Origin of the sequence: Campylobacter sp. CNRCH_2016_0050h (assembly GCF_025772605.1) — a bacterium.
Classification (GTDB): Bacteria; Campylobacterota; Campylobacteria; order Campylobacterales; family Campylobacteraceae; genus Campylobacter_D; species Campylobacter_D lari_D.
In genome coordinates, this window is record NZ_JAKMSK010000004.1 from 1 (window position 1) to 57,671 (window position 57,671).

56 protein-coding genes (1 of these 56 running past the window's edge) are annotated in these 57,671 nt (G+C 29.9%); 15 read left to right on the plus strand and 41 right to left on the minus strand.

The window, feature by feature from the left end; genetic code table 11:
- Window positions 1-585 (minus strand): cache domain-containing protein (locus L8X28_RS02765; RefSeq protein WP_263665462.1); only part of this gene is annotated, 585 nt, incomplete at its 3' end.
- A gap of 244 nt (window positions 586-829) precedes the next feature.
- The gene (locus tag L8X28_RS02770) at window positions 830-1,426 is read right to left on the minus strand and encodes a peroxiredoxin (protein ID WP_133319569.1); all 597 of its coding nucleotides are present in this window, start codon (window positions 1,424-1,426) and stop codon (window positions 830-832) included.
- 186 nt (window positions 1,427-1,612) lie between these two features.
- Here L8X28_RS02770 and L8X28_RS02775 point away from each other — a divergent pair, with 186 nt between their 5' ends.
- The 6 genes from L8X28_RS02775 (at window position 1,613) to L8X28_RS02800 (ending at window position 4,946) form a co-directional block, all read left to right on the plus strand.
- The gene (locus L8X28_RS02775) at window positions 1,613-1,897 is read left to right on the plus strand and encodes a ferredoxin, 4Fe-4S (RefSeq protein ID WP_039619165.1); all 285 of its coding nucleotides are present in this window, start codon (window positions 1,613-1,615) and stop codon (window positions 1,895-1,897) included.
- Window positions 1,898-2,053: 156 nt separating this feature from the next.
- Window positions 2,054-2,467, plus strand: coding sequence for a nucleoside-diphosphate kinase (gene ndk / locus L8X28_RS02780; protein ID WP_039642239.1), 414 nt, complete (start codon window positions 2,054-2,056; stop codon window positions 2,465-2,467).
- Window positions 2,467-2,820 (plus strand): hypothetical protein, encoded by a 354-nt coding sequence (locus L8X28_RS02785; protein WP_087699608.1) that lies wholly within the window; start codon window positions 2,467-2,469, stop codon window positions 2,818-2,820. The genes ndk and L8X28_RS02785 overlap by 1 nt, the downstream gene beginning before the upstream one ends.
- A 14-nt stretch (window positions 2,821-2,834) precedes the next feature.
- Window positions 2,835-2,981, plus strand: coding sequence for a 50S ribosomal protein L32 (gene rpmF / locus L8X28_RS02790; RefSeq protein WP_012662034.1), 147 nt, complete (start codon window positions 2,835-2,837; stop codon window positions 2,979-2,981).
- 5 nt (window positions 2,982-2,986) lie between these two features.
- Window positions 2,987-3,976 carry a phosphate acyltransferase PlsX gene (gene plsX, locus L8X28_RS02795; protein WP_220566604.1) on the plus strand — a complete coding sequence of 330 codons (990 nt, stop codon included), beginning with the start codon at window positions 2,987-2,989 and terminating at the stop codon, window positions 3,974-3,976.
- Window positions 3,963-4,946 (plus strand): beta-ketoacyl-ACP synthase III, encoded by a 984-nt coding sequence (locus L8X28_RS02800; protein ID WP_220566603.1) that lies wholly within the window; start codon window positions 3,963-3,965, stop codon window positions 4,944-4,946. Before plsX ends, L8X28_RS02800 begins: the two co-directional genes overlap by 14 nt.
- Window positions 4,947-4,964: 18 nt before the next feature.
- Here the strand turns inward: L8X28_RS02800 and motB are convergent, their stop codons facing one another.
- From motB to polA, 3 genes are read right to left on the minus strand one after another with little or no spacing between them, the layout of a single operon-like run.
- Window positions 4,965-5,699 carry a flagellar motor protein MotB gene (gene motB, locus L8X28_RS02805; protein ID WP_220566602.1) on the minus strand — a complete coding sequence of 245 codons (735 nt, stop codon included), beginning with the start codon at window positions 5,697-5,699 and terminating at the stop codon, window positions 4,965-4,967.
- Between the two features lie 9 nt (window positions 5,700-5,708).
- Window positions 5,709-6,482: a flagellar motor stator protein MotA gene (gene motA, locus L8X28_RS02810; RefSeq protein ID WP_133319563.1), complete on the minus strand. Its 774-nt coding sequence runs from the start codon at window positions 6,480-6,482 to the stop codon at window positions 5,709-5,711.
- 12 nt (window positions 6,483-6,494) lie between these two features.
- Window positions 6,495-9,134, minus strand: a complete 2,640-nt coding sequence (gene polA / locus L8X28_RS02815; protein ID WP_263665463.1) for a DNA polymerase I — start codon at window positions 9,132-9,134, stop codon at window positions 6,495-6,497.
- A gap of 127 nt (window positions 9,135-9,261) precedes the next feature.
- On the opposite strand from polA, the gene L8X28_RS02820 reads away from it, so the two are divergent.
- Together L8X28_RS02820 and L8X28_RS02825 are read left to right on the plus strand one after the other, a co-directional pair.
- Complete coding sequence (locus L8X28_RS02820; RefSeq protein ID WP_263665528.1) at window positions 9,262-10,617, plus strand: MFS transporter; 1,356 nt, start codon at window positions 9,262-9,264, stop codon at window positions 10,615-10,617.
- Window positions 10,617-11,621: a nucleoside hydrolase gene (locus tag L8X28_RS02825; protein ID WP_263659789.1), complete on the plus strand. Its 1,005-nt coding sequence runs from the start codon at window positions 10,617-10,619 to the stop codon at window positions 11,619-11,621. Before L8X28_RS02820 ends, L8X28_RS02825 begins: the two co-directional genes overlap by 1 nt.
- On the opposite strand, the gene L8X28_RS02830 is transcribed toward L8X28_RS02825, so the two are convergent.
- Window positions 11,577-12,020, minus strand: a complete 444-nt coding sequence (locus L8X28_RS02830) for a YqaA family protein (RefSeq protein ID WP_263662794.1) — start codon at window positions 12,018-12,020, stop codon at window positions 11,577-11,579. The two genes, L8X28_RS02825 and L8X28_RS02830, sit on opposite strands and share 45 nt — an antisense overlap.
- Window positions 12,021-12,295: 275 nt before the next feature.
- Here L8X28_RS02830 and trpB point away from each other — a divergent pair, with 275 nt between their 5' ends.
- Entirely contained in the window at window positions 12,296-13,471 is a 1,176-nt protein-coding gene (gene trpB, locus L8X28_RS02835; RefSeq protein WP_263665464.1) for a tryptophan synthase subunit beta, read from the plus strand.
- A gap of 18 nt (window positions 13,472-13,489) precedes the next feature.
- Here the strand turns inward: trpB and uvrA are convergent, their stop codons facing one another.
- On the minus strand, window positions 13,490-16,312 hold the full coding sequence (gene uvrA / locus L8X28_RS02840; RefSeq protein WP_133319558.1) for an excinuclease ABC subunit UvrA: 2,823 nt from the start codon (window positions 16,310-16,312) through the stop codon (window positions 13,490-13,492).
- Between the two features lie 158 nt (window positions 16,313-16,470).
- Here uvrA and L8X28_RS02845 point away from each other — a divergent pair, with 158 nt between their 5' ends.
- The 4 genes from L8X28_RS02845 to kcuS all read left to right on the plus strand — a co-directional run bounded on the left by L8X28_RS02845 (window position 16,471) and on the right by kcuS (window position 19,623).
- Entirely contained in the window at window positions 16,471-16,626 is a 156-nt protein-coding gene (locus L8X28_RS02845; RefSeq protein ID WP_263665465.1) for a hypothetical protein, read from the plus strand.
- 65 nt (window positions 16,627-16,691) lie between these two features.
- Window positions 16,692-17,183: a DUF4198 domain-containing protein gene (locus L8X28_RS02850; RefSeq protein WP_263665529.1), complete on the plus strand. Its 492-nt coding sequence runs from the start codon at window positions 16,692-16,694 to the stop codon at window positions 17,181-17,183.
- A gap of 146 nt (window positions 17,184-17,329) precedes the next feature.
- Complete coding sequence (locus L8X28_RS02855) at window positions 17,330-19,435, plus strand: carbon starvation CstA family protein (protein WP_263665466.1); 2,106 nt, start codon at window positions 17,330-17,332, stop codon at window positions 19,433-19,435.
- The gene (gene kcuS, locus L8X28_RS02860) at window positions 19,432-19,623 is read left to right on the plus strand and encodes a KCU-star family selenoprotein (protein ID WP_133319555.1); all 192 of its coding nucleotides are present in this window, start codon (window positions 19,432-19,434) and stop codon (window positions 19,621-19,623) included. Before L8X28_RS02855 ends, kcuS begins: the two co-directional genes overlap by 4 nt.
- Before the next feature lie 60 nt (window positions 19,624-19,683).
- Here the strand turns inward: kcuS and serC are convergent, their stop codons facing one another.
- The 32 genes from serC to L8X28_RS03020 form a co-directional block, all read right to left on the minus strand.
- Window positions 19,684-20,760 (minus strand): phosphoserine transaminase, encoded by a 1,077-nt coding sequence (gene serC, locus L8X28_RS02865; protein WP_263664597.1) that lies wholly within the window; start codon window positions 20,758-20,760, stop codon window positions 19,684-19,686.
- A gap of 12 nt (window positions 20,761-20,772) precedes the next feature.
- Complete coding sequence (gene xseA, locus L8X28_RS02870; RefSeq protein WP_263665467.1) at window positions 20,773-21,936, minus strand: exodeoxyribonuclease VII large subunit; 1,164 nt, start codon at window positions 21,934-21,936, stop codon at window positions 20,773-20,775.
- The gene (ubiE, locus tag L8X28_RS02875) at window positions 21,933-22,634 is read right to left on the minus strand and encodes a bifunctional demethylmenaquinone methyltransferase/2-methoxy-6-polyprenyl-1,4-benzoquinol methylase UbiE (protein ID WP_263665468.1); all 702 of its coding nucleotides are present in this window, start codon (window positions 22,632-22,634) and stop codon (window positions 21,933-21,935) included. The genes xseA and ubiE overlap by 4 nt, the downstream gene beginning before the upstream one ends.
- A 7-nt stretch (window positions 22,635-22,641) precedes the next feature.
- The gene (locus L8X28_RS02880; RefSeq protein ID WP_263665469.1) at window positions 22,642-23,826 is read right to left on the minus strand and encodes a hypothetical protein; all 1,185 of its coding nucleotides are present in this window, start codon (window positions 23,824-23,826) and stop codon (window positions 22,642-22,644) included.
- A 1-nt stretch (window position 23,827) separates the two neighbouring features.
- On the minus strand, window positions 23,828-24,241 hold the full coding sequence (gene perR, locus L8X28_RS02885; protein ID WP_133319550.1) for a peroxide-responsive transcriptional repressor PerR: 414 nt from the start codon (window positions 24,239-24,241) through the stop codon (window positions 23,828-23,830).
- 81 nt (window positions 24,242-24,322) lie between these two features.
- Complete coding sequence (dxs, locus tag L8X28_RS02890; RefSeq protein ID WP_133319549.1) at window positions 24,323-26,152, minus strand: 1-deoxy-D-xylulose-5-phosphate synthase; 1,830 nt, start codon at window positions 26,150-26,152, stop codon at window positions 24,323-24,325.
- Window positions 26,149-26,961 carry a flagellar assembly protein FliH gene (gene fliH, locus L8X28_RS02895; RefSeq protein WP_220566592.1) on the minus strand — a complete coding sequence of 271 codons (813 nt, stop codon included), beginning with the start codon at window positions 26,959-26,961 and terminating at the stop codon, window positions 26,149-26,151. The genes dxs and fliH overlap by 4 nt, the downstream gene beginning before the upstream one ends.
- A 4-nt stretch (window positions 26,962-26,965) precedes the next feature.
- Window positions 26,966-27,994 carry a flagellar motor switch protein FliG gene (gene fliG / locus L8X28_RS02900; RefSeq protein ID WP_039619192.1) on the minus strand — a complete coding sequence of 343 codons (1,029 nt, stop codon included), beginning with the start codon at window positions 27,992-27,994 and terminating at the stop codon, window positions 26,966-26,968.
- Window positions 27,994-29,679, minus strand: coding sequence for a flagellar basal-body MS-ring/collar protein FliF (fliF, locus tag L8X28_RS02905; RefSeq protein ID WP_133319547.1), 1,686 nt, complete (start codon window positions 29,677-29,679; stop codon window positions 27,994-27,996). Before fliF ends, fliG begins: the two co-directional genes overlap by 1 nt.
- 14 nt (window positions 29,680-29,693) lie before the next feature.
- On the minus strand, window positions 29,694-30,785 hold the full coding sequence (gene hisC, locus L8X28_RS02910) for a histidinol-phosphate transaminase (protein WP_263665470.1): 1,092 nt from the start codon (window positions 30,783-30,785) through the stop codon (window positions 29,694-29,696).
- A complete protein-coding gene (gene pheA, locus L8X28_RS02915; protein ID WP_263659771.1) occupies window positions 30,775-31,848 on the minus strand; it encodes a prephenate dehydratase in 1,074 nt (357 codons plus the stop codon). Before pheA ends, hisC begins: the two co-directional genes overlap by 11 nt.
- Window positions 31,845-32,606, minus strand: coding sequence for an HAD-IIA family hydrolase (locus L8X28_RS02920; RefSeq protein ID WP_263665471.1), 762 nt, complete (start codon window positions 32,604-32,606; stop codon window positions 31,845-31,847). The genes pheA and L8X28_RS02920 overlap by 4 nt, the downstream gene beginning before the upstream one ends.
- Before the next feature lies 1 nt (window position 32,607).
- A complete protein-coding gene (gene lysA, locus L8X28_RS02925) occupies window positions 32,608-33,813 on the minus strand; it encodes a diaminopimelate decarboxylase (RefSeq protein ID WP_263665472.1) in 1,206 nt (401 codons plus the stop codon).
- A 17-nt stretch (window positions 33,814-33,830) separates the two neighbouring features.
- Window positions 33,831-34,892: an LptF/LptG family permease gene (locus L8X28_RS02930; RefSeq protein WP_263659768.1), complete on the minus strand. Its 1,062-nt coding sequence runs from the start codon at window positions 34,890-34,892 to the stop codon at window positions 33,831-33,833.
- Window positions 34,893-34,895: 3 nt separating this feature from the next.
- Complete coding sequence (gene pth / locus L8X28_RS02935) at window positions 34,896-35,435, minus strand: aminoacyl-tRNA hydrolase (protein ID WP_263665473.1); 540 nt, start codon at window positions 35,433-35,435, stop codon at window positions 34,896-34,898.
- A gap of 1 nt (window position 35,436) precedes the next feature.
- The gene (locus L8X28_RS02940; protein WP_133319540.1) at window positions 35,437-35,973 is read right to left on the minus strand and encodes a 50S ribosomal protein L25/general stress protein Ctc; all 537 of its coding nucleotides are present in this window, start codon (window positions 35,971-35,973) and stop codon (window positions 35,437-35,439) included.
- Window positions 35,974-36,020: 47 nt separating this feature from the next.
- Entirely contained in the window at window positions 36,021-36,992 is a 972-nt protein-coding gene (locus L8X28_RS02945; protein ID WP_133319539.1) for a transaldolase, read from the minus strand.
- Complete coding sequence (gene serB / locus L8X28_RS02950; protein ID WP_263660473.1) at window positions 36,989-37,615, minus strand: phosphoserine phosphatase SerB; 627 nt, start codon at window positions 37,613-37,615, stop codon at window positions 36,989-36,991. The genes L8X28_RS02945 and serB overlap by 4 nt, the downstream gene beginning before the upstream one ends.
- Entirely contained in the window at window positions 37,615-38,133 is a 519-nt protein-coding gene (locus L8X28_RS02955; RefSeq protein ID WP_133319537.1) for a chemotaxis protein CheW, read from the minus strand. Before L8X28_RS02955 ends, serB begins: the two co-directional genes overlap by 1 nt.
- A 4-nt stretch (window positions 38,134-38,137) precedes the next feature.
- Window positions 38,138-40,444 carry a chemotaxis protein CheW gene (locus tag L8X28_RS02960; RefSeq protein WP_263665474.1) on the minus strand — a complete coding sequence of 769 codons (2,307 nt, stop codon included), beginning with the start codon at window positions 40,442-40,444 and terminating at the stop codon, window positions 38,138-38,140.
- A 2-nt stretch (window positions 40,445-40,446) separates the two neighbouring features.
- Window positions 40,447-41,400: a chemotaxis protein gene (locus tag L8X28_RS02965; RefSeq protein ID WP_133319535.1), complete on the minus strand. Its 954-nt coding sequence runs from the start codon at window positions 41,398-41,400 to the stop codon at window positions 40,447-40,449.
- Window positions 41,400-42,128, minus strand: coding sequence for a UDP-2,3-diacylglucosamine diphosphatase (locus tag L8X28_RS02970; RefSeq protein ID WP_412175522.1), 729 nt, complete (start codon window positions 42,126-42,128; stop codon window positions 41,400-41,402). Before L8X28_RS02970 ends, L8X28_RS02965 begins: the two co-directional genes overlap by 1 nt.
- A 3-nt stretch (window positions 42,129-42,131) precedes the next feature.
- Window positions 42,132-42,617 (minus strand): transcription elongation factor GreA, encoded by a 486-nt coding sequence (greA, locus tag L8X28_RS02975; protein ID WP_039619215.1) that lies wholly within the window; start codon window positions 42,615-42,617, stop codon window positions 42,132-42,134.
- Between the two features lie 9 nt (window positions 42,618-42,626).
- On the minus strand, window positions 42,627-43,724 hold the full coding sequence (gene lpxB / locus L8X28_RS02980; RefSeq protein WP_263665475.1) for a lipid-A-disaccharide synthase: 1,098 nt from the start codon (window positions 43,722-43,724) through the stop codon (window positions 42,627-42,629).
- Window positions 43,721-46,558, minus strand: a complete 2,838-nt coding sequence (locus L8X28_RS02985; protein ID WP_263665476.1) for a DEAD/DEAH box helicase family protein — start codon at window positions 46,556-46,558, stop codon at window positions 43,721-43,723. The genes lpxB and L8X28_RS02985 overlap by 4 nt, the downstream gene beginning before the upstream one ends.
- A gap of 123 nt (window positions 46,559-46,681) precedes the next feature.
- Window positions 46,682-48,352, minus strand: a complete 1,671-nt coding sequence (locus tag L8X28_RS02990; RefSeq protein WP_052797874.1) for a DUF2326 domain-containing protein — start codon at window positions 48,350-48,352, stop codon at window positions 46,682-46,684.
- On the minus strand, window positions 48,349-48,585 hold the full coding sequence (locus L8X28_RS02995; RefSeq protein WP_052797873.1) for an ABC-three component system middle component 6: 237 nt from the start codon (window positions 48,583-48,585) through the stop codon (window positions 48,349-48,351). Before L8X28_RS02995 ends, L8X28_RS02990 begins: the two co-directional genes overlap by 4 nt.
- Entirely contained in the window at window positions 48,566-49,492 is a 927-nt protein-coding gene (locus tag L8X28_RS03000; RefSeq protein ID WP_115646162.1) for a hypothetical protein, read from the minus strand. Before L8X28_RS03000 ends, L8X28_RS02995 begins: the two co-directional genes overlap by 20 nt.
- A gap of 4 nt (window positions 49,493-49,496) precedes the next feature.
- On the minus strand, window positions 49,497-51,812 hold the full coding sequence (locus L8X28_RS03005; protein ID WP_263665477.1) for a site-specific DNA-methyltransferase: 2,316 nt from the start codon (window positions 51,810-51,812) through the stop codon (window positions 49,497-49,499).
- 108 nt (window positions 51,813-51,920) lie between these two features.
- Window positions 51,921-52,493 (minus strand): cytolethal distending toxin subunit A, encoded by a 573-nt coding sequence (locus L8X28_RS03010; RefSeq protein ID WP_133319530.1) that lies wholly within the window; start codon window positions 52,491-52,493, stop codon window positions 51,921-51,923.
- Between the two features lie 9 nt (window positions 52,494-52,502).
- Window positions 52,503-53,306, minus strand: a complete 804-nt coding sequence (locus tag L8X28_RS03015) for a cytolethal distending toxin subunit B family protein (RefSeq protein ID WP_133319572.1) — start codon at window positions 53,304-53,306, stop codon at window positions 52,503-52,505.
- A gap of 2 nt (window positions 53,307-53,308) precedes the next feature.
- Complete coding sequence (locus tag L8X28_RS03020; protein WP_133319529.1) at window positions 53,309-54,115, minus strand: cytolethal distending toxin subunit A/C; 807 nt, start codon at window positions 54,113-54,115, stop codon at window positions 53,309-53,311.
- Between the two features lie 156 nt (window positions 54,116-54,271).
- On the opposite strand from L8X28_RS03020, the gene pepT reads away from it, so the two are divergent.
- On the plus strand, window positions 54,272-55,498 hold the full coding sequence (gene pepT / locus L8X28_RS03025) for a peptidase T (RefSeq protein ID WP_133319528.1): 1,227 nt from the start codon (window positions 54,272-54,274) through the stop codon (window positions 55,496-55,498).
- 24 nt (window positions 55,499-55,522) lie between these two features.
- On the opposite strand, the gene dcuC is transcribed toward pepT, so the two are convergent.
- Window positions 55,523-56,815, minus strand: coding sequence for a C4-dicarboxylate transporter DcuC (gene dcuC / locus L8X28_RS03030; RefSeq protein ID WP_263665478.1), 1,293 nt, complete (start codon window positions 56,813-56,815; stop codon window positions 55,523-55,525).
- A 9-nt stretch (window positions 56,816-56,824) separates the two neighbouring features.
- Window positions 56,825-57,529, minus strand: a complete 705-nt coding sequence (gene pepE / locus L8X28_RS03035) for a dipeptidase PepE (protein ID WP_263665479.1) — start codon at window positions 57,527-57,529, stop codon at window positions 56,825-56,827.
- Between the two features lie 120 nt (window positions 57,530-57,649).
- Between pepE and surE the strand changes: the two genes are divergently transcribed.
- Window positions 57,650-57,671: the 5' end (the start) of a 5'/3'-nucleotidase SurE gene (surE, locus tag L8X28_RS03040; RefSeq protein ID WP_263665480.1), read on the plus strand. The gene runs 752 nt beyond the window's last position; only the first 22 of its 774 coding nucleotides appear in the window; the start codon lies at window positions 57,650-57,652; its stop codon lies beyond the right edge, outside the window.

The following is a 57,671-nucleotide window of genomic DNA, read 5'->3' on the forward strand; positions in this document are numbered from 1 at the left end:
ATGCCCTATAGCTAAAACATCTTTAGAAAAAGTATGTAAATTATAGTCACCTCCAACTACCGCTAAGAGTTTTCCGTTAGCATAAACAGGAATGGCATAAGTAATTCCTATTTCTCCTGTTGTTACAGATTTATATGGATCAGTTGTTATAAATTTTCCAGCTGCTTTAGCTTCTTTATACCAACCTCTATTTTTAGTATCATAACCCTTTGATAAATCAAGTACTTGACCATCTGATTGATAATTTTTACCACTATCTTCAAAACCAACATAAACTAGCTCAAACCCAGAAGTTTTTGCAGCTAGTTTGAGAATTTGCATAATTTGTTCTGAAGGCATATTTAAATTACTAGAAAATTGCTCTGCTAAAGATTCTATAGCTAATCTTTTAGTTTTTCCATAAAAATCATACAGAGCATTTGTATCCACCATATTGTTTACTTGTATTTCTGTTAGTAAATCAAAAGTACTATTTTTTGAATTAAAATAACTGACTAAATTAATCAGTATTACAATAGAAACTACACCTACACACATTATCCATATAAGCTTTGAAGATAAGCTCTTAGAAAATGAAAAAACCATAACAGCTCCTTAAAATTTTGTAGTAAATTTTTATACAACGATTATCATGCTATTAATACAATAAAATGCCAACAAAATAATAAATATATAAAATAAAAAGTAAATTATTTATTACATGATGTCCTAGTTATAATATTTTAAAAGCATTTATCAAAAATGTATATTAATCAGTATATTTTGAGAGTATTGTAACTTTATAACACAATTTATACTAAGCTGAAAGAATAACTTTCAGCTTAAAAAATTATAATTTATTTTCGTTTTTACTTAGATAATCAGCAACACCTTTAGGGTCAGCCTTCATACCTTCATCACCTTTATTCCAACCAGCTGGGCAAACTTCACCATGTTCATTAGTAAATAGCATAGTATCAACCATTCTAATCATTTCATCAATGTTTCTTCCAAGTGGTAAGTCATTTATAACTGCATGGCGGATTGTTCCATCAGCATCAAGCAAGAAAGAACCTCTTAAAGCAACTGCTTCTTCAAATAAAACATCAAAATTTCTAGCAATTTGTTTTGTTAAGTCAGCTACTAAAGGAAATTTAACTTGACCTATACCACCTTGATTTACAGGCATATTTTTCCAAGCAAAGTGAGAGAATTCGTTATCGCAAGATACACCAATTACTTCAATACCTCTATCTTTAAAATCTTGATATCTTTTATCAAAAGCAATAATTTCAGAAGGGCAAACAAAAGTAAAATCTTTTGGATAGAAAAATACTACTGCACCTTTTGGTCCTATATTTTTATAAAGATTAAAATCTCCAACTATTTCATTATTACCTAATACAGCAGGTGCTGTAAAATCAATAGCTTTTTTAGTTACTATCATCGTTTATCTCCTAATTAATAAATTTTATTTGTAACAAAATAATATCATTTGTAAATTTAAAAATTTATTAATTGTGTAAATTTGTATGTAAATTAATTTTATTATCAAAATTAAAAGATTTTAAGAATAAAATTAAGACAATTTTGATAATCTTATATTAAACTTTTAATATTTAAGGAGTAAAAAATGGCAGTTAAAATTACTGATATTTGTATAGCATGTGGTTCTTGTATAGATGAATGCCCAGTAAGTGCAATCGTAGATGATGCAAATAACCCTGAGGGCGAAGATAGATATTATGTTTATGCTGATAAATGTGTTGAATGTGTAGGACATAATGATCAGCCAGCATGTGCAAGTGCATGTCCAACTGATGGCTGTATTGTATGGAGCGATGTAGTTAGTGGTCAACCAAGTCGTGATAATATCGGAAGCGATTTAAGAGATGGCTCAACTCCGGTATTTGCTTAATTAATACCCAATACAAGCATCTTTCTAGTATTTAAGATGCTTGTAGCTTCTTCATTTTATAACTCAAAATTACAATTTTTATATAAATTTAAAGCATTTTTTGATATAATTAACTCTTTTATAAACATAAAACTTATCTAAATTAAGGGGACGATTTTGGAAAAAACACTTTCTATTATTAAACCTGATGCAGTAAAAAAAGGCGTTATTGGTCAAATTTTAACACGCTTTGAAAGCAATGGTCTAAGAATAGCGGCTACAAAAAAAATACAGCTTTCAGAAAAAGAAGCACAAGAATTTTATGCTGTACACAAAGATAGACCATTTTTTAAAGACTTAGTTGAATTTATGATCAGTGGTCCAGTTGTGGTTTCTGTTTTAGAAGGCGAAAATGCTGTGTTAAAAAACAGAGAATTAATGGGTGCTACAAATCCAAAAGAAGCGGCTCCTGGTACTATCAGAGCAGATTTTGCAGATAGTATTGATGCAAACGCGGTTCATGGAAGCGATAGCTTGGAAAATGCAAAAATTGAAATAGAATTTTTCTTTTCAAAAACTGAAATTTTATAATGAAAATTGCCTTTGCAAAACTTAGCTCTGTAGCTTATCCTTTTAAACTAGATCTTGATAATATAGTTTTTGAAGGAACTATTACAAAAGTTAATCCAAAATTAGCTAAAATAACAGCTAATTTTAAAGGATTTACTTATAGAAATTGCGATCGATGTGGTGATGAAATGGAACTTGAAATCGATCAAAATATAGAGCTTTTTGCAAGCGATGGAATTTTTAAAGATGAAAATAATACTTTAAGTGATACTATGGAGTTTTTTGACTCTCATATTGACTTAATAGAGCTTGCTACAAGTGAATTACAATCTTACTTAAGTGATTATTTTTATTGTAATAAATGTTTAAATTAATAAAGGAGTAAAAAATGGCAGTACCTAAGAGAAGAGTGAGCAAAACTCGCGCAGCAAAACGCAGAACTCATTACAAAGTTACCCTACCTATGCCTATTAAGGATAAAGATGGTAGCTACAAAATGCCTCATCGTGTAAATCCTGTAACTAAGGAATATTAAGAACAATGACGAGCATTGCTATTGATGCAATGGGTGGTGATTTTGGGGAAAAACCTATTATAGAAGGTGTAATTCAAGCTCTAAAAGAGCGAAAATTTAAAGCCATCTTAGTAGGAGATCCTCAAAAGCTTAAAACCTTAATCCCTCAAGAATTAAACTCATATATAGAATATGAAGAGGCTTTTGATGTATTTGCTATGGAAGAAAATTCTACAGATGCATTAAAACGAAAAGATAGTACAATCTACAAAGCCATAGATTTAGTAAGAAATCAAAAAGCAAAAGCTGTTGTGTCAGCTGGACATAGTGGAGCTACTATGAGTTTGGCTACTTTAAGACTTGGAAGATTAGCCAATATCGCTAGACCTGCAATAGCCACTTTAATGCCAAATATCCATTCAAGAACATTAGTGTTAGATGTTGGTGCAAATGTTGATTGCAAAAGTGAGCATTTGTTTCAATTTGCCATTATGGGTGAAGCCTATGCTAAAGAAATTTTAAAAATTGCTAAGCCTAGAGTTGCTTTGCTTTCAAATGGCGAAGAAGAATGCAAAGGAAATGAGCTTACTAAAGAAACCCATCAACTTTTAAAGCAACTTCCAAATTTTGTCGGAAATGCTGAGGGAAGAGATATATTTAATGGCACGATAGATGTATTAGTATGCGATGGTTTTAATGGAAATATCTTACTTAAAACCGGTGAAGGTGTAGCAAGTGTTATTACAAAACTTTTAAAACAAGAAATTCAAAAATCTTTTTTATCAAAACTTGGCTATCTTTTAGCAAAACCTGCTTTTAATGAATTAAAAACCCACATTGATTATGAAGAATATGGCGGGGCTCCACTTCTAGGTGTGAAAGAATGTGTCATTATAAGTCATGGTAAAAGCGGTCCAAAAGCCATTAAAAATGCTATTTTTCAAGCATTAAATTTTACACAATCAAATATAAATCAAACTATAGAAAAAGAACTTGCCAATTATGAAATCAACTAAAGCTTCATTAAAAAGTATAGCTTCTTACATTCCCGAAAAAATACTTAGCAATAAAGAATTAGAATCTATGGTGCAAACTAGTGATGAGTGGATATTAAGAAGAACAGGAATAGAGCAAAGACGCATAGCAAATAATGATGAAAACACAAGTGATCTTGGCACTAAAGCAGCTATCAAAGCTATACAAAGAGCGAATTTAAAACCTCAAGACATAGATGCTATTATTGTTGCTACTTTAAGTCCTGATTGCTTTACTATGCCATCAACTGCATGTAAAATTGCTCATAATCTTGGATTAAAAAACATCACTGCTTTTGACATTTCTGCAGCATGTTCAGGGTTTATTTATCTTTTAGAACTTGCTAAATCTATGGTTGAAAGCAAAACAAAGAAAAATGTTTTAATTATTGGAGCTGAAAAAATTAGCTCTATTATAGACTATACAGATAGAAGTATTTGTGTTTTATTTGGCGATGGAGCTGGTGCTGGAATTGTATCTTTAGATGATAATTATCCGATTATAGATACTCATACAGCAAGTGATGGGGAGTTTGGAGATTTATTAATAACTCAAAGATCTCAAAAAAGTAGCATTTGCTCTCCTCTTTCTATGCAAATGAAAGGAAACGAAGTATTTAAAATTGCAGTAAATACTCTAAGTAATGATGTTATTGATATTCTTGCAAAAAATAATATAAAAAGTGAAGAAATTGATCTTTTTATACCTCATCAGGCTAATTTAAGAATTATTAAAGCCGTGCAAGAAAAATTAAATTTTACAGATGAACAATGCGTGGTTACAGTGCAAAAATACGGCAATACTTCAGCAGCCTCAATACCTATGGCAATGAATGATGCTTATGAACAAGGTCGTTTAAAACAAGGCTCACTAATATTGCTTGATGCTTTTGGTGGTGGATTTACTTGGGGTTCAGCATTGCTTCGTTTTGGCGGAGAAAATAACAAATAAGTTTATAAAGCTTATTTGTTATTTAAAAGTTTCTATTTGATCTAATACTGACTTTCTAACTTGATTGTCTGAAGAATCTACACGAATATAAAACTCTACCCTATTATTTATTTCATCTTCTTTATTTGCACTTAAAGGATAATTATCACCAAAACTTACAACTATAAGTTGAGTTGGATCGATTCCTTTAGCTATTAAATAATCGGCTACAACTTGAGATCTTTTACTAGCTAAATCAAAATTTCTCTTAGGATCCCGATCGCTTGCATCAGTATAACCTCTAAGTTCTATTTGAGCTTGTTTTGGCATTTTCTTGAGCACTTCACTAATACGCTTTAAAAAATCTTGTACATCAGCAGAATCAATCTGAATACTACCTCTAGCAAATTCAACCCTAGCTGGTAAATTTAAAACTATATTATTTTCTCTTTGATCTAATGCTGCTTTTAATTTTTCTATATTTTCTTGTTGAGTAATACTTAATTTCTTAAGTTTTTCAAGCTCTTCTACATTTGCATTTGAAGGTGCACTATATTTATTATGCACTTCACTTTCTTTTTCTAAAGGACTAGAAGCAGTGAATTCAAAAATTTTAACAAATTCAGTTTTCAAGGCTTCAGTTTTTGCAGGATTACTTTCAGAAATCGCCCAAAGAGCAATAAAAAGTGCCAAAAGCAAACTTAAAAAGTCTGCATAAGGCACTGCCCATTTTTCACCTGCTGGACATTCTGGACATTTATGTTTTTTTCCCATTTTTAACTCTTATTTATCAAATTGAGAAATTCTAGGCTCATCATGGCTTAAATAGTTAAATAACTTTGCCTCCAAATCTCTTGGATTAGCTCCTTCTGCAATGCTTACAATAGCGTGAGAAATAACTATTCTTTCCTTAATTAAATCATGTGAATTAGCTTTCATTTTATTACCCCAAGGCCCAAATAAAGCATAAGCACCAAAAATTCCCGTAACAGTTGCTGTAAAAGCTCCTGAAATACCCGCTGCCATAGCCTGTGGATCATCAAGTAGTTTAAGTGCCAAAATCAATCCAAAAACAGCACCAACAAGCCCCATAGTAGGACAAGTTTCACCAAAGCGTATCCAATATTCTGCACATTCTTTATAATATTCTTCCATTTCTTCTACTTGAATTTCCATACTTTCTTTAATTTCTTCTACGCTCTTACCATCTACCATCATCATCATAGCTTCTTTTAAGAACTCATTGTCAATTTCATTAGTTTTTGACTCTAAAGCCAAAAGTCCATCTCTTCTTGCTATAACAGAGTATTCTACAAGCTCAGCTATTCTTTGACTTAAATTTACTCCCGAACCTTTAAAAACTACCTTTAATTCCTTATATGCACCTTTAACAATTTTTTTATGTGTAGAAGTCATTGCGCAAAAAGCTGCTGTAGGCACCACGATAATAAAAGACGCTAAGTGTAAAACATGCAAAGGGTTACCACCCTCTAAAATATCCCCTACAGAAATACTAACAACAGCTAATACCATCCCAAGTATGGTTGAAAGATCCATTAAACATTCTCCTTATTTTAATATACCCCAATTTTTGGCAATACTTGATGAAGTTTTTAATTTAACTTTTAATTTTACAATATTTTCCATAATATCACTAGCTTTTTTTGCAAAATCCTCACAAAGTTCATCTTTTACTTCAAAAATAAGCTCATCATGAATTTGTAAAATTAAGCGTTTGTTTTCATCCAAATTTCTACTTATTTCTATCATTGCCAATTTTATTATATCGGCAGCTGAACCTTGAAGTATAGAGTTAATACTCTCTCTTTCATGCATTGCAATTTGCATAGGCTTTGCATTTTCAAAATCAAAATAACGCTTACGACCTAGTAAAGTACTTATAAAGCCATTTTGCTTAGCTTCATTTTTTACCTTTTCAAAATAAGTTTTAATACTAGTAAAATTCTCAAAATATTTTTCAATATATTCTTTAGCTAACTTCGCTTCTATTTTTAAATTTTGACTCAAAGTCTTATAACCCATACCATAAATAAGACCAAAATTTATACTTTTAGCAATACTTCTTGTCTCATAATCACTATGGCCAAAAATCATAATAGCAGTTTTTGCATGAATATCCTCATCGTTTGAAAACGCTTCTAATAATTTCTCATCTTCACTAAAATGTGCTAGCATTCTAAGCTCAATTTGTGAATAATCAAGTGAGATAAAACTAAATCCTTCTTTTGCAATAAAGCAAGATTTATAATCTTTAGCATATTGACCATGTGCAGGGATATTTTGCAAATTTGGATCTTTTGATGAAAGGCGTCCAGTAGCTGTTCCTGTTTGCAAAAAACTTGAATAAATTCTTGAATTTTCATCTTTTTTAGCTAATTTTAACAAAGGTTCACAATAAGTAGAAACTAATTTTGCAAGCTCTCTGTAAGCTAAAATTTCTTTTACAATCAAATGTTCATCTAAAATAGCATTTAAAACCTTTTCATCAGTAGAATAACCTGTTTTGCTTTTTTTGCCACTTGGTAGTTTTAATTTTTCAAATAAAATATCCCCTACTTGTTTAGGAGAGTTAATATTAAATTTTTCACCCGCTAAATCATATATTTTTTCACTTAGTATTTTAATATCTTGATTAAAACTTTGCATTAAGTTTTCAAGCTTTTGAGTGTCAAGTTTAATGCCATTATTTTCCATCATAATAAGCACTTTGATAAATTCAAACTCACTTTTTTGTGCAAGTTCAAACAAAGGCTTTTCTAATTTTTTTAAAAAATACAAATAAAATCTTAAAGTAATATAAGCATCTTCAGCAGCATATTTACAAGCTTTTTCTACATCCACTCCTGCAAAGTTTTCTCCTTTTTTTACCAAGTCTTCAAAATGTAAAGTCTCATAAGCAAACAATCTTTTTGCCAAATCATCCATATTTACACGCAAACTTGGCTCTTTAAGCCATGCAAGTATCATAGTATCAGCATAGTTTTTTGGAGGAAGTAAATTAAAATTATTTTTTATAATTTCAAAGTCATATTTAAGATTATGGCCTATAACCGTGCTTTGATATATTTTTTCTATACCCTTTTTAGCTACTTGCATAGAAATTTGCTTACAAACTCCTAAATAATCATGTGCAAGTGGCACATAAAAGGCTTCACTTTCATGAAAACAAAAACTAAACCCTACTATCTTAGCTTCTTTAGTATCTAAGCCCGTAGTTTCGGTGTCAAAAGCAACAATACTTTGATCATCAATTTTTTCTAAAATTTCAAATAATTCTTTCTCATCTAAAATTAATCTTGCATTAAATCCTAAATTTTTATCTTTATTAGTAGGATTAGTGCGTAGTTTTTTTAACAAAGCATTTAATTCATAATGCTCTAAAATATCCATAATCTTAAGCAAAGGCTCATCTTTTGGATACTCACAATTTAAAAGCATATCTTTTACATCTAAATTTTCATATAAAGAAGCAAGTTTTTTGCTTAAAAAGGCATTTTCTTTGCCTTCAAGCAACAAATTACGACTTCTCTCATTACGCACTAGTGTTAAGTTTTCATAAATTCCTTCAATACTTTCAAACTCATCAAGTAAATTCTTAGCACCCTTAGCACCAATTCCTTTTACCCCTGGGATATTATCTGAACTATCTCCACATAGAGCTAAAAAATCTCTTATTTGGCTAGGTTTTACCCCATATTTTTCCAAACACCCTGCTTCATTGTAATCATTTTTTGAAATAGGGCTATAAATACTAACTTTATCATCTTTTATAAGTTGATATAAATCTTTATCTTGAGTGATAATTCTTATAAAAATATCCTTACTTTCACACTCTTTAACTAAAGATGCGATGATATCATCAGCCTCATATCCTTCGCAAGAAAAACTTGAAAAACCCATTTTTTCTATCATTTGAATGCAAATTGGAATTTGAGCTAATAAATCAGGCGGAGGTGGAGTGCGATTGATTTTATAATTTGGATCAATTTCACTTCTAAAAGTTTTTCCTTTACTATCAAGAGCAAAAATAATCATATCACTAGGATGTTCATTTTTCAAACTATAAATAAAATTAGCAAAACCACTAATCATATTACTAGGCTCACCTTTTGAATTTTTCAAACCCTTTAAAGCATAAAAAAGTCTAAAGAAAAAGCCAAAAGTATCAATTATTGTTAAAGTTTTCATTTTTTTCCTATATTAAAAAATAATAATAATTATCGCCCAAAATTATTTAAAAGTCGGTAAAAAGTATTAAATTTCCATTTTAAGCATTTTAGTTACAATTATATTTTAAATTTAAAACAAAGGTTTAATCTTGCAAACAAAATCAATCGCGGATGAAAATTTTCAAACTCCACAAGGAAAAAAGGCATTTAAAAAGGCTGTGTTTTCATGCTGGCTAGGAACTGCCATGGAATATGCAGATTTTGCACTTTATGGCTTAGCTGCAGCTACTGTTTTTTCAGAAGTTTTCTTTCCTGAACAAACTCCTGTTATAGCATTATTGCTTAGTTTTGTTACTTATGGTATAGGTTTTATTGCTAGACCTATTGGAGCTTTATTTTTTGGATATTTAGGAGATAAATACGGAAGAAAAAATGTATTAATGAGCACCATTGCATTAATGGGTATTTCAACTACTTTAATTGGTTTTATACCAAGTTATGCAATAATTGGAATTTGGGCTCCTATATGTTTGGTTATTTTGCGTTTTATGCAAGGCTTTGGAGCAGGTGCTGAGCTTTCAGGTGGGACTGTCATGCTTGGAGAATATGCTCCTAGCAAACATAGAGGTTTAATCTCTTCTGTTATAGCACTTGGATCAAACAGTGGAACCTTGCTTGCAGCTTTTGTGTGGCTTTTAGTTACAAGTATGGATGATGCTAGTTTTAAAGAATGGGGATGGAGAATTCCTTTTATAGGAAGTATTTTTATAGCACTTTTTGCTGTTTATATGCGTTTAAATGTAAAAGAAACTCCTGTTTTTGAAAAACAAAAAGAATTAATGCTAAAAATTCGTCATGAAAATGAAGCACATATGAAAGAAGATGAAAGAACTTTTTGGCAGAAAAGTCGTGCATTTTGGACTATGGTGGGTATAAGGATAGGAGAAAATGGACCATCTTATCTTGCACAAGGCTTTATAGTAGGTTATGTAACTAAAATTTTACTTCTTGATAAATCAGTAGCCACAACTGCTGTTGTTATCGCTTCTTTGGTGGGATTTTTGGTTATACCTTTAGCAGGATATTTAAGTGATAAATTTGGAAGGCGTATTACTTATAGAACCTTTTGCTTGCTTTTAATGCTTTATGCTTTCCCTGCTTTTATGCTACTTGATAGTAAAAATGAAATTATTGTAATTTTAACTATCATTGTAGGTATGTCTTTAGCATCTTTAGGAATTTTTGGCGTACAAGCTGCGTGGGGTGTGGAGCTTTTTGGAGCAAAAAATCGCTATACCAAAATGGCACTAGCAAAAGAATTTGGCTCTATACTTTCAGGAGGAACCGCTCCTATGATAGCTTCAGCTTTGCTTGCTTATTATGGCACTTGGTGGCCAATAGCCTTGTATTTTGTTATCACTGCAGGAATTGGTTTTATCACAACTTTCTTTGCACCAGAAACTAGAGGCAGGGATTTAAATTTAATAGAAGATGCGATATGATACGCCTTATTTTAGATACTGATATAGGCAATGGAATAGCAGGGGCTAATACTGATGATGGTTTAGCCCTTGGACTTATTTTAGCCTCCAAAGAAATCAAACTTGAAATGATTAGCACTTTAAGTGGTAATGTGCAAGCTTTAACCGCTTATAGTGTTGCTAAAGATTTATTAAATAAGCTTAATCTAAACATACCTTTGTATTTAGGTGCTCATGAAGCTTTATGTGAAGATAGTCATTTTTGGAGACAAAGACTAGATAAAGGCGTAGAAGAGTTTAAGCTTACTCATCTTTGGGATCATATAAAACCTATAAAAATCCTAGAAAACATAAACCCAAATGCTTGTATGAAAATGGGTGAGCTTGTTATGCAAAACCCAGGTGAAATTTCAATTTGCGCTATAGGGCCTTTAACAAATATAGCCATAGCTATGAAGCTTTTTAAAGACTTTGATAAAAATGTAAAAGAAATTTTTATCATGGGTGGAAGTTTTGATATGCCTTATCATATCAAAGATACAAATTTTGGCTTTGATCCTGAAGCTGCTAGTATAGTTTTAAACTCAAGAGCTAAAATCACACTTGTTCCTTATAATGCAACAATGCAAACTATGCTCACACATGAAGATTTAAATGCTTTAGAAAATCAAAATCCACTTTGTGATTTTTTAGTGCAGACTTTAAGAGTTTGGATTGATTTTGCAAGCAAAACAAGAGGCACAAATGGCACATGGATACACGATGCATTAACTATTGCTTATATGCTTGATCCAAATTTAGCAAATTTTGATGAGTATTTAGTAGATGTCATTTGTGATAGTACTTTTGCTAGAGGAAGCACGATAAGGTGTTTTAAAGACGCTAAAATGCCTATGAAAAATCATGAATTAAAAAACACCATAAAAGTTTTAAAAGATGTTGATAATGCTAGACTTTTAAATCTTTTAAAATCAAGACTTTTAAATGGAATTTGCTATGAAAATTACAAAAGCATAACGACTTAATTTACCCAAGGCTATAAAAATACTTGCTTTTAAAAAAGAATACTTAGCAAATCCAAGCCCTAGTGCAAAAAGATCTCCCACTATGGGTAAAAAAGTAAAAAAAGCATACAAAGAGCCAAATTTTTTAAAGTTTGCATTGATTTTTTCTAATTTACATAAAGAGTTTTTAAAATATTTTTCCAAAATTTGACTCTCTCCAAAATAAGCTAATGCATAAGTACTTAAACTACCCAAAGTATTCCCCAAGCTTGCTATAAATAAAACCATATAAGCATTAAAATCTAATTTCACAAAAATAAGCACAAAAGCCTCACTAGCCATAGGTAAAAGTGTGCTAGAGAGAAAACATACTACGAAAAGCCCTATATAACTTATATCATTATATAAAAAATCAAACATTATAAATTTTCTTAGTATTTATTTTATAAACTATCATTTTAAAGAATTTTTAATAATAATTATCTTAGAATGTAAAGTCATTTGGCAATTTTTTAAAAGGAAAAACTATGGAAAGGAAAAAATTTTCTAAACTAAATTTAGAATACTCATTTAACAAAGCTTCTTTTTCTTGGCGTTAAGCCTGCTACTACATTTTCAATCATTTTTTATTTTACATTTTTAGTTTTAGTTGATCATTTTTGATTTTATATTATTAATCATTTTAAGGAAATACTATGAAAAAATATTATGGAAAATTTGGTGGGCAATTTGTGCCAAATGAAGTAAAAATAGCATTAGATGAAGTAGAAAAAGCTTTTTTAAAACTCAAAAAAGATAAAGATTTTAACACAGAATTAAAAGAACTCTTAACTAATTATGTGGGAAGACCCACACCTTTATACCATGCTAAAAATTTAAGCAAGCTTTATAATCATGAAATTTATTTAAAAAGAGAAGACTTAACTCACACAGGAGCTCATAAGATCAACAATGCCATAGCTCAAGCCTTAATGGCAAAGAAAATGAATAAGAAAAAAATTATTGCAGAAACCGGAGCAGGACAACATGGGCTTGCAACAGCTACTGCAGCAGCACTTTTGGGACTTGAATGTGAGATATTTATGGGGGCTATTGATGTAAAAAGGCAAGCCTTAAATGTCTATAAAATGGAGCTTTTAGGAGCAAAAGTTCATGCGGTAGAAAGTGGAAGTAAAACTTTAAGTGATGCGGTAGATGAGGCTTTAAAGTTTTGGGTTAAAAATACCAAAGAAGTATTTTATGTAGTAGGAAGTGCAGTGGGGCCTTATCCTTATCCACAAATTGTTACGCATTTTCAAAGTATTATAGGTAAAGAATGCAAAATGCAACTTAGAAAATTAAATAAAAAAGTTGATTACATCATAGCAGCAGCTGGAGGCGGTAGCAATGCTGCTGGAATTTTTCATGCATTTTTAAAAGATGAAAAAGTTAAGCTCATAGGTGTTGAAGCAGCAGGTTTAGGAAAAGATACACCTTATCATGCAGCCACACTTACTAAAGGCGAAGAAGGTATTATCCATGGTATGAAAACTAAAGTTTTACAAGATGATAAAGGCAATATTGCTCATACTTTTAGTATTTCTGCTGGGCTTGATTACCCTGGCATAGGGCCTTTGCACGCATATTTGCAAGAAAGTAAAAGAGCAAGTTATCATGCTATTAGTGATGATGAGTGTATTAATGCTTTAAAATTATTATGTAAAGAAGAAGGTATTATACCCGCTATTGAAAGCTCACATGCATTAGCTTATTTAGAAAAACTTTGTCCAACTTTAAAGAAAAAAAGTGTGATAGTTGTAAATCTTTCAGGAAGAGGCGATAAAGATATGCAAAGTATTTATGAATATAAAAAAGGTGAAATTTATGGTTGAAGAATAACTTCAACCAATTTATTTTTTTATGCTTTTTAGCTCTAAATTTAGATAATACCCTGTATAAGAACCACTTTTTTTATGATTTTTAGCAAGCTCTTCAACGCTACCTTTAGCTATAACCTTACCACCTTTAACTCCACCTTCAGGTCCCATATCGATGATATAATCAGCATTTTTAATCACATCTAAATTATGCTCTATCACAAACACACTATTTCCAAGATCAACTAAATGTTGCAAAACTACAATAAGTTTATTAACATCTTCAAAATGAAGTCCTGTTGTAGGTTCATCTAAAATATAAAGAGTTTTTCCTGTATCGCTTCTGCTTAATTCTTTAGCTAACTTAATACGCTGAGCCTCCCCACCACTTAAAGTAGTTGCATTTTGTCCTAAGGTAAGATAATCAAGCCCAACTTTTACCAAAGTATCAAGCTTTTGTTTTATCTTTGGCACAGAAGTAAAAAACTCACTTGCTTCAATAATACTCATATTTAAAACATCAGCTATGCTTTTACCTTTATATTTAATCTCTAAAGTTGCATCATTATATCTTTTACCATTGCAAACATCACAAGTTACCATTACATCAGGCAAAAAGTGCATTTCGATTTTAATCTCACCATCGCCACTACACTTTTCACATCTTCCACCTTTAACATTAAAAGAAAAACGCCCTGCTTTATAACCTCGCATTTTAGCTTCTTTGGTAGCTGCAAAAAGATTACGAATTTCATCCATAGCACCTGTATAAGTAGCGGGATTTGAACGAGGAGTCCTTCCTATAGGACTTTGATCAAGATAAATTACCTTATCAAGTTTTTCCAAACCTTCTATCTTAGCCCCACTTAGTTTTTTAACTTTTTTAGCACGGTTAAGCTCTTCTTTTGCAAATGGAAGCAAAGTTTGCAAGATTAGCGAGCTTTTACCACTTCCTGAAACACCTGTAATTGCTACTAAATTATGCAATGGAAAATCTACACTTAAATTTTGAATATTATTAATACTCACATCTTTTAAACTAATAAAATCTTTTTGTTCTCTGTGTTTTTGATGGGCAATTTGCTTTTTACCACTCATATAAAGGGCAGTTTGGCTTTTACTTTTTAATAATTCTTTATAAGTTCCACTAAATACAACTTCACCACCAAATTTACCAGCATTTGGACCAATATCTACGATAAAATCTGCTTCTTCTATTGTCATTTTATCATGCTCAACCACGATTAAAGTATTACCCTTTTGCTGAAGATTTCTTAAAGTTTTAATGAGTTTTGCTGTATCTCGCTCATGCAAACCAATGCTAGGCTCATCTAAAACATACATCACCCCACTTAAACCACTACCAATTTGAGATGCTATACGAATTCTTTGAGCTTCACCTCCACTAATTGTTCTTGCATCACGCCCTAAGGATAAATACCCAAGTCCTACATCATAAAGAAAAAACAATCTTTCATTAATTTCTTTAAAAATAGGCTTAGCTATCAATCTTTCTTGCTCACTCAAATATGCAAAATTAGCTTCTTTTGAAAAAAATGCAGTAGTATTTTCTATGCTCATATCTAAAATTTCACCCAAATTTTTTTCAGCAACTTTTACAGCTAAACTTTCAGCTCTTAAACGATGACCATTGCAATCTTTACAAGTTTTTTCGCTCATATACTCGCTTAAATCTTTTTCATCTTTTAGCATTTCATAAGCATATTTAACTGCACCTTCAAATTTGCGATTTAAGCGATGTCTTTTCCATAAAAAGTTAATTTCCTTGGCATTACCATAAAGTACTAGACGCTTTTCTTCTTCGCTTAGCTCATTATATGGAATTTTTACCCTTATATCATTTTGCTCGCAAAAGGCCATTAAAAACTTATAGTAATAACTTTTATTAAACCCATATAATAGCTTTACAGCTCCTGCTTCTAAGCTTAATTCTTCATTGATAAGCTTTTTCATATCTAGCGTATATCTTATACCAAGACCATCACAACTTGGACAAGCACCTTTTGGAGAATTAAAAGAAAAACTCAAAGGCTCAAGCAAAGGAAAAGAAATTTTACAATCAAAACAAGCATTATGCTCACTATAATGAAAATGTTTTGCTATGTTTAATTCTTCATTATTTAAAACTTCAATTTCCACTTCACCAAAGCTCTCACTAAGACCTTTTTCTATATCGCTTGCAAGTCTTGCCAACATATCATCTTGCACTTGGAGTCTATCTATCACAAGCTTTATTGTATGTTTTTTAGTTTTAGCAAGCTCAATATCTTCATCAAGACGCGTTAAAACCCCATCAATTTGTGCTCTAACATAACCTTTTGCGACCAAATTTTCCAAAAGATCTGCAAAAGTTCCCTTTTTTTCTTTGATCAGCGGTGCATAAATGATGATTTTTGCCCCTTTTGGAAGCTTTAAGATTTCACCTACGATATCTGCTGCACTCATAGATGAGATTTTTTGGCCACATTGATGACAATGTTGTGAGCCAATCCTTGCGTATAAAAGTCTTAGATAATCATAAATTTCAGTAATAGTTCCAACGGTTGATCGAGGATTTTTAGAAGTTGTTTTTTGATCAATAGCAATAGCAGGAGTTAAACCTTCTATTTTATCAACATTTGGCTTACCCACTTTATCTAAAAACTGCCTTGCATAAGCACTTAAACTCTCAATATAGCGGCGTTGTCCTTCTGCATAAAGTGTACCAAAAGCCAAGGTGGATTTACCACTTCCACTAAGTCCTGTAAAAACTATAAGCTTATTTTTAGGAATTTCTAGGTTGATATTTTTAAGATTATTCTCTTTAGCACCAATTATATTAATAGTATCATTCATAACTTTTCCTAAATATTTAAAAATAAATTTATGATTTTAACATAAGAAAAATTAAAATATTTTTCTTTTTTATAAAGGAAAAATTAAAATACATTCTTAAGTTTTATATAAATAAAAATATATATAATGATTATCAAAATTATTTTAAAGGAGAAAAAATGAAATTTTCAAAAATGGTGTTTTTGAGTTTTTTTATAGCAAGTTCTGCTTTAGCTCATCAATTCTTTCCTATGCAAACTAGCAATGGATATGAAGTAGGTTTTTGGGCTGATGATACTGGGGACAATATCAACCTGATAGGGTTTTTGGTATAAGTGCAAAAGATTCTCAAGGAAAAAATTTAAAAGCTGGCTATGACTACGAAAATAACAAAATATTTATTGAGGGAAAACCTGCTGTTGCAAGTGTTAATTATGATTTTGGATATTACACATTTACAAAAGATGGAAAACATTATGCACAAAAAAGATCTGATATTACAGATATTACTGGTGCAAATGAAGTCACTCAAACAAGAAAAATTTTCAAAATGGGAAAAAGTATTTTTTCTTGGGATGAAGGTTCAAAAAAACCATTAGGATTAAAATTTGAAATAGTTCCTTTACAAAATCCTTTAACACTACATGAAGGAGATAAATTAAAACTCCAAGTTTTACTAGATGGAAAACCCGTAAAAGGAGTTGAATTTGAAGATCAAAATGATGATATCGACAACATAGCAACAAATGAAAAAGGTATAGCAACAATCACACTCACAAAACCAAAAGATGGTTTACAAATAATAGCTGCAAACATCAAATTACCATACAATCTAGACAGATATGGCGATACTCTACAATTGACAGCGACACTAAGTTTTAAATCTAAATAATTTCAAATTCTTAGTCAATAAAATTAATTTAATTGACTAAGAAATATGTTACATTTTGTAATATATTAATTTTTTATTTATCCTATATAGCAATAAAATATAATTCTACGATACACTAAATAAATTCACTAAAGCAAAGGAATTAAATGAATATTACTAACAAAATATTATGGTTTTTTGTTGCCATTGTCGGTGCTGTTTGTTTTGGCATATTAGCACTCCAAAATGGCGAAAGTATTTCAGCGATTTATCTTGTTATTGCTGCTTTATGTATTTATATCATAGGGTATAGATTTTATGGTAGATATATTGCCTATAAGGTATTAGAGCTAGATAAAAACAGAGCAACTCCTGCTATGGTTAAAAATGACGGATGTGATTTTGTCCCTACAAATAAAATTGTACTTTTTGGACATCATTTTGCCGCTATCGCAGGAGCTGGTCCTTTGGTAGGTCCTATACTTGCTGCACAAATGGGTTATTTACCCTCTATGCTTTGGATATTAATAGGCGGTGTTTTAGCAGGTGCGGTACATGATTTTGTAGTTTTATTTATATCTACGCGTCGTAATGGAAAATCTTTAGGAGAGATGATAAAAGATGAATTAGGACAATTTATCGGCGCAATAGCAATGATTGCTATATTTGGAATTATGCTTATAATTATTGCGATTTTAGCTATGGTTGTTGTAAAAGCTTTAGCAGAATCTCCATGGGGATTATTTACCATCGCAATGACCATTCCTATTGCTGTTTTTATGGGAATTTATATGAGATTTTTAAGACCTGGTAGGGTTGGTGAAGCTTCTATTATAGGTTTTATATTGCTCGTATTAGCCATACATTATGGAAGTGAAATAGCTGCTGATCCTTATTGGGCGAAAATATTTACCTTTGATGCACCAACTTTAGCACTTATTATGATGGCTTATGGTTTTATAGCTGCAATTTTACCTGTTTGGTTTTTACTTGCTCCAAGAGATTATTTATCAACTTTTTTAAAAATCGGTGTTATTGTGGTTATGGCTTTAGCTATTGTATTTGTAGCACCTGATCTTCAAATGCCAAAAATTAATTCTCAATATTTAGATGGAAGTGGGCCTGTATTTGCTGGAGCAATTTTTCCATTTTTATTTATTACCATTGCATGCGGAGCTATTAGTGGTTTTCATGCATTAATTTCAAGTGGCACAACTCCTAAAATGCTTGAAAATGAAACTCATGCATTAGCTGTTGGATATGGCTCCATGCTTATGGAAAGTGCTGTGGCTATCATGGCTTTAATTTGTGCTTGTATTTTACACCCTGGTCTTTACTTTGCCATCAATGCGCCTGCTACTACTATAGGTGTAGATGTTGCAAATGCAGCTGCTGCTATTTCTAGCTGGGGTTTTAAAATAACTCCTGAAGAAATCACTACTTTAACTACAAATATAGGCGAACAAAGCATATTATCAAGAACTGGTGGGGCACCAACATTTGCTGTAGGTGTTGCTTTGATTTTACATGAATTATTTGGTGGAGTGAATTTAATGGGCTTTTGGTATCACTTTGCTATTTTATTTGAAGCCTTGTTTATTTTAACTGCAGTTGATGCTGGGACAAGAGCTTGTAGATTTATGGCTCAAGATATATTGGGTAATGTTTATAAACCTTTAGGAAATATCAATAATACTTTAGCAGGAATTTTTGCAACAGCTTTAAGTGTTGGTGGATGGGGGTATTTTCTCTACCAAGGAGCGATAGATCCAAAAGGCGGAATTTACTCATTATGGCCACTTTTTGGAGTGAGTAATCAAATGCTTGCTGGTATGGCATTGCTTTTAGCAAGTGCGATTTTATTTAAAATGGGGAAGGCAAGATATACTTGGATTACTCTCATACCTGCTTGTTTTGTTTTAATCGCAACACTTTATGGAGGTATTCAAAAAATTCTTCCTTACAAAGAAGGAGATCCAATCCATAATGCTATAAGTCATGTTGCTGCTGTACAAATAAATACGCAAAAAATACAAGAATTTAATTTAAAACTTTCTCAAACACAAGATGAAGCAATAATCGAGCAAATCAAAAAAGATATAAAATTAGCATCTCAAGCTAAAAATTCCAATTTAATAAATGCAATTTTATGTGTGTTTTTCATGATTACCACTTTGCTTGTTATACTTTCTTGTTTTGGAATTTTTATCAAAAAATTAAACATTCCTTTAAAAGAAAGCCCTTATATAGCATTAAAAAAGGAAAAAACATGATAAAAAAACTTAAATTATGGTATGAAAAATCCGAAAGGTTTTTTCATCCCTTAGTTGGAGTTGCAAGCTATGATAAATATCTTGAACATATGAGAGAAAAACATCCTAAAGCACCTTGTAAAAGTAGAAAAGAATTTTTCAAAGATTTTCTTGAAAAAAAATACAATAGTGGCTTAGGAAAATGCTGATAAATATTAAAGAGTAAAGTTTTTACTATACAAATGATTTTTGGTGAAAATCACCAAAAATCAAGCATGTTTTTTTGCAAAAGCTTTCATAAATTCACTTAACTTTTGAACCTTTTCAATGCTGATAGAATTATAAATACTAGCACGAATTCCACCTAAAATTTTATGTCCTTTAAGCCCTATCATACCATTTTCTTCAGCTTCTTTTACAAAAACTGGCTCTAAGTTTTTATCATAAGCTATATTAAAACTAACATTCATTAATGATCTATCCTCTTTTTTGGCATGACCTTTATAAAAACCATTACTCTCATCAATCACATCGTATAAAATTTTGGCTTTTTGTATATTTTGCTCATTGATTTTGTCTAATCCACCTTGATTTAAAAGCCATTTCATTTCAAGATTAAACATATATATAGCAAAGGTTGCTGGAGTATTAAATAAAGAATTATTTTCAGCATAAACGCTATATTTTAACATACTAGGTATATTTTTGTTTTTACTACGCTCTATCATATCTTTACGCACAAAAGCACAAGCAAGCCCTGAAATTCCTGCATTTTTTTGCACCCCACCAAAAAGCATAGCAATATTAGAAAAATCTATCTTTTTAGAGAAAAAATCACTAGAAGCATCAATTATCAAAGGACTTTTAGTCTTTGGATAGCTTTTATATTGAGTTCCATAAATGGTATTATTAGAGCATATATAAGCATAATCTGCATTATCGCTAAATTCAAATTGTGGGATATGATCAAACTCACTTTCTTGGCTACTTGCTACTATTTTTGTATTTACTCCTAAAATTTCAGCTTCTTTAATAGCCTTTTTAGTCCAAACTCCCGTATTAGTAAATTCACAAACTCCACCCATATATAAATTCATAGGTATCATAGCAAATTGCAAACTAGCCCCGCCTTGCATTAAAAGCACTTCATAATCATCATTTACACCATAAAGTTCTTTTGCCATTTTGATAGCTTCAAAATGCACTTCTTCAAAAACCTTTCCACGATGAGAAACTTCCATAATAGAAAAGCCTTTACCATGATAATCAAACAAATGTTCTCTAGCTTCTTTTAAAACCTCATCAGGCAGGTTTGAAGGACCTGCACTAAAATTCATCACTCTCATTTTATCTCCTTTTTATAGTATTTGAGCTTCTTTACTCTCATTTATTGAGCAAAGCTTTATAGTATCTCCTTTTTTTAGCTTTTCAAGAGAGATATTTTTGCCATCTTTTTGTAAATTTATCAAATTTTTACTTTTATCAAAGAAATTTTTATGCTGAGTTAAAAGTTCCTCAAAATTATCAAGCTTATTTTCATAATTTAATAATTTTAAATTTAAAACACTCTTTAGTTGGCTTTGTAAAAAATCAAGCTTTTGTTTTCTAAGAAAAAAAGCATTTTCTAAAGACTTAGCTTTGGCTAAATTTTGCAAGTGATCGATTTTGTTTTGATAAAACTTAAGATGATTTAACATTTGGTTTTTAAAACGCATAGCAAGCTCATCAAGTCCTTGTTCTAAGCTTAGTTTATTTGGAAAAATCATATCAATAGCTGCACTTGGAGTTGGTGCTCTTAAATCTGCTACAAAATCACTAATAACATAATCAATCTCATGTCCAATAGCAGAAACAATAGGTGTTTTTAAAGAAAAAATACATCTTGCAAGTTCTTCATCGTTAAAACAAAACAAATCTTCTCTGCTTCCACCACCTCTTGCCAAAATAATCGCATCTAAATTATACTCATTGGCTTTTTTTAAAGCATTTATTAAAGAATTTGGGGCACTTTGTCCTTGGGTAAGGGCATTAAAAATAGTTATTTTGCAAAGATTGTATTCTTTTTGTGAAATTAGCTTTAACATATCTTGCAAAGCAGCTGAAGTAAAAGAAGTAACTATACCTATTTTTTTAGGAAATTTAATAATGCTTTTTTTAACATTTGTATCAAACAAACCTTCTTTTTCAAGCTTTTCTTTTAGAGCTAAAAATTTAGCTTCTAAATCTCCAAGACTTGTTTTTTGCATACTTTTGGCGATAAATTGATACCTGCCACTTGCTTCATATAAACTCACATAACCTCTAAGTTCAAGCATATCGCCAACTTTAGGTTTAGCTTGGACAAACTGATTAAAACCTTTAAACATCACACAAGCTATGCTTGATTTTTCATCTTTTAAATCAAAATACCAATGTCCTGAACTATGAATGGTAATTTTAGAAATTTCTCCACTAAGCTCTATATCATCAAGATGAAATTCTAATAAACTTTTAGCTTTTAAATTAAGTTCTGAAACTTTCATTTTTTTCTTGCAATAAACATAGAACAAACACCAAAGCTAAAACTTTTATACTCTAGCATTTCAAAATACTCACTCAATTCTTTAATAAATTCTTCTTTGCTTAAAAAATCTTCTATCGAATTTGGTAAATACTCATAAGCACTATAATTTTTACTGATAAATCCACCCACTTTTGGTAAAATATTTTTTAAGTAAAAATCTCTACAAGCAGCTATAAAACCACCCTGCCCTCTTTTAGTAAATTCAAGCACAAGTAAAATCCCATCCTTTTTCAACACTCTTGCAAATTCTTTTATAGCTTCTTTCCTATCTACCACATTGCGTATGCCATAACTTATACTTATGATGTCTGCACTTTCACTTTCAAGTGGAAGTTCTTGTGCTTTTGCTTGTACAAAAGTCGCATCAGGAATTTTTTTCTTAGCCACTTCAAGCATGCCCGCACTTGGATCAACCCCTTTTATACTAATGATATTTTTATTTGTCCTTAAGGCTTGATTTTGCCATTCTATAATCATATCGCCTGTACCACAAGCCACATCGATAATATCAAGTTCATTGTTAGAAAATTTAAAAACATCTAAACAAGCTTTTTTTCTCCAACTCACATCACTTCCAAAACTTAAAATTCTATTAGCCTTATCATAAGTTGGTGCTATATCATCAAACATTTTGACTATTTTTTCTTGTTTTTGCATGTTTTTCCTAACTATATATTTTTAATTTTTTAATGCTTTTTTCAATTTGTTTTATTGTATTTTCATCATATGAAATTTGTTCTAAATGATTATGTTCAAAATAATTTTTTAGTTTTTCAATACTTTTTTCTTCAAACATAGTTGCAAAATAGCATAATAAAAATTTTATTCTTTCTAATTCTTCTTCATGATTTGTTTGAGATTTTACAATTTTTTTCTTAAAAAAAACTAATTCTTTTCTTAGTTTAAAAGCCACCAAAGACTTTAAAATTTGATTTTTCTCTCCTTGATAAAAACTACAATCATTCTTTAAAATAAAATCCATATCAAGAAAAATATCATTGATTTTTTCATCACTTAAAATAAAAATATATTTTTCTAATTCAAATTTACAAATTTTATCATTACAAATTTGTTTTTCCAAATTCAAAATATAATTTTGAAGTTTATTTTGAATACTCTTTTCAAAAAGAGTGCTAAAAAGCTCAAAGAAAATGCATATTTGCCTAAGACTTACAAAAAATTGCTCAAAACTTTCAAAATTTAATTTTTGTAAAAAATTCAATCTGTCATTTTTTAATCTTTTTAAAAGCACAAAAAGTAAGATTTTACCCGCTTCAAAACTTTGAATTTGATTTGGAAAATGTAAGCTAATATCTTCTTGCTTATCTAAAATTTTAATACATCTAACACTATCAAAAATTTTAGAAAAATCTCCATATAATGCTAAATTTTTGCTGTAGAAATTTTCATCATCTGAAATCTCTTTATAGCTTTTAAAAAAGTGAGGTAAATTAAATTGCTTTGCTTTTTCAAAAGTAGGAAAAACAACTTTCAAAATGACCAAATCTTGCAGATTATTTTTAAACTTATAAAGTAAAAATCGAGCACTATTAATCTCAAAACTAATTCTAGTTTTCTTAATAACACTTCCTATAAGTTTTTTACTTTGCTGTTTAAATTCTTTTTTAGAAAGTTTATGATTTTTTTTATCTAAAATATCATGCAGTTTATAAAGTGAAAATCGATAATAATTTTTATTAAATTTTTTATATTTAACATCACAAAAAGGACTTATACGCGTAAAGAAAACGCGTATTTTATCCTTAGAATATATAATTTTTTCTTCTTTTAAAATTTTTATAAAGTCATCATTTTTGAGTAAAAAGCGTCTTTGGACTTCACAAACCATTTTATTTTTTACAAGCTTTACAACCATTCACATAAGCAAATACGCCAAGATAATCAATAATATTGCCAATTTTTTTCTCAAGATCTTCTTGGTATTTATTTATCCCACTATCTTCATAACATACATCTTCTATATGATTGCATTTGCTACAAATTACATGTATATGAGGATATTCATAAATATCATAACAAGTTTTTTGATTTGGAGTGTTGATTTCTACAACCAAACCTTGTTCTTTTAGAGTATTTAAATTTTTATACACTGTAGCTAAAGAGATAGAAGGATATTCCTCCTTAATGCTTTCGTATAAAGATTCTATATTAGGATGTTCATGGCGTTTTAAAATTTTTAAAATACAAAGTCTTTGAGGAGTAGCTTTTAAATCACAATTTTTAAGCAATTGAATAAGTTCCATTATTAATTCTCCGATATTTTTTATATAGTATAACGCTTTTTTTATAAAAAAATGATTATATTAAAGGATATTTTTTATCTTTTAATAAATTTTAATCTTTTTACACAAAGATTCAACATCAATTTCTAGAAATTTTTCTACTTCATTTGTTTTACCATGAGTTATAAATTGATCTTCAAATTCAAAACTTACTAGTTTTATATGATAAAGATTTTCTTTTTGCAAGAAAGTTGCAATTAAACTTCCCACTCCACCTATCTTAGCACTATCTGAAAAAACAAACCAAGTTTTTGTATCTTTTGCCAATTCTTTTAAAAGCTCTTCATCTAAAGGTTTTGCAAAAATCAAATCTATTAAGCTTGCATAATCTAAACCAAGTTTATCTAAAGCTAGTTTTGCCTTAGCCACACCCTGACCAAAACCTAAAAATACTTTATCGCTTTGCACTTTAGATAAAATTTGAGCTTTTGCAAGTTTTATCTCACATGGATTAAAATTTTCATCTAATAAAAAATTACCTCTAGGATAACGAAAAGCAAAAACACCTTGATGAAAATAAGCATACTCCATAATTTTTTCCATCATAGCCTCATCTCTTGGAGCCGCTAAAGTAATATTTGGTATAGCACTTAAAAAACTAACATCAAAAGCACCTTGATGAGTTTCCCCATCCTCTCCTACTATACCAGCTCTATCCATAGCAATAACTACATTTAAATTCATAATAGCACAATCATGGATAACTTGATCATAAGCTCTTTGCATGAAAGTGCTATAAATTGCTATAAAAGGCTTAAAACCTTCTTTAGCCATAGCTGCCATAGAAGTAACTGCATGTTGTTCTGCAATTGCTACATCCCAAAAACGCTCAGGATATTTTTCCATTAGCTTATCTATTCCAGTTCCACTTGGCATAGCAGCAGTTACACCTACTATATTTTCATATTTTTGAGCTAAATTTAAAAGTGTATTTGAAAAAATTTCTGTCGCACTTTTTTTGTTCATATTAGCCTTTAAACTCTCTCCGCTACTTCTATCAAAAGCACCTACTCCGTGCCATTTAGCATTTTTACCTTCAGCTAATGTATAACCTTTGCCTTTGATAGTTTGTGCATGCACAACGCAAGGCTTATTCATAGCCTTAGCTTGATTTAGTGCGTTAATAACTTCATTTAAATTATGTCCATCAATAGGCCCGATATATTCAAGTCCTAATTCTTCAAATAAGAGTCCAGGTGTAATAAGTCTTAAACCCTCTTCAAAACGCTTTGCCATATAAGATGCACCTTGAGGAAAATACTCTAAAAGATTTTCTATGCGTTTTTTAAATTTTTGATAAAACTGCGTTGCCATTGCTTGAGAAAGATATTTTGAAATAGCTCCAATTGGCCTTGAAATACTCATTTCATTATCATTTAAAATAATCACACAAGGATATTCTCTATCGCCAAGCTCGTTTAAAGCTTCATATGCCATACCCGCACTTAATGCCCCATCGCCTATTAATACAACAGGCAAACGATCTTCTTTTTTTAATCTTATAGCTTTACAAGCTCCAACTGCTAAAGATATAGAAGTGCTTGAATGTCCTGCTACAAAATAATCCCCCTCATCAGGCTTTGTATATCCACTCAAGCCATTAAATTGTCTTAAAGTATGAAAATTATCTATCTTACCACTTAAAAGCTTATGTGGATAAGATTGGTGTGAAACATCAAAAATAAAAGGATCTTTTCGCACATCAAAAACATAATGCATTCCTATACTAAGCTCAACTACACCTAAATTTGAGCTTAAATGTCCACCATTTTTACTCACTGTATCTATGATAACTTCACGCAAATTACTAGCTAAATTTTCCAGTTCTTTAATTTGCATATTTTTAATATTTAAGTTATTTAAATCTATCATTCATTAACCATGTTTTTGATTTTTTGCAAACGATTGTTAAGGTTTGACTCTATATTACCCGCATCACTTAATATTAAAATACTTCCCTTATTAATCGCATCATCAAGACTAAATTTAATATTGCTTTGTTCTTGCAAGTGTGTTTTTACATATTCAAAATCATCAGGACTTAGCTTTAATTCTATCTTGGTAGCATTTTTAAGTTCACTCATAAGTTCTTTTGCTAAATTTAATGCTATAAGTGATGAATTTTCTTCGAGCTCTTTTGCAATCACTTCTTTTGCAATAATTACAGCTGTATCGGCTAATTCTTTTTCATTTTTAGATAAAAACTCATTTAAATTTTGCACTGTATTTTCAAGCTTTTCTACGCTTTTTAAGTATTTTTCCTTCAAGGCTTCTAATTCGCTTTCAAAATTCTTTTGTGCTTGTTCATAACCTTCTTTAGTAAATTTTTCCTTTGCATGTTCTAATTCTGTGTTTAAACGATTGTTAAATTCAGCCTCTTGGCTTTCTATCTGCATTTGCAACTTAATGATATTTCCTGACATTTCATCAGTTTTTTTAAGTAAATCTTCAACAAAATCAGGTTGAATTTGTGGTTGTGGGGCTTGTGGAGTAGCTTCTATTGTTTGATTTTCTACTGCTTGTTGTGTGTTTTGGACAGGAGAGACTTGATTTATAGTTTGAATTTCTTCTTGTTTTTGTTCTTCACTAGAGGGCATTTCACTCATAACTTTAAAATGATAACCCTCAACTACATGAGCAGAAATATTTTCAGGTGAAATTACATTGGTTAATTTTGCCATAATCTTACTCTATCATCTCATCAGCCTCACCCACTTGGATAAGACCTTGTTCTGCAAGTTTTTGCACCACTTCTACAACTTTTCTTTGTGCTTCTTCTACATCTTTAACACGCACAGCACCCAAAAAGCCCATTTCTTCTACAAAAGCTTCAGCAGCACGCGTAGACATATTGGACATAAATTTTTGTTTTAAATCCTCGCTTGCGCCCTTTAAACCTATCATCAAATCACGCTTGTCAGCAGCTTTTAAAACTTCTCTAATCGCATTAGTACTAAGTTGAGAAATATCATCAAAGGTAAACATTAAATCTTTAATGGTTGTAGCAAGTTTTTCATCACTTTGCTCAATATAAGAAAGTGTTGTTTTAGAGGCTTTTTGACCCAAGCGATTAAGCACTTCAGCAACTGCTCTTGGACCACCCACTTCAACTTTATAAGAAGTAAGACTTTCAAGCTTACTTTCAAGCACAGCAGATACTCTTTTGATAATTGAAGGAGATATATCTCCAAGATTTGCCATTCTTATTACAACTTCAGCTCTTAATTCATCGCTAAAATATTCCAAAGTTTCAGCAGCTTGAGTAGTATCCATATGAGCTAAAATCAAAGCTATAGTTTGCGGGTGTTCTTTAATGATAAAGTCTGCAAGTTGTTGTGGTTTAATTTGTGAAAGATAAGCAAAATTTTGATTATTTTCCATACTTTTGGTAAGTTTTTCCAAAATTTTATTGGCAATTTCAGGACCAAAAGTTCTAAATAAAATTTCTTTTGCATATTCCAAACCACCACTTTTTAAGTATTGATTTGATTGTAATAAAGTATAAAATTCCTCAAGCACTGCAGTAGCAACTGGCTTATCAACATTTTTTGCTAAAGCAATATAGCGAGAAATTTCAGTGATGACATTAATATCCATATGAGAAAATAAAACTGTCGTTACATCTTCTCCAAGTTGGATTAAAAATATGGCAACCTTTTCTGGCATAGAAAGGTCATCATAGACCATTTTTTGTTCTTCGCTAAGCTTTATCATTAGATATCCTTCTCACCAAATTCAGCTTCATTTTCAACAAGTTTTTGCAACAATAATGCCACTTCTTCGCCTTTTTCATTAGCTACTGCTCTTAATTTTTCAAGTAAAACATCATATTGTAATGCATCCTCATCAAAACTATCTCCAAAACCAAGCTGTTCTTCAACTTTTCTACGAGCAGCATTGAATTTTTCAATAGCATCTTCAGCCTCATCAATAATCTGCCCATCCTTACCTTCCATCTCTTCTTCAAGTCTAATATCTGCAAGCATTTTTTGAGAAAATGGCACAATAACTTTTTTGTAAAAGATAAAAAGCAAAATCGCGGCAAATACATACTTAACAGGTGGAATAAAAGGCTCAACAAATCTTGAATAAAAAGTTTGAACCTTATTTTCAACTTTAGCTGTTCTATGAAATTCCAAATTATTTACTTCAACCGCATCACCTCTAGCAAGATTAAATCCTATGGCACCTTTAGTAAGATTTTCAATCGCTTTAATTTCTTTATCACTCAAAGGAATATATTCATTAGTAATATTTCCCTGATCATCAGTAATTACTTTATACTTTCCATCTACCACAACGGCTGCAGAAATTCTTTTAATGGTTGCAAATTGCTTAGTGGTGTTGGTAATTTTTTTAGAAATTTCATTATTAGTTGTAGTTTGATTTTTAGTATAAACCTCGCGCGCACCTTTATCATCCAAACCTTCCACAGGACCGATGTTTGAAACAGCACCTGGTACACCTTGAATTTCTTTATCTTTATAGCCTTCTCTATGCTCTTCCAAGGTTTGCTCACTACGCACAACGGTATTTGGATCATATACTTCACTTTGTGATTCTTCTTTAGAAAAATCATAATCAATACTAACCTTTGCTACTACCCTATCATAGCCACCTGCAAATGGAGCAATAGAAGCAACAATTTTTTGCTCTAATTCATATTCTTGATCTCTTTTATATTTAATTTGAGCAGCAATTAAATCACTTTCAAAAGCACCCTCATCATCTAAAGGAATACCTTTTTGATCCATGATTTTTACATTTTCTGGAGTAAGTTTTGTTACTGAAGAAGCGATTAGGTTTTTAATCCCCATAATTTGCTTTTTATTAAGCTTTAAACCTTCTTTTATAGTCAAAGCTACTGAAGCAGTTGGTGGAACTTGTTGTTGGGTAAAAAGTGTATCTTTAGCAAAAGCAATATGAACCGTAGCACTATGAATAGGCTCTAAACTTTCAATCGTTCTAGCAAGCTCACCTTCTAATGCTCTTTGGTATTTTACCTTTTGCTCAGCTTCTGTGGCTCCAAATTCTTGTTTATCAAAAAGCTCAAAGCCTACTTTATTATCTTTTGGCAATAATCCTGCAGAAGCAATAGCTAAACGCTGTTTATATACTTGTTCATTAGGAACTAAAATCGTTCCTTCATTACGCAAAATATAAGGAACTCCACTTTTTTCAAGCTGAGTTACTATCATCGCCGAATCACTAGTATTAGCATTTTCAAATAATACTGAATATCCAGCTTCGCTAGCTACTGTAGAGCCACTTCTAAAAAGGGTTAAAAATACTAAAAATCCAACTACAACAACAATAGAAGCAGCAATAATAATACGCTGTCTTAAACTTAAATTTTGATAAAGCTGACCTACTTGGTGCAGTATAGTTTTATAATCCATTTATTTCCTACAAACTAAAAATTTTTAGAAAACTCTTCAAAAAACTTTGAATTTTCATACTCTGTACCTATACTTATACGCACAGCATTTAAACCATAACTTTGTAAATTTCTTATTATTATACCGTTTTTAAGCAGTTTTTCAGATAAATCTGTGCTATTTTTTTCATCAAAAAAATAGGTAATAAAATTTGTATAGCTTGGAATGTATCGAATTTTATAATTTTTAGCAAAATCTTCATAAAGTTTCATTTGTGAAAAATTATTTTCTAAGGTTTTTTGCACAAACTCATCATCATCTAATGCAGCAACAGCAGCTTTTAAACTCAAATTAGTCACATTAAAAGGTGCTCGTAATTTATAAAATGCATTGATAATTTCCTTGCAAGCTATACCATAACCCACTCTCATACCACCCAAACCATAAAGCTTAGAAAAGGTTCCTAGATATACTGCATTTTGAAATTTATGGATTAATTCTTTAGGATTAATATGCTTTTTGCTATCTTTAAATGAAGCAAATTCATTATAAGCTCCATCAATGGCCACCAAACAATCTTCATCAATTTTCTCTAAAAACTCAAAAACCTCACTTGCGTCTAAACACTCACCCAAAGGATTGTTAGGTAAGCATAAAAAAATTACTTTGATTTCATTTTTATGCTTTTGATATAACTCATATAACTCATTTAAATCATGGGTTAAACTTGGAGTTTTATAAATCTTAACTCCTAGTTGTTTTGCATAAATTTCATACATAGCAAAACTAACCCCACATTGCAAATAAGCCTTAGAATGATCAAGTTTTGCATGTACTATATATTCTATGATTTGATCACTCCCACTACCTATAATGAGATTTTCTTTTAAAATATCATATTTTTGTGCTAGAGCTTGTTTTAATTCACTCATAGTATCATCAGGATATAAATGAGCTAAATGTGCATTATTTATGATGGCTTCTTTAGCTTTTTTACTTGTGCCATAAGGATTTTCATTACTTGCTAGTTTAATAACTTCTTTTAAACCATATTCTTTAGCAACTAAATCCATATCCTTGCCACTTTCATAAGTTTTAATAGCCTCTAAAAAAGGATTAAATTTCATTGCTTTCTCCTGATAAATATGATCCAAGCCATTTTATATGCTCAGCTTTTTTTAATACTCTTTGGACATTTTCATCATCAATATGTCCTTCAAAATCTATATAAAAACTATGCACAAATTCTCTTGTTTTTATAGGGCGTGATTCAAGTTTTGTTAAATTTATCCCCTCTTTTTTAAACTCATATAACAAATCGCTAAGCCCACCTGGTTTGTGTGCAGCAAGTGCTAAGATAGAAGTTTTACAATGAGGCATTTGAGGTATTTTTATATCACTTAAAATCAAAAACCTAGTGCGATTTGCCAAATTATCCTCAATCGTTTCAAATAATATAGGTACATTATAAAGTTTTGCTGCAATTTTAGAGCAAATCGCAGCTGAAGTAACATCTTGCGAAGCTAAGTAAGCCGCATGAGCTGTGGATTTGCTTGCTACAAATTCTACTTCACTTAAATCATGACTTTCTAAAAAATTTCTACATTGATTATAGCCTTGTGGATGAGAATATATGCGTTTAATATCTTTTAAATTTTCACTCATACTTACAAAAGAATGATGAATGTCCATATAAATTTCAGCAAAAATCTTTACATCTTCATATTTTCCAAGACAATCAAGCGTCACACCCACTGCACCTGCTGTATTATTTTCTATAGGTACTACTCCATATTTTGCTTCTTTGTGAGCTAATTCTTTAAAAACATCTTCTATATTTGCAAGTGGAGTATAACGACTCATAGCACCAAAACGCGTTCTTGCTACTTGATGCGTATAACTTCCTTCAGGCCCTAAATAAGCTATGCTTTGAGGCATTTCTAAATTTCTTGATACGGCAAAAATTTCTTGGTAAATTGCTTCGATTGCATTTTGATCTAATAAACCATGATTATAATTTTTAAGTCTATTTATAATAGCTCTTTCACGCTCAGGTCTATAAATACTCCCACCTAAATTTTGTTTAATAACTCCTATATCTTTAACATGAAGCATTCTTTCATTAAGCAAAGCCAAAATTTTATCATCGATAGTATCGATTTTATTGCGTAATTTTTCTATATCTTTCATTTAAACCTCGATATGTAGTAATCCTTAATACTATCATATACAAAATTAAGTTTAGTTGTATCAAGACCTTGAGTGTTAGAAATTTTACCACTTAAAACTAAGCCTGTTTGCATACCAAGCTCATAAGCACCAAGCAAATCGCCTTTAAAATCATCACTAATAATTAAAGTTTTTTTAAAACTCACATTACAATCTTGCTGTTTTAATAAATTTAAAGCACTTTCATAAAAAGCCTTACTAGGTTTTCCTATCACTTTATAATCAAACTCGCATGCATTTTTAAGCATAGACATGATACTTCCAACGCCTGGATAAAGCCTTGAGTTTTTCTTATAAATACTACCCTCATGCATTGCTATAGCTTGCACGCCATCTTTAATATACTCTATCATATTAGCAAAATCTTGAAATTTAAAATCATCATAACTTGCTAGCAAAAATGCTTTTGGATTTTTATAATCAAGCTCATAACCTAACTCTTGAAGTGAATCTAAAAATTCTTTTGCCCCAAAAGCTACTATTTTACAAGGTTTTAAATAATCTTTTAAAACACAAAAAGGATCAATATAAACCTTTTCATTAATTTCAAAACCCAAATTTTGCAAATAATTTAAAAAATCTAATCTTTTGGTGTTATTAGTAATAATCACATAAGGAATTTTTTCTTTATTTAAAGATTTAATGAGTTCTAAAGCACCATTTATAGGACTTTTATCATGATCTGAAATCAAAGTTCCTTGCACATCTAAAAACAACATTTTAATCCCTTAAAAAATCAAGCTCTAAAGCAATTTGATCCTCATAACTTTCTCTTTTTCTAATCATTCTTACCTTGCCATTTTCACAAGCTAGCTCACATACTCTATTGCGAGTATTGTAATTACTACTCATGCTAAAACCATATGCACCTGCGCTTTTAACTATGATCAAATCTCCTGCTTTTGTTTTAGCTAGTTTTCTATCTTTAGCTAAAAAATCTCCACTCTCACAAACCCCACCAACAATATCACAAAGACTTTCTTCTTTATTTTCACTCAAAAGCTTGATTTCATGATAAGCACTATATAAACTTGGACGCAATAAATCATTCATCGCCCCATCAATAATCACAAAACGCTTTTTATCATTAAATTTTTCATATAAAACTTTAGTAACAAACTCACCTGCATTTGCTACCAAAAACCTGCCAGGTTCCATACCTATACACACATCAAGACCTTGCAAACTTGCTAAAATTCCTTGAGCATAATCATATAAATTTGGCTCTTGTTCATCTTTATAACAAACTCCTAAACCCCCGCCTATATCAAAGAATTTAATATTAATTTTCAAAGCTAAAAGTTCTTTTACTAATTTTGCAACAATCGCTGAGGCCTCATGGATACTACTTATATCAAGAATTTGTGAACCTATGTGAAAATGCACTCCAACTGACTCTAAAAATTGTGAGTTTTTAGCATAAAGATACATTTTTTTAGCACTTTCTATATCTACACCAAATTTATTTTCATGCAAACCTGTAGAAATATAAGGATGTGTTTTAGCATCTACATTTGGATTTACCCTTATACTTATACGAGCTATCTTTTGATTTTCTTTAGCAATTTGCTCCAAAAGAAGCATTTCTTCATAACTTTCTAAATTTACATAAAGTATGTTTTGCTCTAAAGCATATTTTAATTCATCAGCACTTTTACCTACCCCGCTAAAAATAATTTTATAATTTTTAGCCCCTGCTTTTAAAGCTCTATAAATCTCACCCGCACTAACACAATCAAACCCACTATCTAAAGAAGCTAAAAGCTTTAAAACACTTAAATTAGAATTTGCTTTGACTGCATAAAAAATTTGTGATTTTCTTGCCTTAAAAGCATCTTTTAACATTGTAAAACGCTCTTTAATTTTATCAAAATCATAAATATAAAATGGTGTGTTGTATTCCTTTGCTAGTTTTAAATAATCCATAAAAACCTCACTTGTAGTTATTTGTGTTTAAAATAATAAAAACTTCCTATACTTATTAAAATAAATACTGGTAGCATTATACCAAGCTCTGGAAGTAAAATTTCATTTTCACTCAATCTTGTTAATAAAAACAACAAACCCCAAACTAAAAGTATGCACACAAAAAACACAAAAGCTAAAAGTGCGAGATTAAAAAATCTTGCTGTTAAAGGAAAATAATAATACACAATAAGCATTAAAAATGGCGCAAAAAATGGTGTAAGAACTAAAGAATATAAACTTGTTCTAAGTGTATTAGTAGAAATATTTTGTTTTGCAAAAATTGCCATACTTTCTAGCGCGTCTAAAATAGAATAAGAAGGATTGCTCTCTACTAAAGAAATTCTTTCTAAGATTTTTGGAGAAAAATCTTCTAAGCCTTTGATATTTTTAAATTCTTCTACGCTTAAACCCTCTTTTGAAACAATCAAATTTTGTGGTACATTAGTAGCTTTAGCGTCATTTAAGTTCCAAGAATCTCCATCAAATTTAGCAGTTTTTGCATGGATTGTGCTTTGAATGTCTAAATTTTTTACATCAAAGATTTTTACATTATATAAGGTTTGAGAACTTGTTTTTTGTATATAAATAAATTTATCATTATATTTAATCAAAACTTCCCCACCCTCTCTATCTACAACGCCACGCTTGAGAATATTACTTTTATATTCATCTGCATAAGCAAAGGCACTAAAATTAAGTCCTACATAAACACAACAAAAAAACATAGCCCATAAAAAAGGATAAAAAATCACTTGATTTTTACTTAAACCCAAAGCATATAAGCTAACAAATTCATTTGAGCGTATCATATTAAAAATACATAAAACCAAAGCAAGGACTATAGCTAAAGGTAGTATATAAGAAGCTGCTGAACATGTTAAGAAAAATATATACAAAAGCTCTAAATTTGCACTTTTTGGCAGTCTATTGAAATTGAGTAAAAAATCAATCGCTACGAAGAAAAAAGTCAAAGAAAAAAATAAAATAAAAAATGATTTTAAATACAAAGATGAAATATAGCGAAAAAATATACTCATCGTTTAACTTTTTAAAGAATATTTTGAAGCGATTTTTTCTATATCAGAATTTAAAAGCTCAAGTAAAGCTTTTTTGCTATGTTCTAAAACCTTAGTTAAACTTTCTTGTTCTTCTTGTTTAAATTTTCCCAAAACATGAGAAATTACATCTTGTTCTTTTCCTACTCCTATGCGTACCCTCTCATAAGCATTGCCACAAAGATTATCTATACTTTTAAGCCCATTATGTCCACCGCTTGATCCACCCATTTTAAATTTCAATGCACCCAAATTTAAATCTATATCATCATGGATTACAATGATTCTATCACATTTATAATATTCACTAACAGCTTTTACACTTTCTCCTGATAAATTCATATAAGTGGAAGGTTTTAAAAAAAAAGTAGAAGAGCCTTTAAAAAGCTCTCCTTTAAATTTGGCATTTGAAAGCTTTGTTGTTTGCAAATCTTTCAAAATTAAATCAATTAGCATAAACCCTACATTGTGACGGGTTTGGGCGTATTGTTCTCCTATATTACCAAGTCCTACGACTAAGGTCATTTTATCTTGCTTTTTCTACGCCAACTACAGCTACTCTATCAGCATCAACCATAGTTACACCCTCAGGCACAACTACATCGCGGATTAAAAGTGCATCACCAACATCAAGTTTAGTTACATCTAATTCAAAATAATTTGGTAAGTTTTCAGCTGCACATTTTACTTTCAATCTTCTTTTTGATTGGATTAAAACACCTTTATTTTTAAGACCCATAGCTGTTCCTACGATTTTTACAGGAACCATATATTTAGAAATAACACCTTTTTGTGCTACTTTTAAATCTACGTGTTTTAATTCTGCAGTTACAGGATCTTTTTGATAATCAACTACCACAACATTTAATACTTTATCTGCTACTTTTACATCAAAAGCTAAAGTAGTTTTTTTGCGTACTTCTTTAATAAATTCATTTACTTTAAAAGCAGCATTGATGTTTTCTAATCCTTTTCCGTAGATGTTTGCGATTAGATAACCATCTCTTTTTAAAGCTTTAGCAGCTTTTCTACCGATACTCTCTCTAACGATACCTTCTAACATCTGTTTCCTTTCTAAAAAAAATAAACGCTAATTATAGCTAAATAAGTTTATAAAGATTTTAAAATATCTTCATAAGCTATGCAAAATTGCTCCAACCCATCATCAAGCAAATCTTTACAAGCTTTACTTAAAGCATCTTTTGAAATATTTGCATTCAGTTTTTTCTCTATACACTCATCTTTTAAAGGCTCTTTAAATATAATTTGCTTACCTTTAAAAGCCTTAATAGCATCTAGTGGTGCAGTATTAATAGCTTTATCATAGAGTAGTTCTTTAATATAATAATCTTTTTCTAAATCATCACCCTTAACACCTGTACTTGCAAATAAAGCTCTAATATTTGTTTCATTTTGTTTAATGATATAATTATAAGCCTTTGTTGCAGTAAGAATTCCTATATAATTTTTATCTAAAACTTGATTATTTAATAATCTATCAAAACGGCTTACAAAAATACTAATAACTGCTCGAGGCTCTTTTTTAGCTGTGGTATTATTTTTTCTAAATTCTTTTAAACCTAAATTTAAAGCTTCAAAGCATTTTTTAGTTTGCTCAAAATCAAAAATCAAAGTAGCGTTAACATTAATACCATTTTTCATTAATTCTTGCATTACTTCATAAGAAGCTTCTGTAGCAGGAATTTTCATCATCACATTTTCTTTTGCAATTTGCATGTATAATCTTTTTGCCTCGGCCAAAGATAGACTAGTATTATCTTTTAATCTTGGATCAATTTCAATACTAATAAAACCATCATTATTTTCATAATAATTAATAGCTAATTTATCCGCAGCCTTAGCTATATCTTCTATCGCAAGATACTCATATAAAGCTTTTTTATCTTTAAGATTTGATTTTTTGATTTTTTCTTTATAAATAGCTGAGTTTAAAATCGCATTTTTAAAAATAGCAGGATTTGAGGTAGCACCATTGATTGTTTTTGAGTAAATTAAATCTAAAAATTCATGATCTAAAAATTCATTTTCTATAAAATCACACCATAGTGAAAATTTTTTCATTGTATTGCCTTTATTATTTCTTTTAAATCTTTCTTATCTATACAAATATCTGCATGAGATTTTAAAATTTCTTTGGCACAAAAAGCTATTTTTAATCCACATTCTTTAAACATAGAAATATCATTAGCTCCATCGCCTACACACATAATTTCTTCTGTTTTTAAATTTAAAAATTTCTTAAGTCTTTGTAGTATAATACCTTTTGAGTTATTAAACATAATTTCTCCGCCAACTTTTCCTGTTAAAAAACCATTTTTACTATGTAAAAAGTTAGCAAAACCAAAATCAAAATGAAGTTTATTTTGTATTAAATCAATTCCTTCATGAAATCCACCACTAAAAACAATTATTTTTATATTCTTACTTTTTAAATATTCACATAATTCTTTAGCACCATTCATCAAAGGTAAATTTTCACAGCATTTCTTTACCTGCTCTATAGGCATACCTTCAAGCAAAGCTACTCTAGAACTTAAGCTTTCAAAAAAATCAAGCTCACCATTCATTGCTTTGTTGGTGATTGCTTTTACAGCATCACCAACATTATATTCTTGCGCTAAAATATCGATAGTTTCCCCATCCATTAGCGTAGAATCAAAGTCAAAGGCACAAAGCTTTATCATTAAAACTCACGCTTTAATAAAGCTTCAGCTTTTAATATAGTCAAGATATTTTCTTCTCTTTTGCCTATACCAAAAATCATACCTTTTTCTTTTAGTAAAGTTTCAGGTGGTGGATCAATCCTACTTCTGTGAATTTTAATAGCTTCTGTTAATCTATCTATCACAAAGCCTGCATTACCTGCAGGAGTTTGATTGCCATTTGCTATACCTTTTAAAACAATATATCTTGTTTGAGGAGTCATTTTAGAACTACCTTGATTAAATCTTTTAGCAAGATCAATCAAAGGCATAACATTACCCCTCATATTAAACACACCTAAAACATAATCAGGCACACTTGGAACCCTAGTATATTCTATAGGTTTAATAATTTCTTGGATATTAAGAATTGGAATAGCGTATTCCTCATCTCCTACCACAAAGCCAACAAGCTGAATAATATCCTCTTCTTTATCTACATCAGGTTCTGCAATTTGCGCTTGTTGTTTTTGCAAAACCTGGTTTAATTTATCATTCATCTTCTTATCCTAGTTTTAAATTTTTTCTAACTACATTTTCTAAGTACTCTGGAGAGTAAGGCTTAGTAATATACTCAGTCATTCCTACTTCCACACCTCTTAAGCGGTCTGATTTACTAGTTCTTGAAGTTACTGCAACAAGTGGGAGGTTTTTATATTTAGAATATTTTCTAATTTCACCTGCTAAGGTATAACCATCCATTCTTGGCATTTCAATATCAATCAACACAGCATCAATATCATGCTCGCCTGATTTAATTGTATTTAATGCTTCAACACCATTAGTTGCTTCTATAATACTTACACCTAGTGGCTCTAATGATTTTTGCATGATATTTCTATCCATTTTAGAATCATCCACTATAAGCACTGTATAATCACTTGGTTTTTCTTTAGTTGTTTTTTTAGATTGTGATTCAATTTGTGCTTTAATATCAACTTTAATTTCTTTAGCTATATCCATCATAGCAGCAACATCGATAATCAAAGTTACTCTACCATCACCACGGATAGTTGCTCCTGCTATACCTTGAATATTTTGCAAATACTCACCCATAGACTTGATAACAATTTCTTCTTGACCTACTAAAGTATCTACTATAATACCAAGCTTACTTTCTGCCACACCTATAACAACTACATAAGTTTGATCAGTATTTTCAAGCACTTGTTTTACGCCAAATACATCTGAAAGTCTTACTAAAGATAAAACCTCATCTCTTAAGCGAAGTACATTTTTACCTTCAATGGTATAAATATCATCAATTGGCACTCTAACTGTTTCAAGAACACTTGCAAGTGGAATAGCATAAAATTCTTCTTGAGTTCCCACAAGTAAAGATTGAATAATCGCCAAAGTAAGTGGAATTTTAAGCTTCATCACAGTGCCTTTTCCAAGCTCACTATCGATTTCAATCACACCATTTAATTTTTCAATATTAGTTTTAACAACATCCATTCCAACACCACGCCCTGAAACATTGGTGATTTTTGCAGCGGTTGAAAAACCTGGTTTGAAAATCAATGCAAATGCTTCTTTATCACTCATTTGATCAGCTTCACGCTCTGTGATTAAGTTTTTCTCTATTGCTTTTGATTTTAACACATCAGCATCTAAACCTTTACCATCATCGGCAATTTCAACAACGATATGATTTCCTTCATTATACGCTTTAAGATTAACCGTTCCTTTTTCTGGTTTACCATTAGCTATACGCGTTGCTGGATCTTCTATACCATGATCACAAGAATTTCTAATCATATGCATAATAGGATCGCCAATTTCTTCTACAATAGACTTATCAAGTTCAGTTTCTTCCCCTGAAATTTCAAGCTCCATTTGTTTACCAAGTTCACGGCCTAAATCACGCACAACTCTTGGGAATTTATTAAATACTTTCGCAATAGGTTGCATTCTTGTTTTCATAACCGCAAGTTGAATATCTGTAGTGACAATACTAAGTTGAGAAACAACTTGATTTAATTCTTCTAAGAATTTTTCTCCATCATATCTTTCTTCAACATCATCATAAATTTTTAACAAGCGGTTTTTACCTAATACAAGCTCGCCAATTAAGTTCATTAAATGATCAAGTCTTTTAACTTCAACCCTAATTGTTTGATCCATATTTGCACCACTGCTTCCACCACCTGCTGCAGGGACCTTTTTCTCAGCTGCTGCATTTTGTGCCTGTAGAGCTGGCTTACTTGGAGTTGGAGTTGATTCTTGAGTTTTTTTCTTTTCAGCGCGTCTTGCTTGATCTTCAGCTTTTCTTACTTTTAAAAGTCTTTCAATTTCAGCTTCAACTTCATCATCACTAAGTTTATTTACATCAACTTCAGGTTCTTCAGCTTTTGGCTCTTCTTTAACTTCTTCTTTTGGCTCTTCAGCCTTAGCCGGAGTAATTGATTCTAAACTTTCTCCTTCTGAAATTGCGGTTAATCTTGCACAAATTGGAGCTATATCAAGTCCAATTGCTGTATCATTTCCATTATCTCTAATAGAATTTAATAAAGTTTTCATCATATCAATAGATTCTAAAACTACATCCATTACTTCAGGAGTAATTTTAAGCTCATTATGTCTTGCTTTATTTAAAACATCTTCCATATGATGAGTAAGTTTTGTTAAAACATCAAAATTTAAAAAGCTTGATGATCCTTTAACAGTATGCGCAACGCGGAAAATTCTATTTAATAGTTCTAAATCTTCAGGATTTGCTTCTAATTCAACCAAATCATGATCAATTTGCTCGACTAATTCAAAGGCTTCAACTAAAAAATCCTCAAGTATTTCTTGAATATCTTCCATTTTTACTCCTCACCTTTTTCATGTTTTGCTATGATACGAGAAATTTCAGCAAAGAAATCACTTGCATTAAATTTAACTAAATATCCATCTCCACCTGCTTCTTTAACACCTTTATCACTCATAAATTCATTTGATAAAGAAGAGTTAAATACGATAGGAATATTTTTAAATCTCTCATCATCTCTAACTTTTGCTGCAAAATGGAATCCATCCATTTGTGGCATTTCAACATCACTTACAATAATTTTTAAATGTTTATTTAAATCACTGCCATAAGTACTATAAAGCTCTTCTAGTTTATGTAAACCTTCAACACCATCTTTAGCTTCAATTACTTTAAGACCAATTTTATTTAGTAAATCTTTAACAAGTTTTCTTGCAGTTGAACTATCATCAAGCGCTAAAGCCATACCTTCGATTTTTTGAATTTTATCATCGTCAATATCAGTTTGCGGGGTATAAATTCCAAGTTCTTGCACTATACTTTCTAAATCTAGGATAAGTAAAACCTCATCTCCTTCGATCTTAGTTACACCAGTAATTTTACCCTTATCTAAACTGCCCGCACTTGTTGCAAAAGTAGCTGGCTCAATATTTTTCCAATTAATTCTACGAATTCTTTTCGCCTCATGGACAATAAAACCGATTAAAACATTACTAAATTCAGTAATGATAACTCTAGGTTTTATATTTGTCATTTCTGGTTCTTGAATTTGCATCCATTTAGCTAGGTTGATTACAGGAATCACCACGCCACGAAGATCAAAAATACCTTCTACATATTCAGGTACTCCTGGAATTTCAGTCAAAAAAGGAATTTTAATGATTTCTCTAACCTTAGAAACATTTACACCATAAATTCCCTCATAGACTTTATCGTGGCCTTGCTTAAAGATGCGAAAATCAACAAGTTCCATTTCATTTGAACCTGTTTTAACGACATTCTCATCAAACATTATGCCTCCTTAAGTTCTATTTTGTGAAATCTGATTTCTGGCTCATATTTTACTATAAAAAAACTTTCCTTGTATGCAAAAGTAGCTAAATTTAGATATTTTATATCTTCATTTTTTAAAAATACATCTTGATGATAATGACCTTCTATTACAAAGCCTATATTATAGTGCTTTAAACGCTCTTTTACTAAAGCAGAAAAATGGGGAATTTTTCTAATAAGTTGTTTTTTGTTTTGATTTTTTAGAATTTTTTGAGTAATTCTTTCTTTACTAATAACATTTAAAAAATTTAAAAAAAGTAGCAAATAATGATTTCTCAAACTCTTTAAGCAAAACTGCAAAAAAGGTTTTAAAAAAATATCCCCATGGGCTAATTTTACTAAGGTTTTATCTTGGAATTTACAAAGCAAAGGTTGCTGTTTTATGCTAAAAACCTTAACATTTTTAAAAAATTTAGCTAAATTAAAATCATGATTGCCTTCTAAATAAATGATTTCAATTTCATTAGCAAGCTCTTCGAGTAAATCTATATAAGCTTTTGCAAAATCATGCGTGGCCTTTACTTCATAAATTAAAAGATCAAATATATCACCCATTAAAAAAAGCTGTGGAGTTTGAATTTTTTTATTTTTTAAGGCTTGTAAAAACTCCCAAAAACCACGCCTATTTTTATTTTCATGCGCATCGGCAATAAAAATAGCATTTTCTTTTATAATTATTTTTTGCAAAAATTAAAATTCCAAAGCTTTGTATTCTATAGAAATGATTTCAAATTCACTCTCGCCTTTTGGTAAACGCACTTTAAAATCATCGCCTTCTTTTTTACCAAGCATTGCTTTAGCAATAGGCGAACTAATGGAAATATAGCCTTTTTCTAAATTTCCCTCATTTACCCCTACCAAAGTATAAGTGCTTTGTTTTTCGCTTTCTAAGTCCTCTACAACAACAGTTGAGCCAAATTTTACACTATCATGCTCATAAGAAGATGGATCGATAATTTGCGCTCTTGAGATCAAATCCCCAAGTTCAGCAATCTTTCCTTCTATAAAAGCTTGTTTTTCTCTAGCTGCGTGATATTCTGCATTTTCTTTTAAATCTCCATGGCTTCTTGCTATGTCTATTTCTTCTACTACTTTTGGACGTTCAACTTTTTTTAAATGCTCTAATTCTTTTTCTAATTTCTCATAGCCGTATTTACTCATAGGTTCTTTTTGCATGATTTATCCTTATTTGATTTCATAAAGTATTTTAGCCAAATTTTTTGCACTTGCAAATTGCAAATATTCTTTTAAAAAATCTACTTTATCAAAAAATGCCTTATAATCGTATTTAAGATAAGCTTGATATAAATTTTCCACATTCACTTGCTCTTGTAAAAATTCAGGATTAAGCTCGCTTTTTCCTGCAAAATCTAAAAAGATATTTGCAAGGCCTATATGTTTGAGTTTTACAAAACATCTTGCGATAAATACATCAATAGCTTTAGCTTTATAAGCAAGCACAAAAGGCGTGCCGACCAAAGCTGCTTCAAGTGTAGCTGTGCCACTACAAATAAAAGCAAAATCAGCATTTTTTAGCACCTTTGGGGTATTAGTTTGAATTTCAAAATTACTCATTTCTCCGTAAATTTCTAATCTTTTTAAATTAAACTCGGGTACGCAAAGGATTTTTTTACCTTTAAATTTAGTGCTTAACTCTCTAAAAATAGGCATCAAACGCTTTATTTCACTTTTTCTTGAGCCCGGTAAGAAAGCGATTACTTTTTCATCATCTTTTTTTGAAAATATAGAATTTATATCTTCTTGATTTTTAAACTCTTTTATCTCATCTAAAAGCGGATGTCCCACATAAGTGCTTTTACTAAAAAACTCACTATCAAAAGGTAAAATAGAAGCTAGCACATCAAAATGACTTTCTATGATAGGAATGCGCCCTTTTTTCCATGCCCAAACTTGAGGTAAAATATAATAAATTCTTTTTACTTTGGAATTTGCTTTTTTTAAAGCCTTTGCAAAAGGTAAGTTAAAGGCAGGAGAATCTATACATAAAATCGCATCAATTTTTTGAGCAAAACTTAAACTCACTAGCTCTTTTATGGCTCTTTTGGCTTTTAAAATGAGTGGCAAAACCTCTATAAAACCCATAGCACTAAACTCATGTGAGCTATAAAGTGGCTTCGAATTTAAACTAAATTCTTCACATAAATTCTCATCATAAATTCCCACTAAATCAAATTCTTTATACTCATTTTCATAAGCTTTTAAAACTTCTTTTAAATGTAAATTTGCTGAAGGCTCTAAGGCGCAAACTAAAAAGGTTTTCATTTGAAAATATCCTCTATTGTAGATTTAACAAAGTCTTTTAATTCATCTGAAAAAGTATAATTTTTATTATAAAAAAACAAATTAACTTTTATACTTTTATCTTCATAACTTAAATTTTTATTTTCAAATATTGCTTTAAAGCCTTTTAATTTAAATCTAGGATTATCTTCTATTTTTAAGCCTTTTGGATCTATAAAATATATAAAAAAATCTCCACTTTGTTTATTTTTTAACCAAAATATAAAATCAGGATAAAATTTTCTTTCTTTTTGTTGTTCTTCATCAAAATAAGGGATATAAATTTCATCTTGATTTTCTACCAATTTAGAAAAATACCATTCATATTGTTCAAAAAAAGATGATTTTAAATTACTTTCTAAATCTTCTAAAAATTCTTTTTCGCTTTTATTAGAAATGGCAAAATTAATCTTATTTTCTTTATCATTTTTATTGTAAATGATTAAAGGGCTATAATAATGCTTGCTAAGTTTTGCACTAATTATATAGTTTTGCACCTCCTTGCTTTTTTGACTTTCTTTTATACCTTGCATTAGCTCATCTAAATTTATTTTTTTATTTTCAAAATCTGCTTTTAATTCATCTTCACTTTTTGCATTCAAAACATCTTTTATAGTCTTATTGATTTTTTTAACTGTTTCAAAATCTAACTTTGCTTGTATATTTTTATGGTGCGTTATTTCTTCTTTTAACTTTACAAATTTATCCAAAACTTTGGCATTAGAATTTAACACGCTATTGATTGTTTTTAATGTTGTTTTTTCATTAAATTCTACATTGCCTCCTGATTGTATTTTACTTTCTTTGCCATCGCTAAATTTATAAAATTCTTCTAATGTAGAATATTTAAAATTTTTATACAAACACTGCTCTAAAATCAAAACATCCTCATCGTAAGATTTTATAAATTCTTTTAAAGATTTTGCTTCTTTTTCTGAAATTTTATAAATATTTTTTAGCTTTGCTTCATTTTTGTATTTTGGCACAGGTAAATTAAACGACAATTTTGTTTCTTTAAATCCTTTTAAATGCCTACTTTCCATAAATTCACATTCTATACCCTCTATGATAGCTTTTATGGCTTCATTATCACTTGCCATTACAAAAAGAGTTTCTAAACCGCATGCTAAATTTACACATCGCTCATCGATTTTAAACATCTCTTTTAAAGCATTTAATCTCTTTCTTATATTTAAGAAAGGTTCTATTCTAACACCTCTTCCTATAGTTTGCAAAACATATTTTTTAGCATTAATGCTTCCTATATTGATAAAAGAAATTAAATTTACGCGGTTGCTATCCCAACCTTCTGAAAAAACCTTACTTCCTAGCATTATATTGATAGAAGATTGTGAGCTATTGATGTTTTCAAAATGACTTTGTGATATATCGCTTATACTTTCTACTCCAAGCTCAAGTAAAAAATCTTTTTCCCATTCTTTTGCATTTGAAATATTTAAAAGCATGAAAGGTTTGTTTGAATTTTTACTCTTAAAAGCCAATTCTTTATCATTTCCTTTAATGCTATAACATTCTAATTTTGCATTTGCGTTTGCATAAAAAATATTTTCTCTAAGTTCATCATTATTTGCATTTTTTATATATTTTAAAAAATCATCGCTTAGCATATTTATGCCAAAATACAAATTTTGATTTTGAAGTTTTTCATAAAGTTCTAAAGCTATATTGCCTATATCTGCTTTATTTTTTAATACATTATGCACTGCTTTAAAATACGCTTTTATACCCGCATCTTGAGTATTTACTTTATCAGAAACTGCTATGATTAAAGGATTATGATATTTAAAGTCTGATCTTTTTAAAAACAATTCTTCTTTTGATTTTACAATCGCATTGAATATTATAAAACTTTCTAAAATCGTTTTAATTTTTACTTCTTCGTTATTTTCACTTTTAAAATCTAAATTCTCATTTAAAACTGCTATATTTTTACCATATCCTTCTTGATTGAATTTTTGAAGATTATAATTATAAGCACAAGTTATAAAGTCTATTTCATCTTCAAAAGTGGCAGAAAAATTAAAAACAAATCCTTTTGGAAATTCATCTTCTTTGATAAAACCTCTAGCAAGCTCATGATAATAGTTTTTTCTTAATGATGTTTTACTATCGCCTCTATGAGCTTCATCTAACAATATATACCAACCATCTTTATTAAGATAATTTTTATAATTTAATCTTTTTGCTTTTTTATCTTTGCCTACATTTTCTTCACTCTCAAGTAAATCACTTCTTGCAAAATACACCACCGCTTCATTTAACAAACTAGCTTCTTTTTCTATGCTTTCAAAATCTTTTAAATCTTTTATTTTGATAAAATTGCTGTGATGATTGTTGTATTTAACTATATTTGCTTTGAATTGATTTAAAATCTTATCATTTGGTGCTAAAAGCATGATAGGCTTTTTAGGTAATTGATTATTTTTAATAAATTCATGTATCAAAGCTATAAGTTTGATCATAACTATAGTTTTACCACTTCCTGTAGCCATCCAAAATGAAGCTCTTGCGATATGTTCTTTTTGTAATTTTAAATTCTCGCTTTCATCTTGATAAAATTCTAAAAGCTTTCTACGTTCTTGATTGTATTCATGTGAATTTAATTCATCTTTCATATAAAAAGAAAGTATGGCTAAAGCATTTTTAACACTTTCTTGCTGATAAAATTGTAAATTTATAGCTTGAGAAAAATTACTAAAATCATAACTTTCATCAAGCTTTTGCACTAGTGATTTATCATGGATAAATTTATTTAACAATAAATGTGTTCTTGTGTTTTGTTTTGCTTTAGCCATTATTTTCCTTTAAAGCTTTAATTGTTTTTATCATTTTCAGTATGTAAGAATTTTTTACATACTGAAAATTCTTGCAACCGCTTATCTTGCAAGTGGTATAAAGGATGATGTTATTTTGCACTTTCATTCACCATGTTTACCAAAATCAAATCCAAAGAGTTTGTGTTTTTCACTAAGCTTAACACAAACATGCTCTTCCAAATTAAAATTATTTTCAATTGCATATTTATTTGCTTCGTTAAATTTTGTATCATGTATGGAACAAATATATTGATCTAAATTATCGTTTACATATTTTAAAGCTATGGCAATCTGCCTTTCATCTATAGAATCAAACAAAAGATTATCATGACCCACAAATCCAATCAATTTTGGATTCAACTTATAAATTAACATATCATAAATAAATACTTTCATATTGTTAACACCATTGCTTTTATCTGCATCTATCCTTGCATTAATATCATACAAACGCTCTGTTTTAAAACTATTATTAATTTTAATATCTAAATATCCTTTATTATTTGTATAAAAATTAGATGAAATTTCTCTAAATAAAAGTCCTAGTTTATTTATCTGAATATCAATTTCATTTTCAAAATTTAAAAGCTCTCTCTTAAAAATATCTATTTCCAACTTGATGTCCGCTTGCTTTTGTTTTAAATCAACTACCAACTTTTTAATTCTTTGAGTTTTTTCTAGTTGCTCTATAATTTTTTCCTTTTCTTTTAATAAAGATTGATATTCATTTAAAGCACCTTTGTTTTCCAATTCTTTATAAAGAATAGATCTTTCATCGTCCATTTTTTTAATATCTTCCGCTAAAATACTAATTTCAATTTGCAAAGCCTTTTTATCTCGTTCAGCTTTTGCTCTCCTATTATAAAAAAGCTCATCGTGAAATTTTTTAACAGCTTCAATATGCTCTATGGTTGATTTTTCAAAGAAAAACTGAACCTCTCTATAAACATTACTAATTCTATCAATATCAATATCAAACTGCTTATTTAAATCAATAATTTTTTGTTTATTTTTTAATTGCCTTTCTTTAAATAGTTTTTCGTTTCGCATTTGTTCAATGGTATAAGTAATGTCATTGAGTTTTTTCTCTAGATCATAATAATTTTCTGCAATCTTAAAATTTGACAAGTTGCTAGTTAACTCTTTAAGTCTCTCTTGTAACTCCAATTCATTTTCTTTATTATTCTCTTGTTCATATTCATTTAATTGCTGAATAATCTTATTATTTTCCTCTTGCTTTATCTTCAATTTGGATTTCTGATTTAAATAATCCAAATTTAACTTTAATAAAAAAGCATTTACATAATTATTTTGAAAAACTTTTTCTTTTTCTATTTGTTCTATAGGGTTTTTAAAAGATTGTATTCTGAAAAACCTTGAAAATATATTCCTAAAACTCAAAATAGAATCACTACTTGGTATTATATTTTGCAAATTTAATTTATAAAGTATTTCTGTATACTCTTTCAGGCTAATTTCTTTTTCATCAAAAAAAATCTTATCATAACTTCTTTCTACAAAATGTATTTTTTCATTTTGCGAAAACGATAAATTTAAAACTATATCTTTTTGCTGTAAAATATTTTTTATTTCGTCAACATTTTTATCTTTACCAAATAAAAAATCTATACATCGCAATGAAAGACTTTTCCCAACACCATTGCTTGTTTCTTTATTATTTTTTGTTTTCTCTCCAACTATAATATTCAAACCATCTTTAAAGTCAATAGGTTGAAATGTACTACAATTGCTACTAAGTCTTAAAAGTTTCATATAATAATCTCCAAAATATCTTCTTTGATTATTCTTAATTTTTTAATCATATATAAAAAATCTATTGCATACATAAAGGTTTCAAAACTAATTTTTTTAGGATAAATACGACTAAACTCACTATATAAATCATCTATAGCTTTTTTTTCTTGCAAAAGAATTTCTAAAATATATCCCCCAATTACAAATAAAGAATCTTCTATTTTAGTTAATTTATTTCCCATTACATTCATATTTATCTCCTATGTCACAAATATCAAAGAAATAAGCAATTACAATCCATAAAGCCAACCTAGAATTTTGATCAATTTTACAATTATTATCGCAAAAATAGTCGATAGTTTTTTTCAAAGATTCTTCTGCATCATATTTCTCTCTAAAAAACATAAATTTTTCCTTTATAATTCTTCCAGTTTCTTCAAAATTATCGATTTTATTTTTATATTCTTCGATAATTTCATGTGATTTTCCTATACAAGTACCAAATAATTTTATAAAATCAGCATTTTTTATATTAATTTTTATTTTTTCTTGCACATTTGTATTAAATTTTTCCAATGCAAAATTCATATACGCATCATTAGCATCAAATTTCCGTAACTTAGTATTTTGTACTATAAAATCAACTGCTTTAAACAATGCATCTAAATTATTAAAATTAACAACATCATACTCATAATACAAAAGATTATAAACCTTATGCTTATCAGTCTTAGAGATGTTCAAAACTTGATTCAAAAGCATTTTTGTATCTATTAGTTTTATTTCTATTTGCTGATTTTGTGCATTTAACTTATCAATAGCTTGCGATATTTCTGGAAAAATACCTTTAAAATCATCATTGACAACAAAATGCCATTCTTTAAAATTCCAATTAGAATTTTTAGCTCTTTCAAAATTAGTTTGGATTTTTGCAATCGTAGTTTTGGCATTAATATTTTCTGGTGCATAGCATTGTAAAACCAACTCACCAGGAACATATCCATCATTGCCACCATCTCCTTTTTGCCCCTGCGGTTTAATATCTTGAATATATGGATATCTCATTCTATAAATTTCAATAACAAATTTTTCAAATTCGGTAGTTTTTTTATAATGTACTGCTAATTTAAATCTATTTTCTATATCTAAATTAGTCATATTGCTACTTCTCCCACCAAATTAGATTTTTTAGTTTTGGATATTTAATTAAGTCTATATTTTCTAAATTTATAATCTCATCGTTTTCAAATTTACAAGATTTTATGCCATTTTCATCTATAAAAATATTTTTGATTTGAAGTCCTAAAAGATTTGACATCGTTAAAAATATATCAAATTCTTTGTCATAAGCATTCATATCAAGGCATATATTCTCGCCTTTTTTAAGCGCTTTTATGAGCTTGCGTGATTTTCTATAATCTATGAGTGAGTTTTCATCGAGTTTATATTCACAATTTTCTAAACTTTCTTCATAACTTTCAAGTTCATAGTATCTAAAAGCGCCGCCACCTTTAAATTCTACTTCTTTGCTTATACCACAAACAAAACCATTTAAAACTTTTTTCATTCTTGGGATGATGACTTTGTAAAAATGCTCTCCCATTTCCACTCCAAGCCATTTGCGTTTTAGCTTATGTGCAGTAGCTATTGTCGTGCCGCTACCTAAATGATAATCAAAAACTATGGAATTTTCATTACTGCTTGCTTTTATTATTCTTTGAAGCAATTTTTCTTGTTTTTGTGTTTGAAAATTTAAAAATTCTTTTCCATGAGCCGTTGCCATTGATGGAATATCATTCCATACATCATACTGAGATTTTCCTAATAATATCCAAGTATTATTTACAAATTTTTGTGGCGGATAATATCTCTGATCTTTTTTCCACATCATATAATATTTTCCATTTTCATCTATGGAAAATTTATCATCATCTTCATAGGGAATTCTTACATCATCAAAATTAAAAATATGATTCTTTGTTTTATAATATAGTATAGTATCATGCTTTGGTGCAAATTTAATATTAGTATTTGTGGTACCCTTGTAATTCCACACAATTTCATTTACAAAATTCTCTTCCCCAAAAACTTCATTTAAAAGCTCCCTGCCACGATAATTTGCATTGTAATCTAAATGCAAATAAAAACTTCCTTTATCGCTTAAAAATTCTTTTGCTAATTCCAAGCGATTATGCATTAAAGAAAGCCAAGTGCTATCTTGAAATTTATCTTTGTAGTCAAAGTCACTTCCTGTATTAAATGGCGGATCTATGTAAATTAGATCTATTTTACCTTGATATTTTGGCATTAAAGAATTTAATGCTTGAAAATTATCTGCTTTTATAAGTTCTCCATTTAAAATTTCATCTAAATTTTCAAAATTTTGCAAAAGTTTATAATAATTTTCCTCGCTTAGATACTTTGTATCAAATGGTAAGAATTTGTATTTTTCATCATTTATAGCCTTTATATCAAACTCATCATTTATGAAATTTAATTCTTTCCATTCTGTGATTTGCTCATTAAATTTTACATCTTTGCAGATGGATTTTAAAATTTCATCAGCGTTGTTTGAGTGTGATTTAATAGTATCTAAGCTAAATACATAGTGAGCATTTTTAGCAAATTTTGGCTTTAACCATATAGCTTTTAACTCATTTTCAAAGTCAGCTATCAAGTCGATAATAGCAAAAGCAATTTGTTTTAAAGTGTTGATCTCATCTATCTTTTCTTTAGTCCAATCAGTAATGCTATCATTCACATAAGAAAACAACCACAAATCAAATTGTTCTTTTAAAAATTCTTTCGCATTTTTATGGATAAAAAAATCTACTTCATTTTGTTTTTTATAAGTTTTAAAAAGCTTTTTTAGCTCTTCTTCTTTTATGTTTATTTGTGCATTTTTTAAAGTCTTTAAAAAAACATCGCTAAATTCACTTGAGTTTTGTTTAAAAACATTTGCGCCATCATTATTTTTAGAATTTATCACTTTTATATTTATATTATCATCTTGTATATTTTGCAAATAAAAATTGATTTTACTTTTATTATTATCAGCATTTTGCTCATACTCATCGGTAAGAAAATTTAAAGTATATTTTTTATCTTCACTTCGCAAGCTTAAAGGATTGTAAATAGTATCTGATTTTACATAGTATAAATTTTGTGTTTTATAAAAAAGACTTGTGTCTTTTGAGTTTGAATATACCCTTGCATAGATATTTTTATACATAGGTGTATCGTAAAAAAACGGCGTTCCTGTTTCGTTTAAATAAGTGCTAAAAAAATTATAAAGTTTATTATAAGTATCTGTATAAAGATTTTGTGTGTCTAAATAGTCTTTGATTTTTTGAAAATATTTTTCTTTTATAACGAGTAAATTTGTAAAACCATTTTTAGCTTGATTTTGCGAGTTTTTGATTTTCGCACCTAAATAACAATCTTCTAATTTTGAATAAAATGCTTTTTTATAATCCATACTTTACCTTTAAATTTGTAAGTTAAAATAATATCTTTTTTTGACTTAAAAAAATGAATAGATATTGCGTAGAAAAGTAAAATTTACTTGCTAAAATAGCAAGTAAATTTAATAAATCGGAGTTGCTTCAACAATAGCAGGAGCAAAGAAAAATAACTCTTTTAACTCTATCGGCACAGAAGGATTTACAGTGCAATCATCTAAGCCAAAACGATTTTCTATAGGCACGCGCGCTTCATAAAAGGTACTCATGCATTTTACCCCGCCATGAGTTAAAGATCTAATTTGCACAGCTGAACTTGTAGTAGGCATGATAGAAAAAACCGTTTGCATTTGCCCATCTTGCAAATCTTGCTTGCAAGATTTCACTCCAAAAGATTTTTCACTTAAGACAGCTAAACATACATCAGCACCTCTAGGGTTTATAAACTGCACATAGCCAAAAGGGCGTTGCACGGCATATCTATCTTTTTGTTTTAACGCATCGCTAAGAATTATCTCTTTTAAAAACCAATTTTGCTCTTCTAGTTTTTCAGAGCTATATCTAAAAGGACTAAGTGAAATTCCTGTTTCTAAAGATCTTATCGCGAACATAGGTGTAAAATCTTCTAAATCATCAAATAAAACTTCAGCTTTTAAAAAACTTAAAATAAAGCAAAATAAAATACAAATTTTTCTCATCATCTTCTCCTAAGGTCTTCTAAAATTTACAGGAAAATGATCCGAAGCTAAAAAAGTCCTAAGTCCTGCTACAGCTAAGATTGCAAGAATTCTAGGCGGACTATATAAAGATGTAGTGCTTGAATTTCCCGTAATCGCATAATCAATTGTATTGCCACCTGTTTGTGTAAAAGAAGGAGGTGCGACTATATTAATGCGAGATCTTAAATCCGGATCAATTAAATTTACAATAGTCCCAGGAGGTCTGTTAAAATCCCCTAAAATCATCCAATTAACCTGTGGCATATTCCTAAAGTGCATATCCACAGCACTTATAATAGCCCCTGCATCATTACCACCTCTTGATAAAGCGTGTATGCTAAAAAACGCATCATTTCCTATACGAATTCCTATAATAGGCCTTGAAGCAACGGTTGGAGGCGGTAAAACTATCACCTCATCAGCTCGCGTTCTACTCACAATAGCCATATTTACGCGATTTGCCCCAACATCAACTCTTGAGTAGTATATATAAACTGAATTTGGACGACTTGATGAGCCCAAATTCCACTCATACTCATGAATAGGAATGCCAACTCCCACGGGTTGAACTTGTCTTGGCGTCATTATAGCAGTACTTGGTAAAACTCCTGCTTCTTGAACAGCCAAAATATCCATAGGATTAGCACCGGTTACAAGCTGTCTTATACTAATATTCCACTTACTTTCGGTAGAAGCTGATGCACCTTGTAAATTCCAAGTACCGCTATTATAATTTTCCAAAGCAGCAAATAATAAATTAAAACTAAAAATCAAAAATACTATCTTTTTCATCATCACTCTCCCGTATAAGCATAAGGCGATCTTGTTTGAAAAGCAGGCGCACTAATGCTCCATTGTCTATCTAAATTTTTTTCTTTTGATTTCAAACAAGGTGTCAAATAAATACTATAATAGTCAAAATAAAATTCCTCCATTACATTTCCAACTGTCGTTTGTATACATTGTTGTGTTGCAAAATTTTGAATTTGATAAGCACCATTGCTCATAGGATATAATCTCCAAAATTGTGCAAAATTTGTCTGATCGCAAGGATAATGTACTATACCATTACCATAAGCATTTAAGCAAGTTAAAGTTTTTGCATTTTTAATCATCACAGTATTATTTGGAAATTCAATGAGTTGCCACACTCTTGCATCACCAAAAGATTTACTATCAAATAAATTATATCCCCATATCCAATTACCTGGATTTAAAGCCCAAACCGTTAGTGCAGCTCCATTTGGGTTCATAATAGTTACAAAATCGCTTACAAATCCTATATTTTCATACAAAGCATTTGAAGTAAATCCATTGCTTGATGTAAGTCTTGGTAATGGTCCTTTTACAGCATTATCTCCTTTAAAAGTATTGACTTTCATAAGAGGTGGCTCAAGTGGTATAGCTGGGATTTTCTTACCTTCCACTAAAGTTGGTGTTTTTTGTTTAGCCGGTGGAGTTGGATTTTTACCTATTTTCAAAGGATCTCCATCGCTAAATTCTCCAAAAGAACGCCCTAAAGGATTGATTTCTTTAGAAGAACATCCAACAAAAAAAGTTATAAATACACTCAATATCATCATAAATCTAAGTTTTTGCATATTCTCTCCTTAAAAAATATAAATTTAAATATATTATCATAATTTTAAATAAATTTTGATAGAAAATATCATTTAATAAAATCTTCTTAGATTGATCAAATATTTTAAAAATGAATTGTTATAATTTTATTAATTTTAATCTAAAAAGGAAAAATTATGGATATTGTACAAAGATTTATAAATTACACTAAGATTAATACCACTACAAGTAGAGAAAATGGCGCCAAAGGCATTATGCCATCAAGTCCTAATCAAATGGAGCTTGCAAAATTACTTGAAAAAGAATTACAAGAACTAGGTTTAAAAGACATCAAAAGAAGAGAAAACACCATCACCACAGCTCTTTTACCAGCAAACACTCCAAATGCTCCTAAAATAGCCTTTTTTGCGCATTTAGATACAAGTATGGAACAAACTAATGACACCAAAGCACAAATCACTAAGTATCAAGGTGGAGATATATGCTTAAATAAAAACTTAGATCTTTATTTGAAAGAAAGTGAATTTAAAGAGCTTAAAAACTACATAGGAGATGATATTATCCACACTGATGGCACAAGCTTGCTTGGAGCTGATGATAAAGCAGCCATTGCAGCTATTATGGATATGCTTGAATTTTTTGTTAAAAATCCTGATATTAAGCATGGTGATATTTATGCTTGCTTTTTACCTGATGAAGAACAAGGTTTAAGAGGGGCAAAAGCTTTTGATATAAAAGAAATTAATGCTGACTTTGGATATTGTTTAGATTGTTGTGAGATAGGAGAGTTTATTTATGAAAATTGGAATGCAGGAGATTGTGAAGTAGAATTTATAGGAAAATCTGCTCATCCTATGAGTGCTAAAGGAAAATTAGTTAATTCTTTACTTTTAGCACATAAATTTATCTCTATGCTTCCAAATGGCGAAGCACCTGAATACACAGAAAATAAAGAAGGATATTTTTGGGTTAAAGAACTCAAGGGAAATAGCGCTAAAACTATTTTAAAAATAGATATTAGAGAATTTGATGATGAAAAATACAAACAAAGAATGCAATTTTTACAAGATTTAAACGATAGTTTTAAAAAGCTATATGGAGAAGAAAGAATTAACATTAAGCTTAACGATCGTTATAAAAATGTCTTTAATAGTCTAAAAACAACCAAATCTTTGCCTATTAAACTTGCTTTACAAGCTTATGAAAATTTAAATATCAAAACTAAAATCATTCCTATGCGTGGAGGATACGATGGAGCGGTGCTTTCAGAAAAAGGCCTACCTTGTCCAAATATCTTTACTGGAGCACATAATTTTCACTCTATTTATGAGTATTTGCCTGTTAAATCTTTAAAAGCAGCGAGCAAAGTTATACAAGAAATCATCATCCTAGCCGCAAAATAAATTTAAGCCTTTTAAGGCTTAAATTTATAATAACACAAAAGCAATTACAACCACCGAAACAACACACCCCAAAGCAGTTCTTTTAACAATTTCTAAAGGACTAACCCCAGCTATAGCTGAAACGATGATACAAGCTCCTAAAATAGGCGAAAGGTATCTTCCAAGCACTGCTGACATTGCCACTGCAGTACCAAGTTTAACTTGATCAAAACCAAGATCTTGAGCATGAATAGTTACAGCCTTGTTAAATGCCATAGCAGCAGCATCACCACTACCTGTAATCATAGCCATTAAAAATGGTATAAAAGTTCCACCAAAACGCACATAATGCTGTTCATTTTTAAGCCATTCTATGATAATATCAATTACACCGCATGCTTTTAAACCCGCAACAAAAACACTAGCAGCTATGATAATCCCTATAATCTCTGCATAAGATTTTCCCATACCATTGAAAAACTCTTTAAAAATATTATCAGGCTTGCTCATAGTTACTACTAAAGCTATAATCGCTCCTAAAAGCATAGCTTCAGCAACTCCAACTTCTTTTGTCCATGTTAAAAACTCATAATCATTTAAAGGACTTGCGCCTATGATTAGTACAATCAAAGGCACTAAAGGCATAAGTGCATAAAATACATTTACTTTTTCAATATTATCTTCAGTCTTGTTTTGATTAGCCACTTCAAAAACTTGCCCTTTTTGATAATCTTTAAAAATCACTGCCATAATCATCAAAGAAATCATCACTATCACTCCTGCTGTTAATGCATTTGGAGTTTGAGTTAAAACAATTTCTTGTATATTTTTCCCTGAAATTTCAGAAATCAAAGCCGTATGAGAAACACCTGGACTTAAAATTCCTCCTATAGTTCCACAAAGCACTGTTGCTGCTGCCATGGCAGGTTTTATACCTGAAGCCATTAAAAGCGGTATTAAAGTCGCACCAACTGCAGCTGAACATCCTGCCGCTGAAGGTATAGCTATAGCAATAAAAAAAGTTACCATAAAAGCAAGTGGGATTAAGAAAAATCCTACATTTTTCAAAGGTGTTGTAAGTAATCTAACCAAATGTTTATCGCATTTAGTCACTTTCATCACAAAAGCAAAACCCATACTCGCACAAATTGCCTTAATCAAGGCAGGTTGCACCATAGCATGCGTAAAAGCACTCAAAGCTTCAATGGGCTTAAGTGAAATCAAGCACAAGATAAAACCAACACTAATTAAAGCTGTTTTTGTTTCCACTTTTTTAATAAGCAAATAAACCACAGCCACAATACCAAAAATCGCAGCTAAAAGATAAAAAGTTTGCATTTTTCTCCTTTAGATTTTAGTTGTTTGATTGACTTTTAAATATTCCACATTAAAAGGATGACTTAGCTTTAACACATCATGATGACCTATGATTTTTAAGCTATCATCTTGCACTTTTAATGCAGAACCCTCCGGTATAGCATAAACAATGTCTTTTGGATTAGTTAATAAAAACTCTTCCAAACGCTCTTCTCTACTTTCTCCGTTGTGTCCAGGAATTTTCCCGCCAATAAAATGTGGGTTGATTTGATAAGGAAAAACCCCTAAACTATCAAAACTTTTTGGCATAACAATAGGCATATCATTAGTTGTTTTTATGCTAAGACCTGCTATGTTTGAGCCTGCACTCCAACCTATATAACAAACCCCTTTTTCAATACGCTCTTTTAACACTTCAAGCAAATCATTTTCATATAATTTATGCAAAAGCATAAAACTATTGCCACCACCTACTAAAAAAACTTTTGCATTTAAAATCGTTTCTTTTAAATTTTCAAAATGGTGTAATGATTTGATATTATCTTTTTTCAAGCCTTCTTTTACCTTAGCTTCATAAGCATCATAAGTCCTTCTAACACCCGCATAAGGTATAAAAAGAATTTCTTCATCTTTCATGGAATTTTCTTTTAAAAAATCATCTATAAATTCTCTAGTATGACTTAAATAAGCACTATCTTTATAGCCAGAAGCACTAAAAAGTAAAAGTTTTGACATCATTCTTTCCTTTAAAAAATTAATCAAAACTATAATTTTAATATTTAAAAAATGAAAAAACAATTTAGTAATAAAAAAATATTGTATTACTTGTGTTAGAATTTAAAAAAAGGAAAAAACATGAAAGAAATTTTAATAACAA

Coding starts and splice junctions, on each gene's coding strand:
- L8X28_RS02770 (WP_133319569.1), bottom strand. CDS start 1,426: ATGATAGTAACTAAAAAAGCTATTGATTTTACAGCACCTGCTGTATTA.
- L8X28_RS02775 (WP_039619165.1), top strand. CDS start 1,613: ATGGCAGTTAAAATTACTGATATTTGTATAGCATGTGGTTCTTGTATA.
- L8X28_RS02785 (WP_087699608.1), top strand. CDS start 2,467: ATGAAAATTGCCTTTGCAAAACTTAGCTCTGTAGCTTATCCTTTTAAA.
- rpmF (WP_012662034.1), top strand. CDS start 2,835: ATGGCAGTACCTAAGAGAAGAGTGAGCAAAACTCGCGCAGCAAAACGC.
- plsX (WP_220566604.1), top strand. CDS start 2,987: ATGACGAGCATTGCTATTGATGCAATGGGTGGTGATTTTGGGGAAAAA.
- L8X28_RS02800 (WP_220566603.1), top strand. CDS start 3,963: ATGAAATCAACTAAAGCTTCATTAAAAAGTATAGCTTCTTACATTCCC.
- motB (WP_220566602.1), bottom strand. CDS start 5,699: ATGGGAAAAAAACATAAATGTCCAGAATGTCCAGCAGGTGAAAAATGG.
- motA (WP_133319563.1), bottom strand. CDS start 6,482: ATGGATCTTTCAACCATACTTGGGATGGTATTAGCTGTTGTTAGTATT.
- polA (WP_263665463.1), bottom strand. CDS start 9,134: ATGAAAACTTTAACAATAATTGATACTTTTGGCTTTTTCTTTAGACTT.
- L8X28_RS02830 (WP_263662794.1), bottom strand. CDS start 12,020: ATGTTTGATTTTTTATATAATGATATAAGTTATATAGGGCTTTTCGTA.
- trpB (WP_263665464.1), top strand. CDS start 12,296: ATGAAAAAATATTATGGAAAATTTGGTGGGCAATTTGTGCCAAATGAA.
- uvrA (WP_133319558.1), bottom strand. CDS start 16,312: ATGAATGATACTATTAATATAATTGGTGCTAAAGAGAATAATCTTAAA.
- L8X28_RS02845 (WP_263665465.1), top strand. CDS start 16,471: ATGAAATTTTCAAAAATGGTGTTTTTGAGTTTTTTTATAGCAAGTTCT.
- L8X28_RS02855 (WP_263665466.1), top strand. CDS start 17,330: ATGAATATTACTAACAAAATATTATGGTTTTTTGTTGCCATTGTCGGT.
- kcuS (WP_133319555.1), top strand. CDS start 19,432: ATGATAAAAAAACTTAAATTATGGTATGAAAAATCCGAAAGGTTTTTT.
- serC (WP_263664597.1), bottom strand. CDS start 20,760: ATGAGAGTGATGAATTTTAGTGCAGGTCCTTCAAACCTGCCTGATGAG.
- xseA (WP_263665467.1), bottom strand. CDS start 21,936: ATGAAAGTTTCAGAACTTAATTTAAAAGCTAAAAGTTTATTAGAATTT.
- ubiE (WP_263665468.1), bottom strand. CDS start 22,634: ATGCAAAAACAAGAAAAAATAGTCAAAATGTTTGATGATATAGCACCA.
- L8X28_RS02880 (WP_263665469.1), bottom strand. CDS start 23,826: ATGGTTTGTGAAGTCCAAAGACGCTTTTTACTCAAAAATGATGACTTT.
- perR (WP_133319550.1), bottom strand. CDS start 24,241: ATGGAACTTATTCAATTGCTTAAAAATTGTGATTTAAAAGCTACTCCT.
- dxs (WP_133319549.1), bottom strand. CDS start 26,152: ATGATAGATTTAAATAACTTAAATATTAAAAATATGCAAATTAAAGAA.
- fliH (WP_220566592.1), bottom strand. CDS start 26,961: ATGGCAAAATTAACCAATGTAATTTCACCTGAAAATATTTCTGCTCAT.
- fliG (WP_039619192.1), bottom strand. CDS start 27,994: ATGATAAAGCTTAGCGAAGAACAAAAAATGGTCTATGATGACCTTTCT.
- fliF (WP_133319547.1), bottom strand. CDS start 29,679: ATGGATTATAAAACTATACTGCACCAAGTAGGTCAGCTTTATCAAAAT.
- hisC (WP_263665470.1), bottom strand. CDS start 30,785: ATGAAATTTAATCCTTTTTTAGAGGCTATTAAAACTTATGAAAGTGGC.
- pheA (WP_263659771.1), bottom strand. CDS start 31,848: ATGAAAGATATAGAAAAATTACGCAATAAAATCGATACTATCGATGAT.
- L8X28_RS02920 (WP_263665471.1), bottom strand. CDS start 32,606: ATGTTGTTTTTAGATGTGCAAGGAACTTTGATTTCAGATCATGATAAA.
- lysA (WP_263665472.1), bottom strand. CDS start 33,813: ATGGATTATTTAAAACTAGCAAAGGAATACAACACACCATTTTATATT.
- L8X28_RS02930 (WP_263659768.1), bottom strand. CDS start 34,892: ATGAGTATATTTTTTCGCTATATTTCATCTTTGTATTTAAAATCATTT.
- pth (WP_263665473.1), bottom strand. CDS start 35,435: ATGACCTTAGTCGTAGGACTTGGTAATATAGGAGAACAATACGCCCAA.
- L8X28_RS02940 (WP_133319540.1), bottom strand. CDS start 35,973: ATGTTAGAAGGTATCGTTAGAGAGAGTATCGGTAGAAAAGCTGCTAAA.
- L8X28_RS02945 (WP_133319539.1), bottom strand. CDS start 36,992: ATGAAAAAATTTTCACTATGGTGTGATTTTATAGAAAATGAATTTTTA.
- serB (WP_263660473.1), bottom strand. CDS start 37,615: ATGATAAAGCTTTGTGCCTTTGACTTTGATTCTACGCTAATGGATGGG.
- L8X28_RS02955 (WP_133319537.1), bottom strand. CDS start 38,133: ATGAATGATAAATTAAACCAGGTTTTGCAAAAACAACAAGCGCAAATT.
- L8X28_RS02960 (WP_263665474.1), bottom strand. CDS start 40,444: ATGGAAGATATTCAAGAAATACTTGAGGATTTTTTAGTTGAAGCCTTT.
- L8X28_RS02965 (WP_133319535.1), bottom strand. CDS start 41,400: ATGTTTGATGAGAATGTCGTTAAAACAGGTTCAAATGAAATGGAACTT.
- greA (WP_039619215.1), bottom strand. CDS start 42,617: ATGCAAAAAGAACCTATGAGTAAATACGGCTATGAGAAATTAGAAAAA.
- lpxB (WP_263665475.1), bottom strand. CDS start 43,724: ATGAAAACCTTTTTAGTTTGCGCCTTAGAGCCTTCAGCAAATTTACAT.
- L8X28_RS02985 (WP_263665476.1), bottom strand. CDS start 46,558: ATGGCTAAAGCAAAACAAAACACAAGAACACATTTATTGTTAAATAAA.
- L8X28_RS02990 (WP_052797874.1), bottom strand. CDS start 48,352: ATGAAACTTTTAAGACTTAGTAGCAATTGTAGTACATTTCAACCTATT.
- L8X28_RS02995 (WP_052797873.1), bottom strand. CDS start 48,585: ATGAATGTAATGGGAAATAAATTAACTAAAATAGAAGATTCTTTATTT.
- L8X28_RS03000 (WP_115646162.1), bottom strand. CDS start 49,492: ATGACTAATTTAGATATAGAAAATAGATTTAAATTAGCAGTACATTAT.
- L8X28_RS03005 (WP_263665477.1), bottom strand. CDS start 51,812: ATGGATTATAAAAAAGCATTTTATTCAAAATTAGAAGATTGTTATTTA.
- L8X28_RS03010 (WP_133319530.1), bottom strand. CDS start 52,493: ATGAGAAAAATTTGTATTTTATTTTGCTTTATTTTAAGTTTTTTAAAA.
- L8X28_RS03015 (WP_133319572.1), bottom strand. CDS start 53,306: ATGAAAAAGATAGTATTTTTGATTTTTAGTTTTAATTTATTATTTGCT.
- L8X28_RS03020 (WP_133319529.1), bottom strand. CDS start 54,115: ATGCAAAAACTTAGATTTATGATGATATTGAGTGTATTTATAACTTTT.
- pepT (WP_133319528.1), top strand. CDS start 54,272: ATGGATATTGTACAAAGATTTATAAATTACACTAAGATTAATACCACT.
- dcuC (WP_263665478.1), bottom strand. CDS start 56,815: ATGCAAACTTTTTATCTTTTAGCTGCGATTTTTGGTATTGTGGCTGTG.
- pepE (WP_263665479.1), bottom strand. CDS start 57,529: ATGTCAAAACTTTTACTTTTTAGTGCTTCTGGCTATAAAGATAGTGCT.